The organism is Planosporangium mesophilum (genome assembly GCF_016863255.1).
Lineage (GTDB): Bacteria > Actinomycetota > Actinomycetes > Mycobacteriales > Micromonosporaceae > Planosporangium > Planosporangium mesophilum.
This window is the reverse complement of the sequence record NZ_BOON01000005.1, coordinates 113021-169095: the sequence shown is the minus strand read 5'-3', so window position 1 is coordinate 169095 and position 56075 is coordinate 113021. Positions and strand designations below refer to the sequence as shown.

The 56075-nt window shown below is 70.3% G+C and carries 55 protein-coding genes and 1 riboswitch (2 of these 56 running past the window's edge); of the genes, 31 read left to right on the top strand and 24 right to left on the bottom strand.

Annotated elements, in window-relative coordinates; translation table 11 throughout:
- The 6 genes from Pme01_RS03280 to Pme01_RS03255 all read left to right on the top strand — a co-directional run.
- A protein-coding gene (locus Pme01_RS03280; protein WP_168112724.1) for an alpha/beta hydrolase family protein crosses the window boundary here: on the top strand, positions 1–256 show its end. It extends 353 nt beyond the left edge of the window; the window shows 256 of its 609 coding nt (coding positions 354–609); its start codon lies off the left edge, out of view; the stop codon is at positions 254–256.
- A gap of 84 nt (positions 257–340) precedes the next feature.
- Positions 341–1198 carry a sigma-70 family RNA polymerase sigma factor gene (locus Pme01_RS03275; protein WP_373315444.1) on the top strand — a complete coding sequence of 286 codons (858 nt, stop codon included), beginning with the start codon at positions 341–343 and terminating at the stop codon, positions 1196–1198.
- A 133-nt stretch (positions 1199–1331) separates the two neighbouring features.
- Positions 1332–1628 (top strand): mycothiol system anti-sigma-R factor, encoded by a 297-nt coding sequence (gene rsrA, locus Pme01_RS03270; RefSeq protein ID WP_168112726.1) that lies wholly within the window; start codon positions 1332–1334, stop codon positions 1626–1628.
- Between the two features lie 220 nt (positions 1629–1848).
- Entirely contained in the window at positions 1849–2064 is a 216-nt protein-coding gene (locus Pme01_RS03265) for a biotin/lipoyl-binding carrier protein (protein WP_168112727.1), read from the top strand.
- The gene (locus Pme01_RS03260) at positions 2061–2558 is read left to right on the top strand and encodes a GNAT family N-acetyltransferase (RefSeq protein ID WP_168112728.1); all 498 of its coding nucleotides are present in this window, start codon (positions 2061–2063) and stop codon (positions 2556–2558) included. Before Pme01_RS03265 ends, Pme01_RS03260 begins: the two co-directional genes overlap by 4 nt.
- Before the next feature lie 176 nt (positions 2559–2734).
- A complete protein-coding gene (locus Pme01_RS03255) occupies positions 2735–3766 on the top strand; it encodes an SIS domain-containing protein (protein ID WP_168112729.1) in 1032 nt (343 codons plus the stop codon).
- Between the two features lie 18 nt (positions 3767–3784).
- Here Pme01_RS03255 and Pme01_RS03250 read toward each other — a convergent pair whose 3' ends face one another.
- Positions 3785–4240: a hypothetical protein gene (locus Pme01_RS03250; protein WP_168112730.1), complete on the bottom strand. Its 456-nt coding sequence runs from the start codon at positions 4238–4240 to the stop codon at positions 3785–3787.
- Between the two features lie 42 nt (positions 4241–4282).
- Between Pme01_RS03250 and Pme01_RS03245 the strand changes: the two genes are divergently transcribed.
- The 8 genes from Pme01_RS03245 to Pme01_RS03210 all read left to right on the top strand — a co-directional run bounded on the left by Pme01_RS03245 (position 4283) and on the right by Pme01_RS03210 (position 12528).
- A complete protein-coding gene (locus Pme01_RS03245) occupies positions 4283–5761 on the top strand; it encodes a sensor histidine kinase (protein WP_168112731.1) in 1479 nt (492 codons plus the stop codon).
- A gap of 407 nt (positions 5762–6168) precedes the next feature.
- The gene (locus tag Pme01_RS03240) at positions 6169–7869 is read left to right on the top strand and encodes a nitrite/sulfite reductase (protein WP_168112732.1); all 1701 of its coding nucleotides are present in this window, start codon (positions 6169–6171) and stop codon (positions 7867–7869) included.
- Positions 7866–8030, top strand: coding sequence for a hypothetical protein (locus tag Pme01_RS03235; RefSeq protein ID WP_168112733.1), 165 nt, complete (start codon positions 7866–7868; stop codon positions 8028–8030). Before Pme01_RS03240 ends, Pme01_RS03235 begins: the two co-directional genes overlap by 4 nt.
- Before the next feature lie 8 nt (positions 8031–8038).
- Positions 8039–8737 carry a phosphoadenylyl-sulfate reductase gene (locus Pme01_RS03230; RefSeq protein WP_168113382.1) on the top strand — a complete coding sequence of 233 codons (699 nt, stop codon included), beginning with the start codon at positions 8039–8041 and terminating at the stop codon, positions 8735–8737.
- A complete protein-coding gene (locus tag Pme01_RS03225) occupies positions 8719–9474 on the top strand; it encodes a sirohydrochlorin chelatase (protein ID WP_168112734.1) in 756 nt (251 codons plus the stop codon). The genes Pme01_RS03230 and Pme01_RS03225 overlap by 19 nt, the downstream gene beginning before the upstream one ends.
- Before the next feature lie 202 nt (positions 9475–9676).
- Positions 9677–10057: an SCP2 sterol-binding domain-containing protein gene (locus Pme01_RS03220; protein ID WP_168112735.1), complete on the top strand. Its 381-nt coding sequence runs from the start codon at positions 9677–9679 to the stop codon at positions 10055–10057.
- Positions 10054–12156: an amylo-alpha-1,6-glucosidase gene (locus tag Pme01_RS03215; protein WP_168112736.1), complete on the top strand. Its 2103-nt coding sequence runs from the start codon at positions 10054–10056 to the stop codon at positions 12154–12156. Before Pme01_RS03220 ends, Pme01_RS03215 begins: the two co-directional genes overlap by 4 nt.
- A gap of 51 nt (positions 12157–12207) precedes the next feature.
- Positions 12208–12528, top strand: coding sequence for a TFIIB-type zinc ribbon-containing protein (locus tag Pme01_RS03210; protein WP_168112737.1), 321 nt, complete (start codon positions 12208–12210; stop codon positions 12526–12528).
- A gap of 86 nt (positions 12529–12614) precedes the next feature.
- Here Pme01_RS03210 and Pme01_RS03205 read toward each other — a convergent pair whose 3' ends face one another.
- Both Pme01_RS03205 and Pme01_RS03200 read right to left on the bottom strand, forming a co-directional pair.
- Positions 12615–12872, bottom strand: a complete 258-nt coding sequence (locus Pme01_RS03205; RefSeq protein ID WP_168112738.1) for a WhiB family transcriptional regulator — start codon at positions 12870–12872, stop codon at positions 12615–12617.
- A 363-nt stretch (positions 12873–13235) separates the two neighbouring features.
- Positions 13236–14162, bottom strand: a complete 927-nt coding sequence (locus tag Pme01_RS03200; RefSeq protein ID WP_168112739.1) for a diacylglycerol/lipid kinase family protein — start codon at positions 14160–14162, stop codon at positions 13236–13238.
- A 62-nt stretch (positions 14163–14224) separates the two neighbouring features.
- Here Pme01_RS03200 and Pme01_RS03195 point away from each other — a divergent pair, with 62 nt between their 5' ends.
- The gene (locus Pme01_RS03195; RefSeq protein ID WP_168112740.1) at positions 14225–14626 is read left to right on the top strand and encodes a hypothetical protein; all 402 of its coding nucleotides are present in this window, start codon (positions 14225–14227) and stop codon (positions 14624–14626) included.
- A gap of 58 nt (positions 14627–14684) precedes the next feature.
- On the opposite strand, the gene Pme01_RS03190 is transcribed toward Pme01_RS03195, so the two are convergent.
- The 3 genes from Pme01_RS03190 to sodN are packed head-to-tail and all read right to left on the bottom strand — an operon-like array spanning position 14685 to position 16174.
- Entirely contained in the window at positions 14685–15110 is a 426-nt protein-coding gene (locus Pme01_RS03190) for an ATP-binding protein (RefSeq protein WP_203935405.1), read from the bottom strand.
- Positions 15107–15709 carry a GNAT family N-acetyltransferase gene (locus Pme01_RS03185; protein WP_168113383.1) on the bottom strand — a complete coding sequence of 201 codons (603 nt, stop codon included), beginning with the start codon at positions 15707–15709 and terminating at the stop codon, positions 15107–15109. Before Pme01_RS03185 ends, Pme01_RS03190 begins: the two co-directional genes overlap by 4 nt.
- A 60-nt stretch (positions 15710–15769) precedes the next feature.
- Positions 15770–16174: a superoxide dismutase, Ni gene (sodN, locus tag Pme01_RS03180; RefSeq protein ID WP_168112741.1), complete on the bottom strand. Its 405-nt coding sequence runs from the start codon at positions 16172–16174 to the stop codon at positions 15770–15772.
- A 76-nt stretch (positions 16175–16250) separates the two neighbouring features.
- On the opposite strand from sodN, the gene Pme01_RS03175 reads away from it, so the two are divergent.
- The 4 genes from Pme01_RS03175 (at position 16251) to Pme01_RS03160 (ending at position 19328) form a co-directional block, all read left to right on the top strand.
- Positions 16251–16571, top strand: a complete 321-nt coding sequence (locus Pme01_RS03175; protein WP_168112742.1) for a S26 family signal peptidase — start codon at positions 16251–16253, stop codon at positions 16569–16571.
- A gap of 290 nt (positions 16572–16861) precedes the next feature.
- Positions 16862–18031 carry an NAD(P)-dependent malic enzyme gene (locus tag Pme01_RS03170; RefSeq protein WP_239087988.1) on the top strand — a complete coding sequence of 390 codons (1170 nt, stop codon included), beginning with the start codon at positions 16862–16864 and terminating at the stop codon, positions 18029–18031.
- A 127-nt stretch (positions 18032–18158) separates the two neighbouring features.
- Positions 18159–19100 carry a zinc-binding dehydrogenase gene (locus tag Pme01_RS03165; RefSeq protein ID WP_168112744.1) on the top strand — a complete coding sequence of 314 codons (942 nt, stop codon included), beginning with the start codon at positions 18159–18161 and terminating at the stop codon, positions 19098–19100.
- A 66-nt stretch (positions 19101–19166) separates the two neighbouring features.
- Complete coding sequence (locus Pme01_RS03160) at positions 19167–19328, top strand: hypothetical protein (RefSeq protein WP_168112745.1); 162 nt, start codon at positions 19167–19169, stop codon at positions 19326–19328.
- Here the strand turns inward: Pme01_RS03160 and Pme01_RS03155 are convergent.
- From Pme01_RS03155 to Pme01_RS03130, 6 genes are all read right to left on the bottom strand, one after another.
- Positions 19321–20316 carry an alpha/beta hydrolase family protein gene (locus Pme01_RS03155; protein ID WP_168112746.1) on the bottom strand — a complete coding sequence of 332 codons (996 nt, stop codon included), beginning with the start codon at positions 20314–20316 and terminating at the stop codon, positions 19321–19323. The two genes, Pme01_RS03160 and Pme01_RS03155, sit on opposite strands and share 8 nt — an antisense overlap.
- 121 nt (positions 20317–20437) lie before the next feature.
- The gene (locus tag Pme01_RS03150; protein ID WP_168112747.1) at positions 20438–20617 is read right to left on the bottom strand and encodes a DUF6104 family protein; all 180 of its coding nucleotides are present in this window, start codon (positions 20615–20617) and stop codon (positions 20438–20440) included.
- An 81-nt stretch (positions 20618–20698) separates the two neighbouring features.
- The gene (locus Pme01_RS03145; protein ID WP_168112748.1) at positions 20699–24433 is read right to left on the bottom strand and encodes a multifunctional oxoglutarate decarboxylase/oxoglutarate dehydrogenase thiamine pyrophosphate-binding subunit/dihydrolipoyllysine-residue succinyltransferase subunit; all 3735 of its coding nucleotides are present in this window, start codon (positions 24431–24433) and stop codon (positions 20699–20701) included.
- A 137-nt stretch (positions 24434–24570) separates the two neighbouring features.
- Positions 24571–25413: an ABC transporter permease gene (locus Pme01_RS03140; protein ID WP_168112749.1), complete on the bottom strand. Its 843-nt coding sequence runs from the start codon at positions 25411–25413 to the stop codon at positions 24571–24573.
- Positions 25410–26321: an ABC transporter ATP-binding protein gene (locus Pme01_RS03135; protein ID WP_168112750.1), complete on the bottom strand. Its 912-nt coding sequence runs from the start codon at positions 26319–26321 to the stop codon at positions 25410–25412. The genes Pme01_RS03140 and Pme01_RS03135 overlap by 4 nt, the downstream gene beginning before the upstream one ends.
- Positions 26322–26503: 182 nt before the next feature.
- Positions 26504–27172 (bottom strand): hypothetical protein, encoded by a 669-nt coding sequence (locus Pme01_RS03130; protein WP_168112751.1) that lies wholly within the window; start codon positions 27170–27172, stop codon positions 26504–26506.
- Between the two features lie 164 nt (positions 27173–27336).
- On the opposite strand from Pme01_RS03130, the gene Pme01_RS03125 reads away from it, so the two are divergent.
- From Pme01_RS03125 to Pme01_RS03105, 5 genes are all read left to right on the top strand, one after another.
- Positions 27337–28077 (top strand): GNAT family N-acetyltransferase, encoded by a 741-nt coding sequence (locus Pme01_RS03125; protein WP_168112752.1) that lies wholly within the window; start codon positions 27337–27339, stop codon positions 28075–28077.
- Between the two features lie 4 nt (positions 28078–28081).
- Positions 28082–28939 carry a lysophospholipid acyltransferase family protein gene (locus tag Pme01_RS03120; protein ID WP_168112753.1) on the top strand — a complete coding sequence of 286 codons (858 nt, stop codon included), beginning with the start codon at positions 28082–28084 and terminating at the stop codon, positions 28937–28939.
- Between the two features lie 97 nt (positions 28940–29036).
- On the top strand, positions 29037–29777 hold the full coding sequence (locus tag Pme01_RS03115; RefSeq protein ID WP_168112754.1) for a response regulator transcription factor: 741 nt from the start codon (positions 29037–29039) through the stop codon (positions 29775–29777).
- Between the two features lie 4 nt (positions 29778–29781).
- Positions 29782–31416, top strand: coding sequence for a sensor histidine kinase (locus tag Pme01_RS03110; protein ID WP_168112755.1), 1635 nt, complete (start codon positions 29782–29784; stop codon positions 31414–31416).
- Entirely contained in the window at positions 31413–32858 is a 1446-nt protein-coding gene (locus Pme01_RS03105; RefSeq protein ID WP_168112756.1) for a S1C family serine protease, read from the top strand. The genes Pme01_RS03110 and Pme01_RS03105 overlap by 4 nt, the downstream gene beginning before the upstream one ends.
- Positions 32859–32948: 90 nt before the next feature.
- Here Pme01_RS03105 and glpK read toward each other — a convergent pair whose 3' ends face one another.
- Complete coding sequence (glpK, locus tag Pme01_RS03100) at positions 32949–34430, bottom strand: glycerol kinase GlpK (RefSeq protein WP_168112757.1); 1482 nt, start codon at positions 34428–34430, stop codon at positions 32949–32951.
- A gap of 143 nt (positions 34431–34573) precedes the next feature.
- On the opposite strand from glpK, the gene Pme01_RS03095 reads away from it, so the two are divergent.
- Both Pme01_RS03095 and Pme01_RS03090 read left to right on the top strand, forming a co-directional pair.
- Positions 34574–35479: an ABC transporter ATP-binding protein gene (locus tag Pme01_RS03095; protein WP_168112758.1), complete on the top strand. Its 906-nt coding sequence runs from the start codon at positions 34574–34576 to the stop codon at positions 35477–35479.
- Positions 35476–36543 (top strand): ABC transporter permease, encoded by a 1068-nt coding sequence (locus tag Pme01_RS03090; protein WP_203935404.1) that lies wholly within the window; start codon positions 35476–35478, stop codon positions 36541–36543. Before Pme01_RS03095 ends, Pme01_RS03090 begins: the two co-directional genes overlap by 4 nt.
- An 87-nt stretch (positions 36544–36630) precedes the next feature.
- On the opposite strand, the gene Pme01_RS03085 is transcribed toward Pme01_RS03090, so the two are convergent.
- The 3 genes from Pme01_RS03085 to Pme01_RS03075 form a co-directional block, all read right to left on the bottom strand.
- Complete coding sequence (locus Pme01_RS03085) at positions 36631–38925, bottom strand: putative bifunctional diguanylate cyclase/phosphodiesterase (protein WP_168112759.1); 2295 nt, start codon at positions 38923–38925, stop codon at positions 36631–36633.
- A gap of 280 nt (positions 38926–39205) precedes the next feature.
- A complete protein-coding gene (locus Pme01_RS03080) occupies positions 39206–40012 on the bottom strand; it encodes an SAM-dependent methyltransferase (protein ID WP_168112760.1) in 807 nt (268 codons plus the stop codon).
- Positions 40013–40156: 144 nt separating this feature from the next.
- Entirely contained in the window at positions 40157–42007 is a 1851-nt protein-coding gene (locus Pme01_RS03075) for a bifunctional metallophosphatase/5'-nucleotidase (RefSeq protein WP_168112761.1), read from the bottom strand.
- 269 nt (positions 42008–42276) lie between these two features.
- Here Pme01_RS03075 and Pme01_RS03070 point away from each other — a divergent pair, with 269 nt between their 5' ends.
- From Pme01_RS03070 to Pme01_RS03060, 3 genes are all read left to right on the top strand, one after another.
- Positions 42277–42606 carry a YrdB family protein gene (locus Pme01_RS03070; protein ID WP_168112762.1) on the top strand — a complete coding sequence of 110 codons (330 nt, stop codon included), beginning with the start codon at positions 42277–42279 and terminating at the stop codon, positions 42604–42606.
- Between the two features lie 61 nt (positions 42607–42667).
- Positions 42668–43669 (top strand): NAD-dependent epimerase/dehydratase family protein, encoded by a 1002-nt coding sequence (locus Pme01_RS03065; RefSeq protein WP_168112763.1) that lies wholly within the window; start codon positions 42668–42670, stop codon positions 43667–43669.
- A 342-nt stretch (positions 43670–44011) separates the two neighbouring features.
- The gene (locus Pme01_RS03060) at positions 44012–44947 is read left to right on the top strand and encodes a sigma-70 family RNA polymerase sigma factor (RefSeq protein WP_168113385.1); all 936 of its coding nucleotides are present in this window, start codon (positions 44012–44014) and stop codon (positions 44945–44947) included.
- A gap of 70 nt (positions 44948–45017) precedes the next feature.
- Here Pme01_RS03060 and Pme01_RS03055 read toward each other — a convergent pair whose 3' ends face one another.
- The 6 genes from Pme01_RS03055 to Pme01_RS03030 all read right to left on the bottom strand — a co-directional run bounded on the left by Pme01_RS03055 (position 45018) and on the right by Pme01_RS03030 (position 51708).
- Complete coding sequence (locus Pme01_RS03055) at positions 45018–46121, bottom strand: S8 family serine peptidase (protein ID WP_168112764.1); 1104 nt, start codon at positions 46119–46121, stop codon at positions 45018–45020.
- Positions 46118–47401 carry a hypothetical protein gene (locus Pme01_RS03050; protein WP_168112765.1) on the bottom strand — a complete coding sequence of 428 codons (1284 nt, stop codon included), beginning with the start codon at positions 47399–47401 and terminating at the stop codon, positions 46118–46120. Before Pme01_RS03050 ends, Pme01_RS03055 begins: the two co-directional genes overlap by 4 nt.
- Positions 47398–47871 carry a hypothetical protein gene (locus tag Pme01_RS03045; protein ID WP_168112766.1) on the bottom strand — a complete coding sequence of 158 codons (474 nt, stop codon included), beginning with the start codon at positions 47869–47871 and terminating at the stop codon, positions 47398–47400. The genes Pme01_RS03050 and Pme01_RS03045 overlap by 4 nt, the downstream gene beginning before the upstream one ends.
- A 160-nt stretch (positions 47872–48031) precedes the next feature.
- The gene (locus tag Pme01_RS03040) at positions 48032–48829 is read right to left on the bottom strand and encodes a methyltransferase domain-containing protein (protein WP_239087986.1); all 798 of its coding nucleotides are present in this window, start codon (positions 48827–48829) and stop codon (positions 48032–48034) included.
- Between the two features lie 58 nt (positions 48830–48887).
- Complete coding sequence (locus Pme01_RS03035; RefSeq protein WP_239087985.1) at positions 48888–49742, bottom strand: C40 family peptidase; 855 nt, start codon at positions 49740–49742, stop codon at positions 48888–48890.
- Positions 49743–49852: 110 nt separating this feature from the next.
- Positions 49853–50014: riboswitch (cyclic di-AMP (ydaO/yuaA leader) on the bottom strand.
- A gap of 395 nt (positions 50015–50409) precedes the next feature.
- Positions 50410–51708: a sensor domain-containing phosphodiesterase gene (locus tag Pme01_RS03030; RefSeq protein ID WP_168112768.1), complete on the bottom strand. Its 1299-nt coding sequence runs from the start codon at positions 51706–51708 to the stop codon at positions 50410–50412.
- Positions 51709–51770: 62 nt separating this feature from the next.
- Here Pme01_RS03030 and Pme01_RS03025 point away from each other — a divergent pair, with 62 nt between their 5' ends.
- Positions 51771–53807 carry a hybrid sensor histidine kinase/response regulator gene (locus Pme01_RS03025; RefSeq protein ID WP_168112769.1) on the top strand — a complete coding sequence of 679 codons (2037 nt, stop codon included), beginning with the start codon at positions 51771–51773 and terminating at the stop codon, positions 53805–53807.
- 16 nt (positions 53808–53823) lie between these two features.
- Here Pme01_RS03025 and Pme01_RS03020 read toward each other — a convergent pair whose 3' ends face one another.
- Together Pme01_RS03020 and Pme01_RS03015 are read right to left on the bottom strand one after the other, a co-directional pair.
- A complete protein-coding gene (locus tag Pme01_RS03020) occupies positions 53824–54222 on the bottom strand; it encodes a response regulator (RefSeq protein WP_168112770.1) in 399 nt (132 codons plus the stop codon).
- A 169-nt stretch (positions 54223–54391) separates the two neighbouring features.
- On the bottom strand, positions 54392–55795 hold the full coding sequence (locus Pme01_RS03015; protein ID WP_168112771.1) for a diguanylate cyclase domain-containing protein: 1404 nt from the start codon (positions 55793–55795) through the stop codon (positions 54392–54394).
- Positions 55796–55980: 185 nt separating this feature from the next.
- Here Pme01_RS03015 and Pme01_RS03010 point away from each other — a divergent pair, with 185 nt between their 5' ends.
- On the top strand, positions 55981–56075 hold the 5' portion of the coding sequence (locus Pme01_RS03010; protein ID WP_239087984.1) for a TraR/DksA family transcriptional regulator. It continues 382 nt past the right edge of the window; only the first 95 of its 477 coding nucleotides appear in the window; the start codon lies at positions 55981–55983; its stop codon lies off the right edge, out of view.

Genomic DNA, 56075 nt, shown 5'->3' with positions numbered 1-56075 from the left:
GGCCGGCGCCCTCGCGCTGGCGTTCCCGCTGCACCCGCCGGGGAAGCCCGATCGCAGCCGGGCCGGGGAGTTGCCCGTGGACCTACCGACCCTCGTCGTGAACGGCGACCGGGACGCGTTCGGCGTGCCGACCGCGTCCGGCCAGGTCGACGTGCGGGTACTCCGCGGCGAGACGCACGATCTGCGTCGTGATCCCGCGGCGGTGGCCGGCGTCGCGCGCGGGTGGCTCGCCGGGCACGGCTGGGCCGCTGCCTGATCCCTCACACCACATCCCGGAATGATCTGTGTCGTGGCCGGGTTGCACCCGCCGGAAGGTTGGCACCTCGAGGTGTATCGACCACTGGCGAAGGGAGGATCCCGGGTGCGCACTGTTACCAGGGAGTCCGACACGTACGAAGCGGAGCGTTGGCGGCGCGTACTGACCGGGCCGGGATGGTCCGCGGCGATCGAGCCCGCGCCGGCCAAGGCCGACCCGACCTGGCCCGCTGTCTCCCTCGATGGAGCGACCGTCCACCCATCCGGAAATGGCGTTCGACCGGGCGGCGTATCCTCGGTGGGACGGTCAAGGGAAGAGGGGCGCGTGTCAGTAGACGAGAAGCCCGACCAGCGGCGTGACCGTTTCGTGCAGGAAGCGATGCCGTTCCTGGACCAGCTCTACGGGGCCGCGCTGCGGATGACGCGTAACCCGGCGGACGCCGAGGACCTGCTCCAGGAGACGTTCCTGAAGGCCTACTCCGCGTTCCACCAGTTCGAGCCGGGGACCAACCTCAAGGCCTGGCTCTACCGCATCCTCACGAACACGTACATCAACTCGTACCGGAAGCGGCAGCGCCAGCCGATCCAGGCACCCACCGACGAGATCCACGACTGGCAGCTGGCCGAGGTGGAGTCGCACACCTCCAGCGGGCTCAGGTCGGCCGAGACCGAGGCGCTGGACCGGCTGCCCGACTCCGACATCAAGCAGGCGCTGCAGTCGCTGCCGGAGGAGTTCCGGCTGGCGGTCTACCTAGCCGACGTCGAGGGCTTCTCGTACAAGGAGATCGCCGACATCATGGGTACGCCGATCGGCACCGTGATGTCGCGGCTGCACCGCGGCCGGCGCAACCTGCGCAAGCTGTTGGAGCGCTACGCTGCCGACCGGGGTTTCAACCGGGTCGCTGCGGAGAGCCAGCCGGCCGGGCAGGAGGCGTCGCGGTGAGCGAGCGGAGCTGGCGAACCATGAGCCCAGTGCCCGGCGAGCGCAGCGAGGTGATCGTCGTGAGTGAGCGGAGCGAGCGAGCCATCAGCTCAGTGCCTCGCGAATGCATCACCGAGCGCAGCGAGGTGATCGCATGAGCTGCGGCGAACCCCACGAGACCGACTGCCGCGAGGTGCTGGCCGAGGTCTACCTGTACCTCGACCTTGAGTGCTCCGAAGACCGGCGGCTACTGATCCGCGAACACCTCGACGAATGCTCGCCGTGCCTGCGTGAGTTCGGCATCGAGCAGGAGGTGAAGGTGCTGGTGGCCCGCTCCTGCGGCGCCGACAAGGCGCCGGCCGAGCTCAAGCAGCGCCTGCGCGAGAAGCTTGCCGATCTGGTTGTCTTCGAGGGCGACGAGCGGGAGTTCCGGGAGCTTCAGACGGAGTAGTCCGCCTCGTCTCCGTCCCTTACGCCGATCCAGCCCGTCCCTTACGCCGATCCGGGAAGAGCGACGCCACAAACCGGACGTGACGCGTCAGGCGCTGCCGCGATGCGGCACGCGAAGCCGCGGGTCAGTGCGACGGCGCGCGCCCCACCAGCCGACTCGACCGCCGGTTTTCCGCCGGCCGTGATTGGATACCGGGGCAACGACACGAGAGGACGGGCACATGGCCGAGGAGATCCACGCCGAGATGGTGGCGAACGTCTGGAAGGTGGTCAAGGCCACCGGCGAGACGGTCGAAGAGGGGGACACCCTCGTCATCCTGGAGTCGATGAAGATGGAGATCCCGGTCGTGGCCGAGTCCACCGGGGTGCTCAAGGAGCTTGTGGTCAACGAGGGCGACGTGGTCCAGGAGGGTGACCTCATCGCGGTGATCGAATGATCGTTGCGGTCCGGCTGGCGGTGCCCGGCGAATACGCCGAGATCGGCCGGCTGACCGTCGCCGCGTACACCGAGTCCGGGCAGCTCGGGGCCGCGACCGGGTACGAGCGCGTACTCGCGGACGTGGTGTCGCGCGCGGCCGACGGCACCGTGCTCGTCGCGGTGGACACCAGGACCGACCGGCTCCTGGGCTCGGTGACGTTCGTACTGCCCGGTAGTCGGTACGCCGAGCTGGCCGGCCCTGACGAGGCCGAGTTCCGGATGCTCGCCGTCGACCCCGCGGCCCAGGGGCTCGGGGTGGGTCGGCTGCTGGTGGACGAGTGCCTGCGTCGCGCCGCCGAGGCCGGCCGCGGCGCCGTGGTGATCTGCTGCCGGGACTTCGTGGTCTCCGCGCAGCGGCTGTACACCTCGATGGGCTTCCACCGCATCCCCGAGCGGGACTGGGTACCGGCGCCCGAGGTGAACCTGCTCGCTCTGCGCAAACCCCTCCCATGATCACGGAGCCTCTTCCGGTTCCCAGCGCGGAAAGGGTTCCATGATCATGGCGGGACCGGGTGTGATGCGCGAAACTGCGCGTTCGTTGTGTGCTCCTGCTCGTTTGTGCGACCATCCTTGCTGAAACGCGCAAAAACAGTCGGGAGGACGTCGTGACGGGCCAGCCAGGAAGCGGGATGGCGGCGGACATCGCCGAGCAGCCCGAGGTCTACGCCCGGCTGCTGGACGTGCAGGCGCCCGCGATCGCCGAGGTGGCCGCGCGGATCGCCGGGTGGGCGCCGCGCCACGTCATCTTCACCGCCCGGGGTACCTCCGACCACGCGGCGCTGTACGCGGCGTACCTGACCGAGATCCGGCTCGGCATCCCGGCCGGGCTGGCCTCGCCGTCGGCGTACACCGTCTACGGCGCCCGTCCCGACCTGCGCGACGCGCTGGTCGTCGGCGTCTCCCAGAGCGGCGGCTCGCCGGACCTGTGCGAGGTCGTCCGGGTCGCCCGGGAGCAGGGCGCGCACACCCTGGCCGTGACCAACAACCCGTCCTCGCCGCTGGCCGGCGCCGCCGAGCTGTCGATCGACATCGCGGCCGGGCACGAGCGGGCGGTCGCCGCGACCAAGACGTACTCGGCCGAGCTGCTCGCGCTGCTCATGCTGGTCGAGGGGGTGCGCGCCGGGGACGGTGCGCTGCCCGCCGAGGAGCGGGCCGCCCTCGCCGAGTTGCCGGCGCTGGCGCAGGCCCTGACAGACGACCCGACGCCGGGTGAGCTCGCCCCCCGGTACCGCTTCGCGGCGCGGATGGTGACCACGGGGCGGGGCTACGCGTACCCGACCGCCCGGGAGACCGCCCTCAAGCTGATGGAGACCTCGTACCTGCCGGCGCTGGCATTCTCCGGCGCCGACCTGCTGCACGGCCCGCTCGCCATGGCAGACCCGGACGTGCCGGTGCTCGCCGTCGTCGGGTCGGGCCCCGGCGGCGCCGCGATGCGCGAGGTGCTGGCCCGGCTGGACGAGCGCCGCGCCGACGTGGTGGCGATCGGCCCGTCCGACGTGGCCGGTGCGGCGCTGCGCATCCCCACCCCCGACGTCGACGAGCGGTACGCGCCGCTGCTGGACATCCTGCCGCTGCAGCGCCTCGCGCTGGAGCTGGCGCGGCACCGGGGTGAGAATCCCGACGCCCCCCGCGGCCTCAAGAAGGTCACCACAACCCTCTGAGAGTCCCGCTACCCATGATCATGGGGAAGGGGTCGGAGAAGAAGGCGCGTCGACCAGGATCACGGCGGGCTTGTCCTGGCGTAGTTCGTCCGCCGGGAAGCGCACCGGCGGACGGTTGTCCACGCTGATCTCGTACGTCGTGTGCCCGCCCGGCACGCCGTAGATCTCGAACGGGAAGTTGCACCGGTACGTCCCACCGTCCGCCGCGAGCACCCCGCCGCCGAGCGTGCCGATCGCCAGCGTGTGGTCCGGCGGGTCGGTCACCTTCAGCGGCGTACCGGGCGCGATCCCGGAGTTCGGTACCTGGCAGGGGCTGCCGACCTGCCCCGCCGGCGCCCCCGCCACCGTGGCGTACCCGCGCAGTACGAACCCGTTCGGTTTGGTCCTGCTCTGTCCGCCGGCTCGCAGCCAGCCGCAACCGGACAGGGCGGCGCACAGCGCCACGACGACGAGGGTAGTGACAAAGCGGCGCACGCCTGAAGAGGCTACAGGGCGGGGCGTGGCAGGCTGTGAAGCGTGTCCACGCTGCGTGACCTCGTCGAGGAGCACACCAACCTCGAGCCCGCCGACATCGAGCACCTGCACCGGCTCGCCGGCGACTGGCAACTCATGTCCGACCTGTCGTTCGCCGATCTGATCATGTGGGTCGCGCTCGACGACGGCCAGTTCCTGTGTGTGGCCCAGGTACGCCCGACGACCGGGCCGACCGCGTACCAGGACGACCAGGTCGGCCGGATCTTCGGTGGGGCCGAGGTGGCGCACCTGGCGATCGCCCGCGACCAGGGTCGGATCTGGCGGGAGGGCGATCCGGTCTGGTACGGCGACACCCCGGCGCGGCACGAGGCGATCCCGGTCCGGCGGGCCGGCAGCGACCGGGTGATCGCGGTCATCGGCCGGGACACCAACCTGTCGACCGCGCGTACCCCCAGCCACCTGGAGCTCAACTACCTCACCACGGCCGATGACCTGGCCCAGATGGTGGCCGACGGGAGCTTCCCGCCGTACCGCCACCCGGGGGAGACGACCAGCGCGCCGCGGGTCGGCGACGGGCTGATCCGGCTCGACGGCGGCGGCAAGGTCACGTACGCGAGCCCGAACGCGCAGTCGGCGTACCGGCGGCTCGGCCTGACGACGCACCTGGTGGGGGAGGAGCTGTCGGCCATCACCGGGCGGCTGGCCGACGACCCGCTGGAGGGTGGCGAGAGCGCAGAGGCGCTGCTCGCCGCGCTGCGGGGCGAGGCGCCGCCGCGCCGGGAACTCGAGGCGCGCGGGGCCACCGTCCTGATGCGGGCGCTCCCGCTGATGCCGGCCGGTACGCCCATCGGCGCGCTGGTCCTGGTACGGGACGTGACCGAGGTGCGCCGCCGGGACCGGCAGTTGATCACCAAGGACGCCACCATCCGGGAGATCCACCACCGGGTGAAGAACAATCTCCAGACGGTCGCGGCGCTGCTGCGGCTGCAGGCCCGGCGGGTCGGGGTACCGCAGGCGCGGGCCGCCCTGGAGGAGTCGGTACGCCGGGTGGCCTCGATCGCGCTGGTACACGAGACGCTGTCGATGTCGTCGGACGAGGCGGTGGATTTCGACGGCATCGTCGACCGGGTCGCGTCGGCGGCGAAGGAGGTCGGGGCGCCCGAGTCGCGGGTGGTGATGCGGCGTACCGGTACCTTCGGCGTGCTCCCGGCGGAGGTCGCCACGCCGCTGGTGATGGTGCTCAACGAGCTGCTCCAGAACGCCGTCGAGCACGCGTACGGGCCGGGCGACGAGGGTACCGTCGTGATCAGCGCGCACCGGTTCCGCCGGCAGTTGCACGTGACCGTGGCCGACACCGGCTTCGGCCTGCCGGACGGCTTCAGCCTGGAGGCGAGCGAGCGGCTCGGGCTGCAGATCGTGCGTACCCTCGCCACCGGTGAGCTGCGCGGCTCGATCGAGTTGCGGCGGCGGGCGGAGGGCGGTACCGAAGCGGTGCTGGTGGTTCCGCTCTCCAAGCGGTGAGACCTTCCCGACTGCGGGACTTTCCAAGCGGTGAGATCCGCGGGTGAACTGGGCGTTCCCCCGCGTCTCCACAGCGCGCAGAAATCCCTATCAATCTGGTGTGTTAAAGAGAATTTCCGCTGGTCAACCGCTGGTGCCGAGTGAGACCGCCCTCACGGAACCGTGGCGCCGGCGCCCTGGTTCGTGGCACGATCGTCCGTATGACTGCTGCTTCCCTGCGGCTTACCAGCCGCCGACACGTCGACTTCGGTCGCGTGCGCAGCGCCATCTGTCCGGCTGCCTGACGCCGCCCGTATTTCCGTTCCGGGTGCGCGACCGCGCCGGACTTTTTTCTGACATCGAAGTCAACCGCATTCTTTCGCGGTTACCGGTGCGCGCGCTCCCACCATCAGCAGGAGGACGCTCGCATGACGGCTACCGCCGTCCCCGCCACTTCCCGATCCGGCGCACGGGGCAAGGGCCCCCGCCGTGGTGAGGGTCAGTGGGCGCTGGGGTACCGCGAACCACTGAACCCCAACGAGCGCTTCAAGAAGGACGACGACGGGCTCAACGTCCGCCAGCGGATCGAGACGATCTACGCGCACCGCGGCTTCGCCAGCATCGACCCGCAGGACCTTCGCGGCCGGATGCGCTGGTGGGGCCTGTACACCCAGCGCCGCCCCGGCATCGACGGCGGGCGCACGGCGGTCCTGGAGCCGCACGAGCTCGAGGACGAGTACTTCATGCTGCGCGTGCGCGTCGACGGCGGCCAGCTCGACCTGGCCCAGCTGCGCGCCATCGCCGACGTGTCGACCCGGTACGGGCGTGACACCGCCGACATCACCGACCGGCAGAACATCCAGCTGCACTGGGTCCGGATCGAGGACATGCCGGCCATCTGGAAGACGATCGAGGGCGTGGGCCTGTCGACCACCGAGGCGTGCGGCGACACGCCCCGGGTGATCCTGGGCAGCCCCGTCGCCGGCGTGGCTGAGGCCGAGATCCTGGACGCCACCGAGGCGATCAAGGAGATCTCCGACCGGTTCATCGGGGACCCGGAGCTGTCCAACCTGCCGCGTAAGTTCAAGACCACGATCTCGTGGCTGCCCGACACCCCGTACGAGGCCAACGACGTCGCGTTCCTCGGCGTGATCCACCCCGAGCACGGCCCCGGTTTCGACCTGTGGGTCGGCGGCGGGCTGTCCACCAACCCGATGCTCGCCAAGCGGCTCGGCGTGTGGGTGCCGCTGCACGAGATCGCCGAGGTCTGGCACGGCGTCATCAAGATCTTCCGGGACTACGGGTACCGGCGGCTGCGCAACCGGGCCCGGTTGAAGTTCCTGATGGCAGACTGGGGCCCGGAGAAGTTCCGCGAGGTGCTGGAGAACGAGTACCTCGGGCGCAAGCTGGTCGATGGCCCGGCGCCGGAGCTGCCCGAGCGCCCGATCGACCACGTGGGCATCCACAAGCAGTGGGACGGCAAGTACTACGTCGGCGTCGCCCCGGTGGCGGGCCGGGTCTCGGGGGAGATCCTGGCCAAGGTCGCGGACATCGCCGAGGCGCACGGCAGCGGCCGGGTGCGGCTCACCCCGTACCAGAAGCTCCTGATTCTTGATCTTGACCAGGATCGCGTGAACTCGATCGTGGCGGCGCTGCGCGAGATCGGGCTGGAGGCGAAGCCGTCGGCGTGGCGGCGCGGCACGATGGCCTGCACCGGCATCGAGTTCTGCAAGCTCGCGATCGTCGAGACCAAGGCCCGCGCCGCGTCGCTGGTCGACGAGCTGGAGAAGCGGCTGGCGTCCTTCGACGCCGACATCTCGATCCACCTCAACGGCTGCCCGAACGCCTGCGCGCGTACCCAGGTGGCCGACATCGGGCTCAAGGGCATGATCGTGACGGCGGCGGACGGCCGCCAGGTCGAGGGCTTCCAGGTGCACCTCGGCGGCGGCCTGGGCGTGGCCGCCGGACACACGGCCGGCTTCGGCCGCAAGGTGCGCGGCCTCAAGACGACCGCCGACGAGCTGCCCGAGTACGTGGAGCGGCTGGCCCGTCGTTACCTCGCCGCCCGCACCGACGGCGAAACGTTCGCGCAGTGGGTCGTCCGCACCGACGAGGCGGAACTGGCATGAGTGAGCGGCAGGCGCCCCTGTACTGCCCGTACTGCGGCGAGGAAGACCTGCGCCCCTCTGCGGAGGGCGGCCACGGCGCGTGGGAGTGCCACTCCTGCGCCCGCGTGTTCTCGGTGAAGTTTCTTGGATTGATCGGCAAGGCACTGGAGGTTTCACGGTGACGAGCGCGATGAACACCCGTACCGAGGAAGAGCTGCGCGAACTGGCCACCGTCGCCGGTCACGAGCTGGAGGGCAAGCCGGCCGAGGAGATCGTCGCCTGGGCCGTCGAGACGTTCGGCGAGCGGTTCTGCGTGACCAGCTCGTTCGCCGACGCGGTACTGGCACACGTGGTGTCCCGGGTGGCGCCCGGTGTCGACGTCGTGTTCCTCGACACCGGCCTGCACTTCGCCGAGACCCTGCGGGTACGCGACATCGTGCAGCGGACGCTGCCGGTGACCGTCCGGTCGATCCGGCCCCAGCTGACCGTCGCGGAGCAGGACGAGAAGTACGGCCCCCGGCTGTACGCGCGCAGGCCCGACGAGTGCTGCGACCTGCGCAAGGTCGAGCCGCTGGAGCGGGGCCTGGAGGGCTACGACGCGTGGGCGGCCGGTCTGCGGCGCGACGAGTCCCCGACGCGGGCCAACACCCCCGTCGTCGGCTTCGACGCCAACCGGGGCATGGTCAAGGTCTCGCCGCTGGCCGCGTGGACCCAGGCCGACGTGGACGCGTACATCTCCCGGTACAACGTGCCGGTCAACACGCTGCTGCGTCAGGGGTACGCCTCGGTCGGCTGCTGGCCGTGCACCAAGCGCACCCCGCCCGGCACCGACCCCCGCGCCGGTCGCTGGCCGATGTTCGACAAGAGCGAATGCGGGCTGCATCTGTGAGTCCGGTCGTCCTGGTCGCGCACGGTTCGAGCTACCCGCGAGCGGCGGCGACCACCCGGGCCCTGGCCCGGGCGGTCGCCGCGGCCCGACCCGGTGAGACCGTGTGCGCCGCGTTCCTCGACCACGAGGGGCCCCGGCCGGAGGAGGTGCTCGCCTCGCTGCGCGGGTCGGGCTTCACCTCCGCCACCGTCGTACCGCTGCTGCTCACCTCCGCGTACCACGGTCGGGTGGACATCCCGGCCGCCCTCGCCAAGGCCCGCACCGACGGCGTGGACCTGGCCGTCGAGCTGACCGACGTGGTGGGCCCTGTCGGCGGTGTCGTACCCGCGCCGCTGCTGGCCGGCCTGCGCCGGCGGTTGGCAGAGACGGGCGTACCCTTCGACGCCGTCGTCCTGGCCGCCGCCGGTACCCGCGACCGGGCCGCACTGTCCACCGTCGACCTCGCCGCCCGTGCCCTGGGCGGCCGCCTGGGCCTGCCGTGCCTGCCCGCCTACGCCTCCGCCAGCGCACCCACCCCCGGTGAGGCGGTGTACGCGCTGCGCCAGGGCGGGGCGCGCTCGGTCGCGCTCGCCGCGTACTTCCTGGCCCCCGGGCGCCTCTACGACGCGGCGGTGGAGTCCGCCCGTACCGCCGGTGCGGTCGCCGCGGCGCAGCCGCTGGGCGCGATGCCCGAGCTGGCCCGGCTCGTCCTCGACCGGGTCGACGCCGTCGGCCGGGCCGCACCCCTCGCTGCCTGACCCCCTCCGGCCGAGGTTTCACGCTCCGACCCGCCTTTCACCCGGTATGGGTGATGCCCCCGCCCGCCCGTTCCGGCGAGGCTGTTGCAGTCCGGTCGGCGCGTCCAGATCGTCTGTGCGTCGCCTTCCGGGCATACCGCGCTGGCATGTGGCGACGCCGCTCTCCGGGCTGCTGTCGCGAACGTGAGGGGGCTCTGGGGCCATGGCGACTCCGACCGAGGAGTTCTTCGACGAGCTGGGTCGAAGAGGGCACGAACCGCGGCTCGAGAGGATCACCGCGACGGTGCGCTTCAACATCACCGACGGCGGGCACGCGTCGCACTGGCGCGTGGAGATCGACAAGGGCGACCTCCACGTGACCCGCGGCAGCGGCAAGAGCTGCTGCGGCATCTGCGCCGATCGGGCGCTGTTCGACGGCATCGTCACCGGTGAGGTGAACGCGATCGCGGCGATGCTGCGCGGCGCCCTGTCCGTCGACGGCGACCGGGAGACGTGGGTCGTGGTGCAGCGGCTGCTTCCGGGGCCCTGCTCCCACCGCCGACGCCCGTTCGTCACCCAGAACGCCGTGGGGGAGCGGTCATGACCGACGGCCTGGTACAGACCCTGGACGGCAACACGTTCGTGGTCAGCGACCCGCAGGGCGACATCGAGGCGTCGTTCACCGAGCCGACCGGGCTTTTCTCGTACGACACCCGCTTCCTGTCCACCTGGGCGCTGACGGTCGACGGCAGGCGGCTCACCATGCTCTCCACCGACGACCTGGAGTACTACGAGACCCGGTTTTTCCTCGTCGCCGCGCCCAGCAGCGTGTACGTCGACGCCAAGCAGTCGGTGATCCGCCAGCGCACGGTCTGCGACGGACTGCACGAGCGGCTCACCGTCCTCAACCACCAGGAGCAGCCCGTCGACCTCGCGATCCGGGTCGAGGCGGCAGCGGACTTCGCCGACCTGTTCGAGATCAAGGACAACCTGGCGAAGAAGGGCAAGTACTACACCCGCGTCGACGACGGTCGCCTGCTACTCGGGTACGAACGGGAGACCTTCCGCCGCGAGACCATGATCTCCACGACGGCGCCGGCCCAGGTCGACGAGCACGGGCTGAGCTTCGACGTCCGGCTCCAGCCGCACGGCAAGTGGACCACCGAGCTGCACGTGACCCCGGCGAGCCCCGGGGTCGGGGGCCGGTCACTCATGCCCAAGCCGAGCCGTGGCGCGACCGCCCCGACCAAGATGAGGGGCGACCTGGAGAAGTGGATCGGGCGGGCGCCGCGACTGGAGTGCGACTGGGAGTCCCTGCAGGCGACGTACCGGCGCAGCCTGGTCGACCTCGCCGCGCTGCGGTTCTCGCCGGTCCTGGCGGGCGGCAACAGCCTCCCGGCCGCCGGCCTGCCGTGGTTCATGACGATGTTCGGCCGGGACAGCATCCTGACCAGCCTGCAGGCCCTGCCGTTCGCGCCGGAGCTCGCGGCGACCACGCTGCGGGTGCTCGGCGACTGGCAGGGCAGGTGCGTCGACGACTTCCGCGACGAGGATCCCGGGCGGATCCTGCACGAGATGCGCTACGGCGAGCTGACCGCCTTCGAGGAGCGGCCGCAGTCGCCGTACTACGGCACCGCCGACGCGACGCCGCTGTACGTGGTGCTGCTGGACGAGTACGAGCGGTGGACCGGCGACGCGGACCTGGTGCGCCAGTTCGAGTTGGAGGCGCGCGCCGCGCTCGGCTGGATCGACGAGTACGCCGACCTGATGGGCAACGGCTACATCGCGTACCAGCCGCGCGAGCCGGAGACGGGCCTGGAGAACCAGTGCTGGAAGGACTCGTGGGACTCCATCTCGTACCACGACGGCCGACTTCCCGGCTTTCCCCGGGCAACGTGCGAGCTGCAGGGGTACGCGTACGACGCGAAGAAGCGCGGCGCGCGGCTGGCCCGCGAGATCTGGAACGACCCGGAGTACGCGGACCGGCTGGACGCCGACGCCGACGCGTGCAAGCGGCGCTTCAACCAGGACTACTGGATCTCCGATCGCCAGCACTACGCGCTGGCCCTCGACGCGGACGGCAGCCAGGTCGACGCGCTCGCGTCCAACAACGGCCACCTGCTGTGGAGCGGGATCGTCGACGACGACAAGGCCGGCGCCGTGGTGGGGCACCTGCTCGGCCGGGCGCTGTTCTCCGGCTGGGGCGTGCGGACGCTGGCGCAGGGGGAGGCCCGCTTCAACCCGGTCGGCTACCACGTCGGTACGGTCTGGCCGTTCGACAACTCCTTCATCGCCTGGGGCCTGCGCCGGTACGGGTACAAGGAGGAGGCCGCGCGCCTGGCGGCCGGCATGCTGGACGCGGCGGAGTTCTTCGAGGGGCGGCTGCCGGAGGCGTTCGCCGGTTACGACCGGGCGCTGACCAGGTACCCCGTCCAGTACCCCACCGCCTGTTCGCCGCAGGCGTGGTCCACCGGTACGCCGCTGTTGCTGCTGCGCACGATGCTCGGCCTGGAACCGCTAGGCGACCACCTGGTGGTCGACCCGGCCCTGCCGGTCGGGATCGGGCGCATCGAGCTACTGGACATTCCCGGGCGGTGGGGGCACATCGATGCCTTCGGACGTGGCCGGGTGGAGGTGGCCTCCAGGCCGCGGCTCCGCCGACAGTTGGGCGACCCGGTGCGGGAGAAGTCGAAGTTCGTGTAGCCGCGAGCTACTACAAGATCGGATATAGACGGGTGCGGGTACCGTGACGAGATGCAGATGACATGCCCCAAATGCATGGGACAGATGCGCCAGTACGAGCGCAGCGGCGTGACGGTCGACCAGTGCGCCGAGTGTCGGGGGATCTTCCTCGACCGGGGTGAGTTGGAGCGACTGGTCGACGCGGAGAAGACATGGCACGGCGGCGGGCAGCCCCACCAGTCGCAGCCGTACCAGCCGTACCAGCAACCGCACCAGGATCGGCGTCATCGTGACTTCGACTCCGACGAGTACCCGATGTACGGCCAGCACCCCGGTCACGGTCATCACCCGCACAAGAAGCGCCGTGGCTTCCTGGAAGAGTTGTTCGACTGAGCGTGAGGGTCACCGAAGACATGGAGTTGTCGACCGACAGTGACGCCCCGGGGAGCAGCGCTCCCCGGGGCGTCACACGGTCCAGATCAGGCAGAGTGAGCGCGAACCCGCAAGCCGCCGCGCCGCTTGAGAGCGCGCCGCTCTTCTTCGCTCATTCCGCCCCAGACGCCGGCGTCCTGACCCGAGTCGAGTGCCCACTGGAGGCACTCGTCGGTCACGGCGCAGCGCCGACAGACCGCCTTAGCCTGCTCGACTTGCAGCAGGGCCGGACCAGACGTCCCGATCGGGAAGAACAGTTCCGGGTCCTCATCGCGGCAGGCAGCACGGTGGCGCCAGTCCGACATGGCGGCAACACTCCTTGGTTTGCGGATCAGTGGCAGTGAGTGCGTTAAATGTTTCCTATATGCGTCTCGCGAAACCGTCCGTGTGGATGAACCCCGGCTGGGCGGCAGCGCGTGAGCAGGCAACTCGCTTCGCTTGTGAATACTTTCACGAACTATGGCGATGTCAAGGGGCAGGTTCTGAAAAACTCGGAGCGCGTGAGTGAGGTCACGCTGTGTATGTCCGGTTTTTCAGGTCCGCCCGGGCCCCGTGCTTACGACTGTCGGTTACAAAAGTAGTACTCGTGGTCACTGGTTGCCACCGTTTCACGAGTGTCGCAACCGTTGAGCCTCGCTTTTGTGTGCTGTCCAACAAAGGACAACGGTTCAGCACACGATTCGTAACGCATCTGCGACGGAATGGAGTTCGATTTTGTCCCGCTCGCCGAGGTAGTCGCCGTCGAGCTGAAAGGCCATCGGACGGTCGGCGCGCAGCGTGAAAGTTTCAAGATCATGGAGATTGAGAACACGCTTTCCGTGTGGCTGCGGCTCGCGGGACAAGATCTGCTTCACCGTGCGCGTGGTGCTCGGCACATGTAGCTCACGCAATGCCATCACGTCGAGCCCCGTGTCGAAGGACGCGTCCGGACACGGGTTCACCGGACGGTCACCGAGATAGGTCCACGGTGCCGCGTTCTGGACGATGACCGTCGCCAGCCCGACCAACGGCCGCTCGCCGGGGCGTTCCAGGGTCACCGGCGGGTGTCGGCGCTCGGTCTCCAGGAAGTACTGGGTCAGCGTGGAGCGAAGGTACAGCCACGGCGTCGAGGTGCGGCCCCGCAGTCGCGCCCGCTCGACCCGCCGGACCACCTCGGCATCGAGCCCGAGCCCGGCGCAGAACGTGAAGTACCGGTCGTCGGCGCGGCCCAGGTTGATCATGCGAGAGCGCTCCTCGCGGAGCGCCTCCAGGATCACGCTGGCCCCGTCGGCCCAGTCCCTGGGCATGCCGACGGCGCGCGCGAACACGTTGGTCGAACCGCCGGGGACAACGGCGAGGGCGGGCCGGTTGTCGGCCTTGTCGCCGGCCGCCATCAATCCGTTGACGGCCTCGTTCACGGTGCCGTCACCACCGAGCGTGACGACCAGGTGCATACCCTCCGCGGCGGCGTCCCGCGCCAGGTCGGCCGCATGACCCCGCCGTCGGGTGTAGGCCACGGTCAGATCCACCTCGCTGCGCAGCGCGCGGACCAGAACGTCGCGGCTGCGCTCGCTCGTGGTAGTCGCCTTGGGGTTGACCACGAGAAGCGCACGCATGGCGGGCACTGTACCCGGAGGCTGCCCGGGCAAGCCTGTTCTTCGGCGGTACAGTGACCGGCGTGACGGGATCTCAGCGCCCATCCGGCGGATCGGCGGCGGCTACGCTCCGCGCTGCGGTCGGCCTGCTCACCGTCCAGGCCACGGTGGTCGCCCTGATCGTGGCGTTCCTCGTCTACAAGGATTTCACCGCCCGGGCGGCCAGCCTGCGGGACGCGATGATCGTCACCGGCTTCGCCGCCCTGATCGCCGTCCTGCTCGGCGTGCTCGCGCTCGCGCTCGCCCGCCGCCGGGCCTGGGCGCGGGGACCGGCGGTCGTGATGGAGCTGATGTTGCTGCCCATCGGCTGGTACATGGTCTCCGGTGGGCTGGCCTGGCTCGGCGTACCGGTGTTCGCGCTGGGCCTGCTCGGTGCGGGCCTGCTGATCGCCCCAGCCACCCGTGAGGCGCTCGGGGTGCAGTGACCTTGCCGGGCGGCCCGCCCGGCCGGTGGCGACCCGCTCAGCCGGACGGGGGAGCGCCTCAGTCGGGCTGGCTGGGGCGGCGCTTGGTCAGCCGGATGCAGACCAGGTCGTTCTCGACCTTGGCCGCCACGTCGTCGGCGAGGGCGCTGAGCACCTGCCAGGCGAACGACTCGCCGGTCGGCAGGCGTACCGACGACGGGTTGTCGATGGGCACCGTCGCGTCGACGGTGAGGGCGTCCTGGGTCACCGTGAACCGGCAGGACAGGGCGGCGTCGAGGGAGGCCAGCGCGAGCAGGATCGCGCACGCCTCGTCGACGGCGATGCGCAGGTCCTCGATCTCGTCCAGGGTGAACGACAGGCGCGAGGCGAGGCTCGCCGTGGCGGTACGCAGGACGCCCAGCCAGGCGCCGGAGGCCGGCACCGCGAGCAGTACGACGTCGGCAGCCTGATCCGGTGTGGACCGCTCCGGTACGACCTGAGTCACCCTGCATCACCCCGCATCGACGACTGTAGGTCCTCGGACTTCGCCGTGGGTGCCTGCTCGGCCAGCGATCGCAGGGCCGGTCCGGTCAACCGGTAGGGCACCCACTCGTCCATCGGTACGGCCTCGATGGAGTGGTAGAACTCGCGCGCCGGGTTCCAGTGCAGCACCCACCAGTCGAGGCGCTCGTACCCGCGCTCGGCGCAGACGGCCGCGAGGGTGGCGAGCAGCGCCCGACCGATACCGGTGCCGCGGGCGGTGGGGCGCACGTACAGGTCCTCGAGGTACACCCCGTGCACGCCCCGCCAGGTGGAGAAGTTCAGGAACCACAGCGCCATGCCGACCGGCTCACCGTCGATCAGGGCGACGTGCCCGAACAGGGCCGGGCGGTCGGCGAAGAGGGCGGCTTCGAGCTGTGCCTCGGTCAGGTGGCACTCCCGGGGGGCGCGCTCGTACTCGGCGAGCTCATGCACCATCGACACCACAGCAGCCACGTCCGCCCGGCTGATCGGCCGGATCTCGACGCTCATTCCACCTCCCGCGGCAGTCCACCGCCGAGCCCCGTACCCGCGGGTTCGGGCCGATCGGTGATCGGTCCAGATGGGTTGGTGGCCCCCATCGCCCGTACCCGGGCGCGGGGGCCACCAACCATCACCTGAGTGTCAGGCTTGCTTCGTCTCCCAAAAGATCTTGGAAATCTCCTCGATCTTCGCGAGCAGCTTGTCCGCGACGTCCGGGTCGACAGAACCCTTCGCGCCGCTGGCGCCGGCCAGCTTAGTGGCCTCGTTGAAGAGGCCGTGCAACTGCGGGTACTTCTCGAAGTGCGGCGGCTTGAAGTAGTCGGTCCACAGCACCCACAGGTGGTGTTTGACCAGGTCGGCCCGCTGCTCCTTGATCATGATTGCCCGGGTACGGAACTCCGGGTCCTGGTTGGCCTGGTACTTCTCACAGATCGCCTTGACCGACTCGGCCTCGATGCGGGCCTGTGCGGGGTCGTAGACGCCGCAGGGCAGGTCGCAGTGGGCGGATACGACGGTGCGGGGAGTGAGTAGACGCGGCAGACGCATCGAACCCTCCTGGTGTGGTTTGCGATGATCTCTCAAGGGCGAGGTTACCCCTGCCCACTCCTTACAGCGACAGGAGATGCCCGGATTGCCGTTGCCGTGGTACCCGGTCCTGGTGCGAGGCCCGTCGATGTCGCCGACCCTGCGGGACGGTGACGCGCTGCTCGTGCGCCGTACGACGCGGGTACGGCCGGGCGACGTCGTGGTGGCGCGGTTCCGGGTACGCCCGTCGTTGCTGGTCGTCAAGCGGGTCGCTCGGGCCGAGGCCGGCGGTTGGTGGCTGATCGGCGACAACGAGTTCGTGGCCGACGACTCGCGGGCGTACGGCGTGGCCGATGTCGAGGGTAGGGTCGTCCTGCGCTGGTGGCCGCGCCCGTCGCTGCTGCGACGGCGACGGTGAGTTTCGGCGCCGCTGAGTTTCGGGTACGACCGAGTTTGGGCGGGGCCCGAGTTTCGGCGGGGGCCTGAGTTTCGGCGCGCCGCTGCTGGGCAACGGCGCTCGGTGTACCCCTGGGATCGGCCGACGTCTCGGCGTCGGCGTGACATTGTCCACGCGGGTGTCCGTGCCCAGGCCACTATGCTCTCCGTAGACCAGGGAGACCCCCGCGCATGAGCGCGCGCCGCCGTCGTTTCAGACCCGCAGCGACACGGCGCGCCACGTACGTTTTTTCAACGCGGCAAGGAGGCCCCGTGTCCTTCGATCAGCACGACCCTGTCTTCACCCTGCACCGCGGCGGGAAGCTGGTGGTCAACTCCGCCGTCCCGCTGTCCACCCGGGATGACCTTTCCCTGGCATACACCCCCGGCGTGGCGCGGGTGTGCGAGGCGATCGCAGCCGACGAGACACTGGTTCACGAGTACACCTGGGTCAAGCACACCGTGGCCGTCGTCACCGACGGCTCGGCGGTGCTCGGCCTGGGCAACATCGGGCCGCGCGCGGCGATGCCCGTCATGGAGGGCAAGGGCGCGCTGTTCAAGCAGTTCGCCAACGTCGACGCCGTCCCCATCTGCCTGGACACCCAGGACACCGAGGAGATCATCGCCGCAGTCAAGGCGATCGCGCCGTCGTTCGGCGGGATCAACCTGGAGGACATCGCCGCGCCGCGCTGCTTCGAGATCGAGCAGCGTCTCGACGAGGCGCTGGACATCCCGGTGTTCCACGACGACCAGCACGGTACGGCGATCGTGGTCCTCGCCGCGCTGCGAAACGCGGCCGCGCTGCTCGACCGCAAGCTCGAGCGGCTGCGCGTGGTCGTCAGCGGGGCGGGCGCGGCCGGCGTCGCGGTCACCAAGATGCTCATCGCCGGCGGGGTCGAGCCGGGGTCGGTGATCGTGGTCGACTCGCGCGGCGCGATCCACTCCGACCGTACGGACCTGACGCCGATCAAGCGTGAGATGGCTGAGCTCACCAACGGCGACGGGGTGTCCGGCGGCATCGCGGAGGCGCTGCGCGGCGCGGACGTGCTAATCGGCCTGTCCGGCGGCACGATCGAGGAGGAGGCCCTCGCCGGCATGGCGCCGGGCGGCGCGATCTTCGCGCTGGCGAACCCGACGCCGGAGGTGCACCCCGTGATCGCGTCCCGGTACGCCGCGGTCGTCGCCACCGGCCGCAGCGATTTCCCCAACCAGATCAACAACGTCCTCGCGTTCCCGGGCGTCTTCCGGGGCGCGCTCGACGCCGGGGCGACCCGGATCACCGAGGGCATGAAGGTCGCCGCGGCGGACGCCATCGCCGGGGTCGTCGCGAACGAGCTGCGCCGCGACGCGATCGTGCCGAGTCCGCTCGACCCCCGCGTGGCCCCGGCGGTGACCGAGGCGGTGGCCGCGGCCGCCGTGCGCGACGGCGTCACCCGCTCCTGACGTGGTCCCCTTGATCGGCACAGCGTGCACACCGGAGGTCGTGGTCTCCAGCAGGGCCTGAGGCAACGACTTCTTCATCGGTGGTTGTGCCGATCAGGGGCGTCCAAGGGTCTGCTAGCGTCGCGACATGCGTGCCGCGTATGCCTCCACGTTCAACTCCGAAGACCCGCTCGCCGCGCTGACGGTAGGGGAGCAGCCCGAACCGGCGCAGGACGGCTGGGTGACCGTCGACATCAAGGCCAGTGCGCTCAACCACCACGACCTGTGGTCGCTGCGCGGGGTCGGGCTGAAGGCCGAACAGCTCCCGATGATCCTCGGCTGCGACGCCGCCGGGGTCGACCCCGACGGCAACGAGGTCGTCGTGTACTCGGTGATCACCGAGCCCAACGGCGCACAGTCGATCCTGTCCGAGCGCTACCCGGGAACGCTCGCCGAGCGGGTGGCCGTGCCCGCGGGCAACCTCGTACCGAAGCCCGCCGAGCTGTCCTTCGCCGAGGCGGCCTGCCTGCCGACGGCGTGGCTCACCGCGTACCGGATGCTGACCACCAAGGGCCGGCTGCCGGAGAACGGCAGCGTCCTGGTCCAGGGCGCCGGCGGCGGCGTCGCGACCGCCGCGGTCGTGCTGGGCGTGGCGCTCGGCGCGCGGGTGTACGCGACGAGCCGCGATGCCGACAAGCGGGAGCGGATCGCGGCGCTCGGCGCCACCGCCCTGGAGAGCGGTGCCCGGCTGCCGGAGCGGGTCGACGTGGTGATCGAGACCGTCGGCAAGGCGACGTTCGACCATTCGCTCAAGTGCGTCAACCGGGGCGGTCGCATCGTCGTCTCCGGGGCCACCTCCGGGCACCTGCCGGAGGTGAACCTGCGCCGGGTCTTCGCCGGCGAGGTGGAGATCCTCGGCTCGATGATGGGCACCGCCGAAGAGTTGGATCAACTGCTGCGGCTCTGCGCCGACCGGGGCGTACGCCCGATCGTGGACTCGGTCCACGCCTTCAGTGACGTACGGGGAGCGTTCGAGCGGCTCGCGTCGGGTGACATCTTCGGCAAGGTGGTCGTCGACCACACGAAGTGAGGATTGGCGGGCGGGTCGTGGGGCTGTTGTCCGCGACCCGCCCGCTCCTTTCGTTAATGTGCGTCCATGTCCAACGAGCAGCTAGACCCGAGCGGTAACACCGGGCAGTTCAAGGCGTTCGCGCAGGCGCCGCCGGAGGAGGGCGCGCCGTCCCGGGCGCCGCTCGTCATCGGTGTCGCCGTCGCCGTCGTCGTTCTCGCCGTGGTCGCCTACCTGGCGCTCAGCTGAGCCCCGCCGACTCCCACCGCGAGGTACCGGTCGAGGAGCCGTCGCCGTTCAGCCGCGCCTTGGCCCGGCTGTCGCCGTACAGCGACCAGCGCAGGAAGTCGGTCGTGGTTTCGATCATCTGCTGGAAGCCGGCTCCGCCCCTCGCCATGTACCTGCCGTGATCGCCGCCGAGCATGGTCAGGAACGCCTTCGGCCACGGTACGGCTCCGTAGGCGGCGCGCCCGCCCCGGTAGGAGACCGTCGGATCGGCGTCGCCGTGTACGAACAGCACCGGGGTGACCGGCCCGGTGTACGCCCCGCCCAGCAGGCCACCGGCGATCACGATGGCCGAGCGCAGTCGCGGGTCGCGCTGCGTGGACAGCATCTGCGTCGTCGTGTAAGCGCCAGCCGAGTGTCCGGCCGCGGCGACGGCGACGGTGTCGAGATGGCCCGCGAACGGGTCACCCTCCCGACCGTCCCGGGCCAGCATCTCGCTGATGACGTACGACGCGTCGGCCGGCTGGTTCGCCACGTCGGTGATGTCGAACCTGGGGGCGCCGTACTTGGTGTGCGGGTACGCCGGCGCGGCCACCACGAAGCCGGCGGCCGCCCAGCGGATCGCCACCGGGGCGAGGGCCTGCGGAAGGCCGGTGAGGCCGTGGCTGAGGAGCACGAGGGGGAACCGGCCGGGCGCCACACCCGCGCCGGGCCGGGTACCGCCGTCCGGCGCGCCGTCGGCCGGGTACCAGACGGTCGTCGGCAGGGGCCGGTCGGCACCGCGGGTGAGGGCAAGGTCCCGGACCCCGACCGCGAAGGGCTTCGCCGGCGCCGGCCTGCCGCGCAGCGGCGGTAACGCCGACGCCGGGGCGGCGCCGGGCGCGCCGGTCGCCGGCTGGGGGGTCGGGGGCGCGCCGCCGGGCGGCCGGCGGCTGGGCGATTCGACACAACCACCGACGGGTACGGCGAGAGCAAGCGCGGTCATCGCGCGCAGCAGGACGCGGCGGTGCACTGGTCGACTGTAGGCACGCGCCCCGGTGGAAACGAAGAGGGTCAGGCGGGGCGGGCGGCGAACCATGCCCGGTACCCGGTCAGCCAGCGGTCGAACCGGAGCCCGGCGGAGGCGAGATCATCTACTCGTCGTCTTCGTCGTCGAGCCGGGCCAGCCAGGTGGCCAGCCGCTCGACAGGGGTCTCGAACTCGGGGTTGAGGTCGACGAAGTCCCGCAGCCGCTCGGCGAGCCAGTCCATGGTGATGGTCTCGTCGCCGCGACGCTCGGAGAGCTCCTCGATGCCCCGGTCGGTGAAGTACATCGTTCCTCGTCCCCTCCCCAGCGATCGTGGACACCTGGCGGGGTCACAGGCCTGCCAGGTGTCCACGATCCGCGAGAACCGCTATGCGCGGGGCAGTGCCGCCTCGATCAGCGCGGCCTGCTCGGCGTCGTGCATCTTGGTCGAACCCACCGAGGGCGCCGCCGCCGACGGGCGGGAGATGCGCCGCAGGCGCACGCCCTCCAGGTGCTCCAGCAGGTTGAGCGCGATGAACGACCACGCGCCCTGGTTGGCCGGCTCCTCCTGTACCCAGGCGTAGTCGTCCGCGTTCGGGTACTGCGCGATCGCGGCCCGGACCTCCTCCACCGGCAGCGGGTAGAGCTGCTCGATGCGGACGATCGCGGTGTCGGTGATCTGCCGGTCCGCGCGGGCCTGCACCAGGTCGTAGTACACCTTGCCGGAGCAGAACAGCACCCGCTTCACCGCACCGTTGTCGGTGATCCCGGCGTCCGGGATGACCGGCTGGAAGGTACCGGTGGTGAAGTCCTCCACCGAGGACACACAGAGCCGGTGCCGCAGCAGCGACTTCGGGGTGTACACCACCAGCGGCTTCTTCTTCGGCGACAGCGCCTGGCGGCGCAGCAGGTGGAAGTGGTTGGCCGGGGTGGTCGGTACCGCGACGCGCATGTTGTCCTCGGCGCACAGCTGCAGGTAGCGCTCCAGGCGACCCGAGGTGTGGTCGGGGCCCTGGCCCTCGTGCGAGTGCGGCAGCAGCAGCGTCACCGCGGTGCGCTGACCCCACTTGACCTCGCCCGAGGAGATGAACTCGTCCACGATGGACTGCGCGCCGTTGGCGAAGTCGCCGAACTGCGCCTCCCACATCACCAGCGCGTCCAGGTTCTCCACGGAGTACCCGTACTCGAAGCCCATCGCCGCGAACTCGCTCAGCAGCGAGTCGTACACGAACAGCCGGCCACCCTGGTCGTTCAGGTGCTGGATCGGGAAGTAGTCGCGGCCGCTGACCGCGTCGACGACCGCGGCGTGCCGCTGCACGAACGTGCCCCGCTTGGAGTCCTGGCCGGACAGCCGCACCGTGACGCCCTGGGCGAGCAGCGAGCCGAACGCCACGATCTCGCCGAAGCCCCAGTCGATGTTGCCCTCGACCGACATCTTGTGCCGGCGCTCCAGCAGCTGCGCCACCCGCTTGTGCGGGGTGACGCTCTCCGGCAGGTTGACGTGCGCCTCGCCGATCCGCTTGAGCAGCCCGGTGTCGATCGCGGTCTCGACCTCCGGCTCCGGCTCGGGGGCACGCAGTCGGGTGATCCGCGTCGACGGGCCGGACGAGGCGTCCCGGGTCGCCTTGAACACCGTCTCCAGCTGCTGCTGGTAGTCGCGCAGCAGCTCCTCGGCCTCTTCGACGGTGATGTCGCCGCGGCCGATCAGCTCCTCGGTGTAGATCTTCCGCACCGAGCGCTTGGTGTCGATGATCTGGTACATCAGCGGGTTGGTCATCGACGGGTCGTCGCCCTCGTTGTGACCGCGCCGGCGGTAGCAGACCATGTCGATGACGACGTCCTTGTTGAACGCCTGCCGGTACTCGAACGCGAGCTGCGCCACCCGGACGACCGCCTCCGGGTCGTCCCCGTTGACGTGGAAGATCGGGGCCTGGATCATCCGCGCGACGTCGGTGGAGTACATCGACGAGCGGGAGTACTCCGGCGCGGTGGTGAAGCCCACCTGGTTGTTGACGACCACGTGGATCGTGCCGCCGGTGCGGTAGCCGCGCAGCTGCGACAGGTTCAGGGTCTCGGCCACCACGCCCTGGCCGGCGAACGCGGCGTCGCCGTGTATCAGCAGCGGCAGCACCGTGTACCCCTCGAGCTTGAGGTCTATGCGGTCCTGCTTGGCCCGCACGATGCCCTCGAGGACCGGGTTGACCGCCTCCAGGTGGGACGGGTTGGCCACGACCGATACGGTCGTCGCGTGCTCGCCGTCCGGGGTGGCGAACTTGCCGACCTGCCCCAGGTGGTACTTGACGTCACCGGAGCCGTGCGACGACTTCGGATCGATGTGCCCCTCGAACTCGGAGAAGATCTTCTCGTACGGCTTGCCGACGATGTTCGCGAGCACGTTCAGCCGGCCGCGGTGCGCCATGCCGATGACGACCTCGTCGAGGTTGGCGCGGGCGGAGTCCTGCAGGATCTCGTCGAGCAGCGGGATCAGGCTCTCGCCGCCCTCCAGCGAGAACCGCTTCTGGCCGACGTACTTGGTCTGCAGGAAGGTCTCGAACGCCTCGGCGGCGTTGAGCCGGTTGAGGATGTGCTTCTGCTGCTCGGTGCTCGGCTTCTCGTGCCGGCGCTCGACCCGCTCCTGGATCCAGAGGCGCTCCTCCGGGTCCTGGATGTGCATGTACTCCACACCCACGCGCCGGCAGTACGAGTCGCGCAGCACACCGAGCACGTCGCGCAGCTTCATCTTCTGCTTGCCGGCGAACCCGCCCACGCGGAACTTGCGGTCGAGGTCCCACAGCGTCAGATCGTGCTGCAGCACGTCGAGGTCGGGGTGCTTGCGGATGTGGAACTCGAGCGGGTCGGTGTCGGCCATGAGGTGACCGCGCACCCGGTACGCGTGGATCAGTTCGAGCACCCGGGCGGTCTTGTCGACCTGGCCCTCGGCGCTGGCGTCGACGTCGCGCACCCAGCGCACCGGCTCGTACGGCAGGCGCAGCGAGGTGAAGATCTCGTCGTAGAAGCCGTGCTCACCCAGTAGCAGCTCGTGCATGCGCTTCAGGAAGTCGCCGGACTGAGCACCCTGGATGATGCGGTGGTCGTACGTCGAGGTCAGCGTGATGATCTTGCTGATGCCCAGGTCGGAGAGGCGCTCGTCGGACATGCCGGCGTACGGCGCCGGGTACTCCATCGCGCCGACGCCCAGGATCGTGCCCTGACCGGTCATGAGCCGTGGGATCGAGTGGACCGTCCCGATGCCGCCCGGGTTGGTCAGCGAGATCGTGGTGCCGGCGTAGTCGTCCATGGTCAGTTCGTTGCGGCGGGCGCGGCGGATCACGTCCTCGTAGGCCTGCCAGAACTGCCGGAAGTCCATCGCCTCCGTGGCCTTGATGCTCGGCACCACCAGCGAACGGGAGCCGTCCGGCTTCGCCAGGTCGATCGCGATACCGAGGTTGACGTGCTCCGGCTGTACCAGCGCCGGCTTGCCGTCGACCTGCGCGAACGAGTTGTTCATCTCCGGGAAGTCGGCCAGCGCCTTGATCATCGCGTACCCGATGAGGTGGGTGAAGCTGACCTTGCCGCCGCGACCACGGGTGAGGTGATTGTTGATCACGATGCGGTTGTCGGCGAGGAGCTTCGCCGGCACGGCCCGCACGCTGGTCGCCGTGGGCACCTCCAGCGAGGCGTCCATGTTGGCGACGATCTTCGCCGCGACGCCGCGCAGCGGGGTGGTCCTGGTGCCCTGGGAAGAGCCCGCCGCGGGGGCCTTGGCCTTCGGCTCCGCGGTGGCGGGCCCGGCCTTGGCGGCCGGCTTCGCGGCGGCCGGCTGGGCAGCGGTGGCCGGCTGGGCGGCGGCCGGCTTCGCGGCCTCCTGCGGCTTCGCGGCCTCCTGCGGCTTCGCGGGGGCGGCGGCCGGGGCGCTCGCGTGGGCCGTGCCGCCCGCCGCGGGCGCCTCTGCCGCAGCCGCCCCGTCACCACCGGGCCGGTAGTCGACGAAGAAGTCGTGCCACGCGGGGTCGACACTCGCCGGATCGGACAGGTACCGCTGGTACATGTCCTCGACGATCCACTCATTGGGACCGAAGCCCGCTAATGGGTTGTCCTGCGAGTTGGTCGCTGGAGTTGCCACGTCCGTAATCGCCTCTTCCACGTGCGCGCGTTACCGAAGTCAGAAGACGGCTTCAAGGCTACGCTGCGCGATCCGGGAGGACGGCATCGACGTCCTCCCGTGTTGCGCTTCACAGTCACCCAAAAGATACCCGATGTCTATGAAACGTCCCGCTTCCGGAGAATCAGCGTACCGATCAGGCCGGCGATCAATCCGTACCCGATCAGCACGAGCGCACCCACCCACTGCGGCGGGCTCTGCGGGAAGAGCTTGACCGGCGCCAGCATCACCTGCGAGGCCGTCGAGGGCACGATCACCTGCGCGGTCCGGATCCAGTCCTGCTGGAGCCACTGGTGCAGGAGCGTGAAGATCAGGTCGGCGGCGGAGAACCCCACCACGTACACCACCGACACGGTGATCGTGGCACCGATCTGGCTCCGGATGAGCGCCCCGAACCCCACCCCGAAGACTGCCCAGATGGCGAACGCCATCAGGTTGAGCAGGACGGCGCGGATGACGTCCCAGTCGCCCAGGTGGCTGGGGAGGCCCTCGGCCTGGAAGAAGATCAACCCGGCCGGGATCGCGATCGCCGTGGACACCAGCCAGAACACCGCCGAGTACATGACGGCCGTGACCAGCTTGCCCACCACCACTGTCGTGCGGTGCGGGGTCGTCAGGAACGTCGCGGTCGCGGTCTGGTGGTAGTACTCGTTGGTGATCAACAGGATGCCGATCAGCGCCGCGAACAGGCAGCCGAGGAACTGCCCGGAGGTGAAGATGTTGGCCGCCTGGGTGACCACCTGGCTCTGCGCCGCGATCGACTGCGCCTGATCGGGCGACGAGCCGCTGGCGATGTCGTCGGTCGCGTTGAGGAACAGGTGGGCCTGAAGGAAGTTGAGGGCGAGGGCCGCCGCCGTGCCGGCGACGGTCGCGAGGGCGAAGATCCACCAGGTGTGGGTGGTGCGGATCTTGAGGAGCTCGCTGCGGATGAGCCGGTTCATCGGATGGTGGCCTTCCCCTGGGTCAGTTCGAGGAACACGTGCTCGAGGTCGGGTCGCTCGGTGACCAGCTCGTGCAGCTCCACGCCGGCGCGCAGCGCGGCGGCGCCGACCGCCGGCGCCTCCACCCGGGTCACCAGCAGGGCGCCGTCGGCGTCCGTGGCGACGGTCGCGCCGGCCCGCTTGAGCTCCGCGCCCAGCGCCTCGGCCTGCGGACTGCGGACCCGCACCCGGGCCTGGGTGGACATCGACCCCATCACGTCGTCGACCGTGCCCTGCCGTACCAGCCGACCGGCGGCGATGATCACGACGTCGTCGGCGAGCAGCTGCATCTCGGACAGCAGGTGGCTGGAGACCAGGACGGTGCGGCCCTCGCCGGCCAGCCGGCGCAGCAGGTCGCGCATCCAGCGGATGCCCTCGGGGTCGAGGCCGTTGGCGGGCTCGTCGAGGATGAGCACCCGCGGGTCGCCCAGCATGGCCGCGGCGATGCCGAGCCGCTGGCGCATGCCCAGCGAGTACCCCTTGAACTTGCGGCTTCCCGCCGGCGCCAGTCCGACCAGTTCGAGCACCTCGTCGGCGCGGCTGTCCGGCAGCCCGGCCGCCGCGCAGATGACGCGGAGGTGGTTGCGGCCGGTACGTCCCTTGTGGGCGGCGGACGCCTCGAGGATCGCGCCGACCGTCCGCAGTGGGTCGTGCAGGTCCGCGTACCGACGACCGCCGATGGTCGCCGCCCCGGCGGTCGGGGTCACCAGGTTGAGAACCATCCGTAGCGTCGTGGTCTTGCCGGCGCCGTTCGGGCCGAGGAAGCCGGTGACCCGGCCGGGCTCGACGGTGAACGACAGGTCGTCCACGGCTCTGACGTTCTTGTACTGCTTCGTCAGGCCGGAGACGACGATCTGTCCGTCGGACATTGGTATCCCTCCGTGAGGCGGCCCGTGGCGCTGTGGCGCTCGGCTACACACCGCCTAGATCCGTCATGGTGCCGGGCGGGGTCAATGCGGCGGACGCGCCGGGCCGTGAGGTCGATCCGGCGGGGCCCCGCCGGACCGCGACCATGACACGCTACGCGGTACGGCGGCCCGGTGTGGAGACGTCAGGCGATCGCGATCCACGTCGCGCGGGCCAGCGCGAGCACCTCGCCGTCGTGGCCGTAGACCGTGGAGAGCACGTCCGCCTTGCGCCCGGACTGCGCGACCAGCGCGCCCATCACCACGCAGCCGTCGCCGGCCGCGGGCAGCGCGTCGACCCGCGCGGCCATCCTGCCCAGCACGTACGGCCGGTTCTCCATCCCGATCGACCAGCCGCCCGGGCAGTCCAGCGCCGCCCACATCAGCGTCGGCTCGACGTCCTCGGGAACGATCCACGGCGCGGCGGTACGCCCGTCGGGCAGGCGCCCGGGGAACAGGCGCATCCCGTCGCCGGGCGGGCGCTGCGGCCCGCAGACGAAACAGGTCGGGAACGGATGCCCGGTGAAGCCGGCGTACCCGTTCGAGACCGCGCTCGCGTCGGTCCACGACACGGCCGGCACCGTCTGGAACAGCGGCTCGGGTACCGGGGCCGCCGACGCGATGAGCCGGTCGCCGTCGTACACCTCGACCGCGTCGTTGCGGGCGTCGACGTCCAGCGGGGTCGCCAGCGGAGGCGGCTGCCGCAGCGTCACCACCGTACCGGTGGGGGAGGAGACGTACCGCGCCAGCATGCCGGCCGTGTACCCGCCGTTGGCCGAGTCCGGCGGCCCGTTGAACGTGGCCGGGATGATCATCCGTCCGCCTTCCGATCATGTACTCGAGCGGACCCTACGCGGTCGGCCGCGCGCACCCTCGCCACGACGCGCGGGTGGACCTCGGGCACTCGTTCACGAAACCGACAACTTCGGCTCGCATCGATGACATACGGTCGCCGACCTGGCGCCTGACGCTTCCCGGCATGACGATTCTCGCGGTCACCGGATCCACGGCCACTGCCCGGTACAGCGTCCAGGTGGCGACCGAGGGTGAGCAGGTGCGCGCCGCGCAACGGCTGCGCCACCACGTGTTCGCCGGCGAGTTGGGTGCCACGCTGCGCTCCGACGTACCCGGCCTCGACATCGACGAGTTCGACGCCCACTGTGACCACCTGATCATCACCGAGGACATCTCGGGCGAGGTGGTCGGCACGTACCGGATGCTCCCGCCGGGGCGCACCGACCGGCTGTACTCCGACGGCGAGTTCGACCTCCGTCCGCTCGCCCCGCTCCGGGGCGCACTGGTGGAGACCGGCCGCTCCTGCGTACACCCCGACCACCGTACGGGCGCGGTGATCAACCTGATGTGGGCCGGCATCGCCCGGTACATGCACCTGGCCGGGCACACCTGGGTCGCCGGCTGCGCCTCGGTACCCCAGGACGACGCCACGGCCGTGTGGAACCAGGTACAGGCGCGCCACCTCGCCCCGCCGGCGCTGCGGGTGACGCCCCGCAACCCGTGGCCGATCAGGTCCGGACCGGAGCGCAAGGTCACCATGCCGCCCCTGCTCAAGGGTTATCTGCGGCTCGGCGCGTGGGTCTGCGGCGCGCCAGCCCACGACCCGGACTTCGCGGTGGCCGACCTCTTCGTCCTGCTCTCGCTGGACCGGGTCGACCGCCGGTACATGCGCCATTTTCTTGGGGATCACAGGCTGGGGGAGTAGATAGATGGTCACCGAATCGCTGTGGCTGCCCCGGTCGACCTGTGACATCTACTGCCTGCCGTCCCCGGACTCGGTTCCGCGGGTCGGCCGACTCCGGGTGGTCGCGCGGGCCGCGGCGGCCGCGGCGGTCATCGCCGCCGCCGCGGTCACCCTGCCGGTGATCCCGCTGCTCCCGCCGGCCGGTCGGGCCCGGCTGATGAGCCTGTACGCCCGGGGGGTGCTCGGCGCGCTCGGGGTCGGGCACGACGTCCGCGGCCGGCTGCCCCGGCGCGGGGCGCTGATCGTGGCCAACCACGTGTCGTGGCTGGACGTCCTGGTCCTGCTCGGGTCCGCGCCGTCCCGGCTGCTCGCCAAGCGCGAGGTTCGGTCGTGGCCGGTGATCGGATCCCTCGCCGCGGTGGCGGGGACCGTGTTCATCGACCGACTGCGCCCGCGGGCGCTGCCCCGGACCGTGGCCTCGGTCTCCGCCGCGCTGCGCGCCGGCGGGGTGGTGGCGGTGTTCCCGGAGGGTACGACCTCATGCGGCCGTACCAGTGGTCGCTTCCGCCCGGCCATGTTCCAGGCCGCCATCGACGCGGGGGTACCGGTGGCGCCGGTAACGCTGCGCTTCCGGCTGGCCGGTGGCGGGGACACCAGCATCGCCGCGTTCCTCGGTGAGGATACCCTCCTGGCGTCGCTGCGTCGGGTCCTGACCATCGGTGGCCTGCACGTCACGGTCCAGGTCCACCCCGCGCTGTACCCCGTGCCCGGCGTGTCCCGGCGCACCCTGGCGCGCGTCGCCCGGTCCGTGGTGCACGGTCCTCCGCGATCGTGGACGGCTGACGGTGCGGCAGCTCCATTGGAGCTTTCGCGGGCCGCCTGACCCCGCCGACCTGGCACAATTCTGTGCGGGAGCGCCTTCCAGGAAACTCCCAGGCAAAGTTCAGCCCTGCCTCAGTGAGGGGAACCACGATATGGCTATGGGGGTACGCGGCGGCGCTGCACAATCCGGGGGTGCATCGCTGTCGGGTGGAGCGCAGGCTGAGGCGAGACTGCTCGTGGTCGAGGATGATCCAAATATCCTTGAGCTGCTCTCGGCCAGCCTGCGCTTCGCCGGTTTCGCCGTCACCAGCGCCAGCAGCGGCGGGGAGGCCGTGACCGCGGCCGGCGAGCAGCGGCCCGATCTGATCGTTCTCGACGTGATGCTGCCCGACCTCGACGGCTTCGACGTGGTGCGCAAGCTGCGCGCCGGCGGCAGCCGTACCCCGGTGGTGTTTCTGACCGCCCGGGACGCGACCGAAGACAAGATCCGCGGCCTGACGCTGGGCGGCGACGACTACGTCACGAAGCCGTTCAGCCTCGAGGAGCTGACCGCCCGGATCCGGGCGGTGCTGCGGCGTACCGGCGGCGACCGGGAATCCAGCAAGATGACCTTCGCCGACCTGGAGCTGGACGAGGAGACCCACGAGGTGCGCCGGGCCGGCGCCACGGTGTCGCTGTCGCCGACGGAGTTCAAGCTCCTGCGGTACCTGATGCTCAACGCGGGCCGGGTGCTGTCCAAGGCGCAGATCCTCGACCACGTCTGGAACTACGACTTCCGCGGCGACGACAGCATCGTCGAGTCGTACATCTCGTACCTGCGACGCAAGGTCGACGTCGCCGAGCCGCGGTTGATCCACACACTGCGCGGCGTCGGGTACGTGCTGCGGCTGCCCACCTGAGCCGGTGAAGGCGCTACTGGCCCGCACGCCACTCCGGGTCAAGCTCGTCGCGGCAGCGCTGGCGTTGGTGCTGGCCGCGCTCCTGGTCACCGCGTCGGTGAGCGCGTTGGCCCTGCACAGCTACCTGATCGGCCGGATCGACGACGAGCTGGCCGACACCACGCACACGTACGAGAAGGCCTCGGTACCGCTGCCGGCGCTGGGCTTCATCGTGCTCCCCAGCGACTACATGATCCGGGAGCAGACCAAGTGGGGCGTCGGTCGGGCGCCCACCGCCGACCTGTCGCTCCGGCCCGAGGACCTGCCGCCGCTGCCCAAGACCCCCCAGGAGCACGCGGATCACCTCGACCATCCGTACACCGTGCCCGCGATCAACGGGTCGCGCCGGTGGCGGCTGTTGATCACCCAGCGGCCCAACGGGGCGTACCTCGTCGTCGGCCAGAAGCTGAACTCCGTCGACAACGCGGTCAACCGGTTGGTGGCGGTGGAGCTCGTGGTCGGGGGATCGGTCCTGGTGGTGCTGGCCGCGCTGGGCGTCGCGCTGGTACGGGCCAGCCTGCGCCCGCTCGTCGAGATCGAGCGCACCGCCGCCCAGATCGCCGCCGGGCAGCTCGGGCAGCGGGTGCCCGAGTCGGACCCGCGCACCGAGGTGGGCCGGCTGGCGCGGGCGCTGAACGCGATGCTCACCCAGATCGAGTGGGCGTTCGCCGCGCAGGCCGCCTCCGAGCAGGCCGCGCGTGCCGCCGAGGCGGCCTCGCGGGATGCCGAGTCCGGGGCGCGCTCGGCCGCCGAGGCCGCCAAGCTCTCAGAGGCGCGCGCCCGGCTGTCGGAGGAGCGGATGCGCCAGTTCGTCGCCGACGCCTCGCACGAGCTCCGCACGCCGTTGACGACGATCCGAGGCTTCGCCGAGCTGTACCGGCAGGGCGCCGTCGAGCCGGACCAGATCCGGGACGTGCTGCGCCGCATCGAGGACGAGGCCGCCCGGATGGGCCTGCTCGTGGAGGACCTCCTCCTGCTCGCGCGCCTGGATCAGGAGCGTCCACTCGTACTCGCCCCGGTCGAGCTGCGGGTGCTCGCCGGCGACGCGGTCGAGGCCGCGCACGCCATCGCGCCGGACCGCCCGCTCACGCTCGACGCGCCGGCGGACGGGCGGCCGCTCCTGGTGCTCGGCGACGAGCCGCGACTGCGGCAGGTGGTCGGCAACCTCATGACCAACGCGCTCACCCACACGCCGCCGGCCACCCCGGTCACGCTGCGGCTGTCCGCGGACGACGCGACGGCGGTCCTGGAGGTCATCGACGCCGGTCCGGGGATCGCCGCGGAGCAGGCCGATCGGGTATTCCAACGCTTCTACCGGGTGGACAAGGCCCGTACCCGGCAGGCGGCGGCCCGCGACGGCCAGGCCTGGGCGGGCCGGCACAGCGGCGCCGGGCTGGGGCTGGCCATCGTTGCCGCCCTGGTGGCGGCGCACGACGGGGCCGTCGAGGTGGACAGCGTTTCCGGTCAGGGGGCGACATTCCGGGTACGCTTGCCGCTCCTGGGCAGTCTCGAGGAGCTGGCGGACCACGCGGCGCTCCCAGAAACCTCCCAGGCGGGTCCCAGTTCCAGCGAAGCATCTACCGGCATTGTTGAGGCATGAGCGAGCACGACAGCGCATGGGCATCAGGGGCGTCGAACGACCGGGTGGCCGGCCAGTCGACGCCGCAGGAACACGAGCGGCGCCAGGAGCCGGCTGGCTCCGCGCCGGCCGCGGCGTCAGAGCAGGCCGGTTCGGCGGGTTACGGGGGCGGGTCCGAGGCGGAGGCGCCGACCACCCCGCTTACCGCCGGCGCCCACCAGACCCCCGGTGAGCCGTACCGGGCCCCCGGGACGCCGTACCAGCCGTCGGGAGCCCCGTACCAGACTTCTGGAGCTCCGTACCACCAAGTGGGAGCGCCGTACCAGGCGCCGATCGGGCCGGGCGGCCCGTACGGCGGCGGACCCTACCCCGGCGCGCCGTATCCGGGCGCGCCCGGTTGGCAGCCGGCCACGCCCCCGCCGAACTCCGGCAGTCGGGTCGCGCGGGGCGTCGTGATCGGCGTCGCAGCGGTGGCGCTCGCTCTCTTCTCCGGTGTGACGGGTGGGTTCGTGGCGCACCAGTTCGACAGGAGCGCCCCCGCCAGGACCGTGACCGGCAGCACCGTGGCCACCAGCGACGGCTCGGTCGCGGCGGTCGCCGCCTCGGTCCAGCCGAGCGTCGTGGACATCACCACCGGATCCGGTGAGGGCTCGGGCGTGGTGTTCTCCGCCGACGGCTACATCCTGACGAACAACCACGTCCTCGAGGGCGCCCGCGGCAACAGCGTCGAGGTCACCTTCAGCAACGGCAAGACGGCCAAGGCGACGATCGTGGGTACCGACCCGGCCGGCGACCTCGCGCTGGTGAAGGCGCAGGGCGTCTCCGATCTGACCCCGGCGAGGTTCGGCGACAGCGACGCGGTCCAGGTGGGCGACACGGTCCTGGCCCTCGGCAGTCCGCTGGGCCTCCAGGGCTCCGTCACCGCCGGCATCGTCAGCGCGCTGCACCGCACCATCGACGAGGGTGGCCAGTCGGCCTCGGGTCCCGGGCGCTCGATCGGTGACGCGATCCAGACCGACGCCGCCATCAACCCCGGCAACTCGGGCGGCCCGCTGGTCAACATCAAGGGCGACGTCATCGGCATCAACACCGCCATCCTGACCTCCGGCCAGGGATCCGCGGGCAACATCGGGGTGGGCTTCGCGATCTCGAGCAACAGGGCCAAGTCAACGGCCGAGCAGCTGCGCAACGGCGGCAAGGTCAGCCACCCGTACCTGGGTGTTCAGGTCGGCAACGGCAGCGGCGGCGCCCTGATCACGGACGTGGTGGCCGGTGGGCCGGCGGACAAGGCCGGCCTGCGCAAGGGCGATCTGGTGACCAAGGCCGGGTCCAGGACGGTGACCGACTCCCGGTCGCTGGTCGGCGCGATCCAGGCCGGCAAGCCCGGTGAGTCCATCCAGCTCACGATCGTGCGCAACGGGGCCGAGCAGCAGATCAGCGCGACGTTGGGCGAGTCCCCCTGAGCATTCCCTCCCTCCCTGAAATGGCGGGCGAGGCGGCCACCCCTGCGGCCGCCTCGCCCGCCGCCTTTCAGGGGCCGGTCAGGAAGAGTGCTACTCGGTCCAGCCCATCGTGCGGTCGACCGCCTTGCGCCAGAACCGGTACCCGGTCTCGCGCTCGCCCGCGGCCATCGCCGGCTCCCACCGGCGGTCGGCCCGCCACTTGGCGCACAGCGTCTCCAGGTCGGGCCAGTACCCGACGGCCAGGCCCGCGGCGTACGCCGCGCCGAGGCAGGTGGTCTCCGCGACCGTGGGTCGCACCACCGGGACGTCGAGCACGTCGGCCTGGAACTGCATGAGCAGCTCGCTCGCGGTCATCCCGCCGTCGACCTTCAGCGCGGTCAGGTCGACCCCCGCCTCCCCGGCCATCGCGTCGACGACCTCCTTGACCTGCCACGCCGTCGCCTCCAGGGTGGCCCGTGCCAGGTGCCCCTTGGTGACGTATCCGGTCAGCCCGGCGATCACCCCGCGCGCGTCGGCCCGCCAGTGCGGTGCGAACAGGCCGGAGAACGCCGGCACGATGTAGCAGCCGCCGTTGTCGTCCACGGTCGCCGCGAGGTCGTTCACCTCGGCGGCGTTCGAGATGAGGCCCAGGTTGTCGCGGAGCCACTGCACCAGGGCGCCGGTCACCGCGATCGACCCTTCCAGGGCGTACGCGGGCGGGGCGTCCCCGATCTGGTAGGCCACCGTGGTGACCAGCCCGCGCTCGCTCGGTACCGGGCGCTCGCCGGTATGCAGCAGGAGGAACGAGCCGGTGCCGTACGTGCACTTGGCCTCACCGGTGGCGAAGCAGGTCTGCCCGAACAACGCCGCCTGCTGGTCGCCGAGCGCCCCGGCGACGGGTACGCCACCCAGGAAGCCGCGCGCCTCACCATACACATAGGACGAAGGCAGGATCTCCGGCAGGATCGCCAGGGGGATGTCGAACGCGGCCAGCAGCTCGTCGTCCCAGTCCAGAGTGGACAAGTTCATCAACATGGTCCGGCTGGCGTTGGTGACGTCGGTGGCGTGCCGGCCGGTCAACTTCGTGATCAGCCAGGTGTCCATCGTGCCGAAGCGCACCTCGCCCTTTTCGGCGCGTTCCCGCAGGCCGGGGATGGTGTCGAGGAGCCAGCGAATCTTGGGTGCGGAGAAGTACGTGGCCAGCGGCAGGCCGCACCTGTCCCGGAACCGGTCGACGTCGCCCTGGCCCAGCTCGGCGATCAGCCGGTCGGTACGGGTGTCCTGCCACACGATCGCGTTGTGCAGTGGCTCTCCGGTCGCGGCGTCCCACAGCAGGGTCGTCTCCCGCTGGTTGGTGATCCCCACGGCCGCGAGGTCGGCCCGGCTCAGTCCGGCGCGGTCGACCGCACCCCGGACCACCGCCTCGGTGTTGTGCCAGATCTCCGCCGCGTCGTGCTCGACCCAGCCCGGTTTCGGGTAGATCTGCCGGTGCTCCCGTTGGTCGACGGAGATGACCGTGGCGTCGGAGTCGAAGACGATGCAGCGGGTCGAGGTCGTGCCCTGGTCGATCGCGGCGATGTACCGGGAATTCACCCCGCCAGTGTGGCTCAGGCCGGCGCGTGGGTGTGGCGCGCCCTCGCCGACCGGCGCCTCGCCGCCGAACGGTCAGAAGTCCGATCCGAATGACTTGATCATCGGACAACGGCGCTGTGCATGATCCGGCTAACCTGCCAGCCATGGTGTCGACCATAGAGGTCAGTGAAATTCATAAAGCGTACGGAGCGGTCAAAGCGGTCGATGGGGTCTCGTTGGAGGTGGAGGCCGGCGAGTTCTTCGGCATCCTCGGCCCGAACGGTGCGGGCAAGACGACGACCCTGGAGATCATCGAAGGGCTGCGGCAGGCCGACGCCGGCCAGGTACGGCTGTTCGGCTCGTCGCCGTGGCCGCGCAACTCCGCAGTGCTGCCGCGGATCGGGGTGCAGTTGCAGGCCTCGTCGTTCTTCGAGCGGCTGACCGCGCGGGAGCAGATCCGCACGTTCGCCTCGCTGTACGGGGTGGGGCCGAAGAAGGCCGACGAGATGCTCGACGTGGTCGGGCTGTCGGACAAGGCGGACACCCGGGCGGAGAAGCTGTCGGGCGGCCAGATGCAGCGGCTGTCGATCGCCTGTGCGCTCGTACACGACCCCGAGCTGGTCTTCCTCGACGAGCCCACGGCCGCGCTCGACCCGCAGGCCCGGCGCAACCTCTGGGATCTGCTGCGGGCGATCAACACCCAGGGACGCACGATCGTCCTCACCACGCACTACATGGACGAGGCCGAGATCCTCTGCGACCGGGTCGCGATCATGGACCGTGGCAAGATCCTCCAGTCCGGGCCGCCGGCGGAACTGGTACGCGGCCTCGACGCGGCCACCCACATCGCGATCGAGACCGGTGTGCTCCCGGTGGAGGAGGCGCGCCGGATGTTCGACGGAACGGTGGAGGTCGACGACGACGGCGTCTCGCTCACCTTCGTCACCCGTACTCCCGCCCCGGTGCTCGCGACGCTCGCCGAGCGCAACGCACTACGTGGGCTCTCGGTGCGCGGGGCCACGCTCGAAGACGTCTTCCTCAACCTGACCGGACGGGAGTACCGCGCGTGAACCGTGGGTTCGTCAGCCTTTCCCGGGCGATGCTTCTCGGGTTCGTCCGGGACCGCACCGCGCTGTTCTTCACGATCCTGTTCCCGCTGATGTTCCTCGCCCTCTTCGGCGGCCTGCTGAAGAACCAGGGCGTGTCCCGGTCGCAGGTGGTCGAGGTGGGCCAGGTGGCCGTCCTCGACCAGCTGCCTGCCGACGCCAAGGCCGAAATCAGCAAGGTCCTCGACGTGACGAAGATGGCAGACCCGGCGAAGGCACTCGACGCGGTACGCAAGGGCGACTACGCCGCCGCGATCGAGCAGCAGGGCGACCAGGTCGTGGTGCGCTACTCCGCGGCCGACCTGGTGCGGGCCGGCACCGTACGGGGCATCATGGAGTCGCTGGTGCAGCAGTCCAACCTGGCCCTCGCCGGCACGCCACCCCGGCTCAAGCTCAACTCCGAGCAGGTCGAGGACAAGTCGCTGACGGCCATCCAGTTCGTGACGCCGGGGCTGCTCGGCTGGGCGATCGCCACCGGCGCCACCTTCGGCGCGGCCATGACGCTGGTGACCTGGCGGGAGAAGCGGATCCTGCGGCGGCTGCGGCTGTCCCCGGTGAGCATCGGCTCGGTGATCGGCGCCCGGGTCGGCGTCAGCATCGGCGTCGCGCTGGTGCAGACCGCCATCTTCCTCGGCGTGGGGCTGCTGCCGTACTTCGGGCTGAAGCTGTCAAGCTACTGGTGGATGTCGATTCCGGTGATCCTGGTCGGCACGCTGTCGTTCCTGTCCATCGGGCTGCTCGCCGGCGCCTGGGCCAAGACCCAGGAGGCGGCGAACGTGATCGCCCAGTTGGTCGTGCTGCCGATGGCCTTCCTGTCCGGCTCGTTCTTCCCGCTGGACAGCGCGCCGAAGTGGCTGCAGACGGTGGCGCAGATCTTCCCGCTGCGGCACCTGAACCAGGCGATGCTCGACGTCATGGTGCGAGGGAAGGGGCCCGAGGCGGTGCTTCCCCAGATGGGCATCCTCGCCGGCTTCGCGATCGTGGTCACGGCGCTGGCCGCCTGGCTGTTCCGCTGGGACGACGTGTGATCCGCGTCGTGCGTACAGCGTCGTTGTCGTGAGAATGCCTTGGCGGCGGCCGTCGGGTGGACAGCACCACCCAGCGGCCCGCGGCCGTCAGGAACTGGCGGTGCCGACCGTTGAGGTCGGCACCGCCACGCCGTCCGGGGCCGCTCCCGGCCGTCGTCCGTTCGTCGCGGGGGCGCTCTTCGGGGCGGCGCTTCCGCTCGTGACGTCAACGGTCGTGGCGTCGAGGGTCGGGGCGTCGAGGGTCGGGGCGTCGCTGGTGGATCTCGGGTTCAGCAATGCGATGACCTCCTCGGCCGCGCCGGGCATGGCGTAGTGCCAGCCCTGCGCCGTGTCGCAGCCGAGCGCGCGCAGTCGGGCGGCCTGCTGCGGGGTCTCCACGCCCTCGGCCGTGACGGTCAGGTGGAGCGTGTGCGCCAGCTTGATCAGGGTCGCCACGATCTCCTTGTCGACCGGGTCGGGGGAGTCCGGCGGGCGTAGCCCGGCGACGAAGGAGCCGGCCAGTTTCAGGCTGTGTACCGGCAGGCTGCGCAGGTAGGCCAGGTTCGAGTACCCGGTGCCGAAGTCGTCGATCGCGAGCCGGACCCCGAGACCCGCCAGGGCGTTCAGGGTCTGCAGCGGCCGCCCGGCGGTACCCATGACGGCGCTCTCGGTCAGCTCCAGCTGCAGCTTGGCCGGGTCGAGGCCGGTCTCGGACAGGATCGCGCTGACCACGTCCACGATGCCCGGGTCCTGGACCTGCCGAACCGCGAGGTTGACGCTCGTCACCAGGTCGATCTCCGGGTACTGCCGCTGCCACGCCGCGGCCTGCCGGCACGCCTCGCCCAGCACCCACTGTCCGAGCGGGACGATGAGGCCGGTCTCCTCGCTCATCTCGATGAACCGGTCCGGACCCAGCAGCCCCAGCTTCGGGTGGCGCCACCGGACGAGCGCCTCGACGCCCATCACGGTCTCGTCCAGCAGCCGTACCAGCGGTTGGTACTCGACCAGGAACTCGCCGCGTTCGAGGGCGGCCGGCAGGCTGGCCGACAGCTCGAACTTGGCCACCTCGTGGGCGTGGCGGTCGGCGTCGAAGAGCGCCCAGCGGTTCTTGCCGTCCCGCTTGGCCCAGTGCAGCGTCGTGTCGGCCGCCTTCATCAGCTCCGTGGCGCTCGTGGTGTCCGCCGCCCGCTCCACCACCCCGACGCTCGCGGAGACGGTGATCTCGTGCCCGCCGAGCTGGACCGGCTCGCGGATGGCGGTCAGCGCGGCCTCGGCGATCGCGACGAGCTGTTCGGGGCCGGCGGACCGCTCGACCAGTACGACGAACTCGTCGCCGCCGGTCCGCGCGACGAGCTGGCCCGGGCCCGACACCTTGGAGTGCAGCTGACGGGCGACACCGAGGAGCAGATAGTCGCCCATGTCGTGGCCGAGCGTGTCATTGATCATCTTGAAGCCGTCGACGTCGAGGTAGCAGACGCCGACGCGGGCATCCTCCTCGGCGTCGTCGAGGACCTGGCCGAGCCGTTCGAAGAACAGCGTCCGGTTCGGCAGTTGGGTAAGCGGGTCGTGCAGCGCCTGGTGGCGCAGCCGGATCTGGAGGTGGTGCCGCTCGGTGATGTCCTCGATCATCGCGACCACGTACTGTGGCTGACCCTCCTGGTCGCGGATGAGGGAGACGACGAGATCGGTCCAGACCGCCTGGCCGTCCTTGCGGTAGTACGGTTTCTCCAGCCTGAAGTGCTCCCGTTCGCCGCGCAGCAGGTCCTGGTAGGCGTCCCTGACTCCCGGGGCGTCGTCGGGGTGGATGAACCGCTCCACGGCGAGTTGCCGTAGCTCCGCCGGGGTGTACCCCAGCATGTCGCAGGTGGTCTGGTTGACGTCGATGATGCTGCCGTCGATGTCGGCGATCGCGATCCCGATCACCGCGCCGGCGAAGACCGCCTGGAACCGGGCCTCACTGGACCAGCGCGCCGCCTCCGCCTCCGACCGGGCCAGCATCGCGGCGGCACGGATCTCCTCCTGCTCAGCGAGGGTACGGTCGCGCAGCGCCTGCGCGTACCCGGCCGCCAGGGCGCTCTGCAGCGCCGAGGCGCGGGCGGGCGTACCGGCACCGCTCAACTGTTCGGCCAGCACGCACAGGGTGCGGTCGAGCGACGTGGGTAGGGTGAAGTGTGCGTCGACGAGTGCGGCGCCCACCTCATACCCGACCGAGGGCTCGAAGGTCTCCGCGGTGGCGGCCGACAGCAACCGGCTCGCCAGGCCGCTCAGGTACGAGTGCAACTCCCGCCGGCTCATCGAGACGTAGCTCGTCCCTGCCATCGCGCGCGCCCACGCTCTCGCGATCCGCTCCGGCGTGGGAGCGGATCTGGCGCGGTCGGTCGGTTCTGGCTTCGAGGCCCGCATCGCGTTGCGACCTAGCCCGGATCCGTCCGGCGATACGGTCGCTCCACGGTTACGGAGCGTGTACCGGCGTGAGGGGTGGATATCGACGTGTGCGACTCTAGCCGGTCCACGTCCATGTGGTCCGGATCCCGGTTGAGCCGCTCCACGAAAACTCCCTCCCCGTTTCCGCACAAGCAAGCGTTGCGAGCATACGGGTTGGTTCAGCGGGAGGGAACCGGTATGGCGGTCTGTTGATTGAGAGGTCTCATCGCGTTAAACAAATACAACGGAGAGTGTTGGATCACTCCCGTCGGGCCACCGCGGCCAGGACGGGAATCTCCTCCCAGGACGTGGTCTCGTCGGGGGACTCGGGGCGCCACTGTGTCAACTGCACGACCCCGGGATCGACCAGGGAGAGTCCGCTGACCAGACCGGCCACCTCTTTTGCCGTGCGGGTGACGACGTTGGCGGACGACCGCTTGTAGAGGTCCAGAGCCTCGCTGCTCGCCTCGGTCGTCCCCTCCACGCTCGCGTGGGAGATGACGAGGTGACTGCCGGGCGCGGTGGCGCTGGCGTACCCCGCGACGATGTCGGCCGGGCGCTCCTCGTTGGAGACGAAGTGCAGGACGCTCACCAGGAGGACGCCCACCGGCCGGTCGAAGTCGATCTGTTCGCGCAGTTGCGGGTCGGCCAGCACCTCGGCCGGCTGGCGGAGGTCGGCCCTGATCACTGTCGTGTGTGGATCGTCGGCCAGAATCGCTCGGCTGTGTGCGTAAGCGACGGGGTCGATGTCGACGTAGACCACCTTCGTCGTTGGATCGACGCTGTGGGCGACCTCGTGGACGTTGCCGGCGGTCGGGATCCCCGAGCCGAGGTCGATGAACTGGCGGATGCCGATCTCACACAGGTGGCGCACCGCGCGCCGGAGGAACGCCCGATTGGCCTGCGCAGCCGTCGTCGTCCCGGGCATCAGCCGCAGCACCCGGTCGGCGAAGGCGCGGTCCACCGCGAAGTTGTGTGAGCCGCCGAGGTAGTAGTCGTACACGCGCGCGATGCTCGGCCGCTCGACGTCGACATCCTCCGGAGCCCAGGTCGGTCGCCGATCCACGCCGGTCTCCTCTCACCATGTACCTCACGCACCGCGCCAGAACACCGACGCGCTGTGGCGAGCATAACGGGCAAGGGCTCGTACGGTTACCCCATGAAACCGGGGTGGCCGCGGACGCGGCCACCCCGGTTCTACTGTGGACTATCAGGCCAGCTTGGTGATGCGGTTCTGCGGTCCCGGCGCGATCGGGCCGGTCCCGAGGTACGTGACCAGGGCATCGACGTCGAAACCTGGCGCCGTGACCCGGCCGGTGCCGACCGTCAACCCGGCGAAACCGTCACCGCCGTTGGCGAGGAAGTCGTTCATCGCCACCTTGTAGCCGGCGGCCGGGTCGATCGTCACGCCGTTCAGCGCGAGCTTGCTGACCCGCTGCCCGGCCGGCGCGGTGCTGTCGTACGAGTACGTGAACCCGGCCGATACCTGGAGGAACTTGGTGACCGTCTGGCCGCCGTACCCGGCGAACTGCTGCTCCAGCACCTCCTTGAGCTGGGCGCCGGTGTAGGTCTGCGTCACCACGAGGTTGTTGAACGGCTGCACGGCGAAGCACTCGCCGTACGTGACCTCGCCGGGCTTCTCGCCGCCGGGGGAGTTGGCGTAGGACAGCTGCGTCCGGATGCCGCCCGGGTTCATGAACGCGAGCTGCGCCTGCGCCGACTTCGTGTACGAGAGCATGCCGTCGGCGATCACGTCACCGAGCGGGCTCTCGCCGGCGGCGTTGGGCGCGTTGGAGATGTCCGCCGTGATGGTGCCGACCACCCTGTTGGCGAGCGGGGCCACCGCCGTGCGGTACTTGTCGGCGATCGCCTTGGCCGGAGCGTCCACCAGTGCGGGGTTGCGCACGAAGTTGCCCTTGGAGTCCTTGGCCCAGGTGCCGTCGGGGTTGCGGACGCCGTTGAGGACGACCTCGTTGCGCGCACTTGCCGTGGCGAACCGCCGGCTGCGCTTGTCGACCGTGAACGACAGGTCGGTGACCATCGTGCCGAACGAGCCGGCGCTGGTGACCACCGACGTGGCGCCCGAGGAGTTCGGCAGCGCGCAGCTGTAGAACCGGTGCGTGTGCCCGGAGACCACGATGCCGTACTCCGGCCGCAGGCCCTGCACGATCTTCGTGATGTCCCCGGCGAAGTTCTCGCACCCGGAGACGTCCGGGATCGCCGGCTGCGTGGTCTGCTGGCTACCACCCTGGTGGATGAGCAGGACCATGGCGTGGATGCCGAGGAACCGGCCCAGCACGTCCGCGTACTGGTTGGCCGTCTCGACCTCGTTCTTGAAGGTCACCGACTGGATCCCGGCGGGGTTGACGATGCCCGGCGTGCCCTCCAGCGTCATGCCGACGAACGCCACCGGCACCCCGCCGACGAACTTGACGTCCAGCGGCTGCAGCATCGGCTTGCCGGTCTGCTTCTCGATCACATTGGCGGCCAGGTACCTGAACGTCGCCCCATCGAAGCCGTCGCCGTCCTGGCAGCCGTCGACCGGGTGACAGCCGCCGCGCTGCAGGCGCTTGAGCTCGTCGACCCCCTCGTCGTACTCGTGGTTGCCCACCGACGTGACGTCGAGGCCGAGAGAGTTCATCTCCTCGATAGCCGGCTCGTCGTGGAACGCCGCACTCACCAGCGGCGCTGCGCCGACCAGGTCGCCGGCCGCGACGGTGTACACGTCACGGGTCTCGCGCTGCGCCTGCGCGCGCAGTTTCTTGACATAGCTCGCCAGGTACTCGACGCCCCCGGCCGGGTTGCCGTTGACCAGGCCGCTGCTGCCGCTCGGCGGGTCGATGTTGCCGTGGAAGTCGTTGAACGCGATCAGGTGACCCTTCGCGGTGAGGGCGTGCTCGGCATTCGCGAACGTGACATTCACGGGTGACAGTGGCGTCCACGCTGCCTGTGCCGGTCTCGTGGACGCGACAGGCAGCAAGGCGACCACCGCGGCGGCGAGGGTGGGTACGGCTAACAGCCGCGCCGCCCGTACCAGCCGTCGGGGGCGGGACTCGACCATGGTCTCTCCTTGTTGGCGACGTTCTCGGCGACGTTCTATATGCGTCGAGCGACATCTTTGCCGGTCGTATCGCTGGAAGCGAGCCATTCAGGCGAACGGGCGGTCAACAGAAGGGACCGTCGAGGGGTGCGGGCGGGGCCGCAGCGTCGCGTGCGAATCCGCCCCGGCGCGTCACACGTGAAATCCCACGGCTGGCGGCAGGGTGGCTGCTTGACGACGGAAGGTGGCGATCTTAGCTTGCTGGCTATGACGGTCGTTGGGCGCGCCTGATGCGCCTCGCCAACCTGGCGCTGCGGTTTCTGCTCGAGCTCGCCGCCCTGGCAGCCTTCGGGTACTGGGGTTTCGTGGTCGGAGACGACCTGCGGTTGAAGGTGCTGCTCGGCCTGGGAGCGCCGGTTCTCGCCGCTGTGCTGTGGGGACTGTTCGCCTCGCCGAAGGCGACCGTGCCGCTACCCGGCCCGGCGAAGCTCGCCTTCGAGATCGTCTGGTTCGGTGCCGCCGCCACCGGGCTGGCCCACACCGGCCGGCCCTGGTTCGCCGTGGTGCTGCTGGCCGTGTACGCGGTCAACCGAGTCCTGCTCCACGTACTGCGCGACTGAGTGTCCGCCCGTGGCGAACGGCGCTGTCGCGGAGGGCCGCCGCCCGGCAGGATCGTTGACCATGCGCCTACTCGTACTCGGTGGAACCGCCTTTCTCGGTCGAGCCTTCGTCCGCGCGGCCGTGGCGGCCGGCCACGAGGTGACTTGCGCCGCCCGCGGTGTCTCCGGTGAACCGGAGCCCGGCGTCACCTTCGTACCCATCGACCGGGATGACCCGGAGGGTCTGGCGCCCTTGCGGGGTATGGAGTTCGACGCGCTGCTCGACGTGTCGAGGCGCCCGGACCACGTGCGCCGGGCGGTTGCCGAGCTCGCGCCGCGGGTGGGGCACGCGGTGTTCGTGTCGAGCGTCTCCGCCTACGCCGACCACGGCACTCCCGGCCAGCGCGTAGCCGAGGCGCCGCTGCTCGCCCCTGCGTCGCCGGACGCCGATCCGGCCGACCCGGAGACCTACGGCCCGCGCAAGGTCGCCTGTGAGCAGGCCTTCATCGAGGGGTTCGGCGCCGATCGGGTGTTCGTCTGCCGGGCCGGGTTGATCATTGGACCGGAGGACGAGACCAACCGCTTCGGGTACTGGGTCTCCCGGCTCGCCCGCGGCGGCGAGGTGCTCGCCCCCGGTGAGCCCGGCGACCTGGTGCAGTACGTCGACGTCCGGGACCTGGCCGACTGGTTGGTACGGGCCGCCGAGACCCGCCTCGCCGGGGTGTACGACGGTACCGGCGCCCCGGTGTCGCGCGAGCACTTCCTGACCCACGTCGCGGCGGGCGTCGCCACCCCGGTGCGGTTCACCTGGGTCGACCAGGAGTTCCTGTTGGAGCAGGGGGTACAACCCTGGATGGGCGAGGGCTCGCTGCCGCTGTGGCTGCCGCTGCCGGAGTACGCCGGTTTCCTCGCCCGCGACGTCTCCGCCTCGTTCGAAGCCGGCCTGAGCACCCGGGATGTGGCGGACACCGCCCGCGACACTCTGGGCTGGCTGGGCGGCGTGGCCAGGCCGCCGGGGGAGGACGGACTCAGCCCGTATGATGAGGTCAAAGTGCTGGAAAAGTGGCACAACCGGGCGTATTGATCTCCACCTGCCGGTTTTGATCCCGTCTCGGGGGAATGCTCCTAGCGTCTTGAGCGTTGTCCTCAGAGTGCCGGTTACGCGGACGAAGTGATCCCTGTACTACAGGCATCCATCCGCCCGGCCATCACGAACTCTTTTTGGCCAACTGAACCTGTGCAGCTCCCCGTCCGTTTGGGTAAGTGGTGTACATCTCAGCGGTCGGTACCCGCAGCGGAGGGTAAATCGGAATCAACCGGCGTCCTGGTCTGTTGTGAGAGGGGCAGTACCCGGGGGGTGTCCGGTTTGAGAGCGGACAGTGCGGGAACGCGATAAGACGACGGGGGAGGGCCCGAAGTGGAGAAGATGACGGCGATGCGGACGAGCGAGGTCGCCGAAGAGCGCGACCTGGTCGGCGTATATCTGCACGAGATCTCCAAGACGCCGCTCCTCGACGCCGCGCAGGAGGTCGTACTCGCCAAGTCTGTCGAGGCGGGGCTCTACGCGGAGCACCTGCTCGGGACCGAGGGGCCGCGCGACGGCGACGCTACTCGGGACGAGCTGGAGCGCCTGGTAGCAGAGGGCGAGCGTGCCAAGGATCAGTTCATTCGGGCCAACCTGCGGCTGGTCGTGTCGATTGCCCGCCGGTACGTCCGGTCCGGCATGCCGATGCTCGACCTGATCCAGGAGGGCAACACCGGACTGGTCCGGGCGGTGGAGAAGTTCGACTACGTACGCGGGTACAAGTTCTCGACGTACGCCACGTGGTGGATCCGTCAGGCGATCAGCCGGGCGATCGCCCAGCAGGAGCGCACCGTGCGACTGCCGGTGCACCTGGTGGAGGACGTCAACCGGATGCGCAGCGTGGCGCGTCAGCTCACCCGTGAGCACGGCAACGAGCCGGAGCCGGAGCAGCTGGCTGCCGCTCTGGGCGTACCCGTGGAGCGCGTCAACGAGCTGAAGCGCTGGTCGCAGGACACCGTGTCGCTCGACACGCCGGTCGGCGACGACGGTGACACCAACCTCGGTGACCTGGTCGCGGACTCCGACGCTCCGTCGCCGGAGGACCTCGTCCTGGCCGCCCTGGAGCGCCAGCGCATCGAGGGCCTGCTCAACCACCTCGACGACCGGTCCGCCGGCATCATGCGGGCGCGGTACGGTCTCGAGGACGGTCGGGAGCACTCCCTGACCGAGGTGGCGTCGCGGTTCTCGCTGTCGCGGGAGCGGATCCGCCAGCTCGAGATCCAGGCGCTGGGCCGGCTGCGTGAGCTGGCTCGCGCGGAGGGCATGCAGGCCGCCTGAGAGCATTAGAACAGGGAAAAGGGCCGGACCTGTCAGGGTCCGGCCCTTTCGTCTTTTTCTGCAAGATCTATCAGCCTCGCCGGCTCCGGTTCAGAACCGTGATCGTCGCGACCAGGCCGGCGACGAGGACGAGGGCGATCGCGGTGATCGCGACGATCAGGACCGTCCGTACCGGCTTCTTCTCCGGCTGGGCATTGGCGGACGGCGTCGGGGCGGCGGTGACCGGCGCGATGCTGGGCTTGAGCGGCGGTACGTCGGCGGTCAGGGCGGCGACCGGGTCGACGATGCCGAAGCCGTACTCGCTGTCACGGCCGGGCGGTCCCTTGTCGATCGCGGTGGCGGTGAGGCGGTGGACCACCTCGGGCGCCGAGAGCTGCGGGTACTTGGCCCGTACCAGCGCCACCACTCCCGCGACGATGGCCGTGGCCTCGCTGGTGCCCGTGCCCTTGCCGTACGTGCCGTTGAGGCCGGCGGTCTCGACGTCGACGGCCGGAGCGGAGAGGACGACCTCGGGGCCGGTGACCGACACGGCGGCGTGGTTGCCTGCCTGGTCCACTCCGGCGACGGCGATGACGCCCGGGTAGGCCGCGGGATACACGACCTCCTTTACTTCCGGCACATTGCCAACAGCGGCCACGATGACGACGTCGGCCGCCTGCGCCTGCTCCACCGCCTGTTGGAGTCGTCGGTTAGCAGGGCCTCCGATCGAGAACGAGATCACCTTCGCGCCGTGCTGCGTCACCCATTGGATGCCTTCGCTCTCCCTGCCTAGGAAGTTGATTGCCACCCGACCGGATCGCGCGGGCAGCAGCTTCGCCTTGGGCGCGATGCCCAGGACCCCGGCGCCTCCCGCGTGTCCATGGCCGGCGATCAGGGCGGCCATGGAGGTGCCGTGTCGGCCCTCGTCGCGCCGGCCGTCACCGCCGGGATCGACCAGGTCTATTCCGGGCAGGACGTTGCCGGCGAGATCCGGGTGGTTGGCGTCGATACCAGTGTCCACGAGGCCAACGACGATGCCCTCCCCCTCGCTGTACTTGTGCGCCTCGGCAATGCGGAGGAATCCGAGGTGCCACTGGGCATCCCGGACCGCGTCCGCGTGCGCCGGCGTGCTGGGCAGCAGGACCGAGACCACGCCGGCGAGGGCGAGGGCGGCACGCAGCCGCTTCCACCTCACCGGTCGATACCGATCACCCCAGGGCCCGGCTCGTGCTGTTCCCGCTCAAGGTTGGGTGCGAGCACGCCGGGCACTCCCTCTGCCACCGCCCACGGGTCGTCCGGGTCGAAACGGTTGCCCTCGCCGTCGCGGTCGTTCGGCCCTCGGCGACCACCGACCGGAGCGCCGCCGCTCATGGCGTTGCCGCCAGCTGCGGCCGTTCGCGGTCCGCCCGCCGCGTTGCCGCCGCCGATGACTCCACCGACGGGGTTGGCGCGTGCTCCACCCGCCGCGGCCGGCCGACCGGCGGGCGGGGCGCCGCCGATGACGCCACCGGGTGCCATCCCGCCCGCGCGACTGCCGGCGCCGGCCCGGACCGGCGCGGAACCGCCCGACCGCTGGGCCGGTACGGCTCCGCCGGTCGACGATGTGGGCCCGCCGGGGAACGGCATGAGCGGGGGCGTGATGACTCCCGGCGGCGGGGCTGGGGCGATCGGAGGCGCCGGCGGGGTGGGAGCGGGCGGGGCGATCGGCGCCGACGTCCCTCCGGACAGGACGGGAGCGGCCGCACCGCCGGTGGGCGACTCCGCGAAGGACGGGTCCGGCATCGTCGGCGGCGGAATGACGGGTGGCCGGGCCCAGCCCGCTCCACCGACGCGCGAACCACCGCCGGCACCTCCGCCGGGTGCCGAGCTTGTGCCCGAGGCGCTGTCCGGAGTCCAGCTGCTGTCGAAATAAGGTGGACCCTGGTACACCTCCGGCACCACCATCTTGCTGGTGTGCTGGAACACCTGCGTATCGGCCTCCACCATGTGCTTGGCGGCCTGATTCCTGAGGTCCTTGCGCCAGTCGTCCGGCACGTCCGCGCCCAGCGGGATGAACCCCAGCAGCTTGTCGGGGTTCTTCTCCTTGTGCTCGTACTCCTGCCACTGGTCGTTCAGCTTCTTGATCTCACCACGAGCGGTGAGGAGGGCGGTGCTGATGCCGGTGACGGCCGAGGAGTTGGCGAGCGCGTCCTCGCTCATCTGCTTCATCGACCCCATGAGGTTGTCGATGTAGTCGAGGAACACTCCGGCGGCGGGGCTCTGGTCTCGTGGCCACTTCGCCGCGAGGTCGTCGCGGCAGCGCTGCAGCTCGCTCATGTGGTACGCCAGCAGTTCGTACGTGCGCTGCCAGGACGTGCCCTGCTCGTAGTTCTCCGGCCGGCCCTCGTCCTTGATGCTGTTCCACAGGACCGGCAGGTCGTAGGCGGCCCAGTTGGTGCAGAAGCCGCCGTAGTACTTCTCGTCCCCGGAGCTCATATCGCCCTCGCAGACCCGTGGTGTGCCTGTGCCTGCCGCTGGGCCGCGGCTGCGTCGGCGGCGGCCTGCGCCTGTTGCGCGCTCACGACGGCGTTGCCCAGCGCGGCCTCGACCTCCTTGGCCTGGGCCGCGGACAGCGCGTCGGAGCTGCCGTAGTTCTGCGCCACCTGCCGGATGGCGTCGACGAGGATCTTCGACGCGTTGACGTACGCGGTGAGCTGCTCGGTCGCCCCGACCAGGCAGTCGTGGTACTTCAGCCTCGCCGCCTGTACGTCGCCGCTCTTGCTGCTGGCCCCGAACTGGACGCCCTTCGCGTATGAGTCCATCAGTGGCCGGGTGTGAGGCTGGAAGTTCTGCTCCACCGCGGTGTCGACGGCTCCGGCAAAGGCGTGCAAGCCGTCGATATCGACATTAATGGACTTATAGTCGCGCAGCCACCTGGGCTCGTCGTCCTCCGGCAATCTCGCCATGCCGCACCTCCCCGAGTACGCCCCCATGTCAGGCGCACCCGAGGGTAGCGGATCCCCGACATGCTGCGCAGTGTCTATGTTCGCTTGTGGACAAACTTGCCGATGCGCGCACGCGGGTGACGCCGAGGGGCAGATCGGTCAAGCGTACGTGGGCGGCGCATCAGCCTCGGGTGGCGACGAGGAACAGGCGCGGGAACGCCAGTACCGTGCCGTACTCGCGGCGCGGGTACGCCTCGCGCAGTCGCTCCGCCACCTCGTCGCGGAAGCCCGCCAGCGCGGCCGGGTCGTCGGCGAGCGCGTCAAGATAGGGCCGCAGGCCGGTGCTGGCGAACCACTCCAGGACCGGGTCTTCACCGGGCAGGATGTGCAGGTAGGTCGTCTGCCAGGCGTTGACGGTCAGACCGCTGCCGGCGAGGACGTCGATGTACTCGTCGGCAGGCCGTACCGGACTCACGCTCCGTGGTCCGACGCTCGACGTGGCCTCCCGCAGCCGGTCCGCCCATCGGGGCGAGGTGCTGACGGCGCGGAACACCTCCGCCGCGGGGATGCCTGCCGAGACCGGTATCTGTACCGCGAGCGTGCCACCCGGGCGCAGGGACGCGGCCCAGGCGGGCAGCGCGGTCACGTGATCGGGTACCCACTGCAGCGCGGCGTTGGAGACGATCACGTCGACGGATCCGGGGGCCGGTCGCCACTGCGCGATGTCGTCGGGGCCGAACTCCAGCCGTCCGGGTCGGGTCAGCCGGGTGGCCCTCGAGATCATTTCCGGTGAGGAGTCGAGGCCTTCCACGTGGGCGTCCGGCCAGCGGTCGGCCAGCGTGGCGGTGACCGTACCGGGGCCGCAGCCGAGGTCGACGACGCGCTCCGGCGTGGGGGTCGGCACCTGTGAGACCAGGTCGTGGAACGGGCGGGCCCGTTCGGCGGCGAATCGTTCGTACTGTGCGGGGTCCCAGTTCACTCCGGAAAGCATGATCGCGGGAGACCGGTGTGTCCAGTCTCCCGCGATCAGCGACGCGTCAGCGAACCCGGCCGTACCCGTACGGCGGCATCATGTTGACGCTGGCGAGCTTCACGTAGTCGCCGGGTTGCGGTGCGTGGATCACCTGTCCGTTCCCGACGTAGATCGCGACGTGTCCCAGCCCCGAGTAGAAGACGAGATCACCCGGCTGGAGTTGGCCGGAGCTGATGTGGGCCACCTGGTTCCACTGCATCTCGGCGTTGTGCGGCAGGGACCTGCCGGCGGCCCTCCAGGCGGCCATGGTCAGGCCGGAGCAGTCGTACCCGTTCGGGCCGGCCGCGGCGTACACGTACGGCTTGCCGATGACGCCGTAGGCGAAGCGCACCGCGGCGCCGGCGCTGCCGGCGATGTTGGGTGCCGCCACCTTCGCGGGCGGGGTCGCGGTAGCCGAGCCGAGGAGCCTCTTGCGAAGCGCCATCAGGTTGGCGACATCGCCTTCGATCTTCGCCTTCTGGTCGGCCAGGCTCTTCTGGTCGGCGCGCTGCTGGTTGAGCAGGTCGTCGAGCTTCTTCTTCTGCTCGTCGTACTGCGTCTTCGCCTGCGCGTAGCCCTGGATCTGGCGCTGCTCCACGCTGGCGAGGTGGTTGAGCGAGGTGAGCTGGCCGAGCAGGCTCTCGGGCGAGCCGTCCGACAGCAGCAGGGCCATCGGCTTCGCGGCGCCGCCCTTGTAGGCGGTTGCCGCGATCTGGCCGACGCTGGCGTACGCCGTGTCGAGCTGCGACTGCAGCGGCGCCATCTTCGCGTTGAGATCGTCGGCGGCGGCCTGGGTCGCCTTGAGCTTCTCGCCGACCCCGTTGTACTGCTCGACGATCTTCTCGAGGGCACTGGAGGACTGGTCGATCTGCTGCTGCACGTCGCTGGGGGAGGGGTCAGCGCTAGCGGCCGTCGCGGGAGCGAGGACGGCTACCGCAGCCGCGCCCAGAAGGATGGCACGCAGCAGTCGTGGTATTGCAGGCACAAAGCACCCTTCTTCCTGACCGCCTACCGAGTTAGCTGACGGGTTCGGGCCGGAAGAAGGTGGCCCTACCGCACGGTGCTGCGGATTCACCCCGTGACAGCGCGTGAGCGCCGTCGATTGGTTCCCCGGTTCACTCCCGCGCGCCGCGGGTACGGCGACGGGTCATGCGATTCGGCGGTGCCGGCTCGTCGTCACCCGGGTTGGGCGACGGATTGCCGAGCGGGCTAAACCAACTTAACGTGATCTTGAGCGTACCGGAAGTACGCGGTGTCCGATGCACGAGGTGAGTCCCCTACTTAGGGGAAAGTCGTGATCACGTCTGGTTCTTGGTGCATGGCACAGCGTTACAAAAGTGACTCGGGAGATCTCGATGACGATCGTCCACTCGGGATGATGGTCCGAGTTGTTGCTGGTCATCGAGGTGCGGCCGGTCAGTGGTCGACCAATCCCCGTTCTGACCACTGTGAAGAATATAGAGGAATGAGACATTCCACACAGGTAACCGCATGGCGGACTCTCGTCCACCCGAAGATTCGTTCGGAACGAACCTGTCCGGCCGATGTCAATCGGTTCGGACGACCCAGTGCAGGAGCGACCGCGCCGCCGCGAGTACCAGCCCCCGGTCATAGGTGAGCGCGTACTCGAACCGGCGCGCCATCTCCGGTCCGCTGTCGCCCAGATCGCGTGCGACCAGAGCGCCGGTGAAGTGCGGACCGACCACGATCACGTTCCACTCGCCACGGAGCGGGTCGTCGTACGTGAGCTGCGCCCCGCGTACCCCCTGGATCGGCTCTTCGTCCACGTCGGTGGCGAGCACCGCGACGAGCGCGGCTGTGTCGGCTATGTCGGTATAGCGGCGTACCGTGGCCGGGGTTAGGTGGCGGCCTTCTTGAAAGCAGCTCAGCAGTACCGGTGGTTCGGTCCGGTCGGTCGCCTTGGCCTCCAGGTACTGGCTGATCGGCAGCAGCATGCGCTTGGTCGACAGGCTGGTGGGGCGCCGGGCGGAGACGATCTCGAACGGGGTACGGGCCTCGGCCCGGCTCGCCGGCGCGGCCGTCTCCGGCGCCGGTACGAAGGCCAGCGGATCGCGCGGCGGCGGCGGGGGCTGCCGCAGGCGTTGGGCCCGGCCGAAGTACCATCCCTGTCCTACCCGCGCACCCATGCTGCGGGCTGTGGCCAGGTGTTCTTCGGTCTCGATGCCCTCGGCCAGGATCGTTGCGCCGGTGCGTTCGGCGTAAGCGACGACCGCGTTGACGACGCGCGCCACCTCTGGGCGGTGCGGGTGGTGCACCAGGTGCATGTCGAGCTTGACCACGTCGGGGTGTACGAACGGCATCAGCGCGAGGGAGGCGGGGTTGGCTCCGACGTCGTCGAAGGCGACCCCCCAGCCGCTGGAGCGGGCCGTCGCCGCCGCGGTCAGCAGCGCGGACGGGTCGGCGGCCACCGCGCGTTCGGTCATCTCGGTGACCACGCGCAGCCGACGGCGGGCGGTCTCCAGCCACGGGGCGAGGTCGGCTGGGCATTCGGTACGCAGAGCGAGGGGTTCGGTGTTGACGAACAGGGCGATGGACTGGTCGAGGTCGGCGCGCAGGGCCTGCTGGTAGGCGAGTACCCGGCACATCCAGTCCAACTCGGCCAGCCGGCCGGCCGCCTGCGCCGCGGGGAACAGCGCGGACGGCTCGTACCAGGGCGAACCGACGGGACCGCGGCTGAGCGCCTCGAACCCGACGGTCTCGTAGGTGTCGAGGTGCACCAGCGGCTGGAACACCGTCGTGATCGCCCGCTCGTCGAGGACCTGGCCGATGTCGCGAAACCTGACCCGGGTCTCGAGGCGTCGCTGCTGGTCCGCCGATCTGGTCAATTTGCCCCGCTTATACCGAAATTAAAGATACGGTCTGGATAGTACGTGTTTAGTAGGGGATCATGGCTGAATGCTCTAACGGACAGTCGCGGCGGTTTGGTTACGCCGGCAGCGTCGCCGGCGACGATGCCGGCGCTGGCACCGACGCCGGTCGCGACTGCGCTCCGCCGCAGCACGCGCTCCTCGCGGCGATCGTGCGCTCGTCGCACGACGCGATCGTCAGCATGACCCTCGACGGCGTCGTCACCAGCTGGAACCGCAGTGCCGAGGAACTGTTCGGATACCCGGCGGCGGAGATGATCGGCCGGCACGTCGGCGTGCTGTGGCCGGAGAACCGGGGCACCGAACAGGATGCGGTCATCGCCTCGGTCAGGGTCGGCAAGCGGGTCGAGCGCTACCGGACCTGGCGGCTGCGGCGCGACGGTACGGCGATCGAGGTGGGCATCACCCCGTCGCCGATCACCGACGACAGCGGCGCCGTCGTCGGCATCGCCGCGGTCTGCCGGAGCGTCAGCGAGCGGGAACGGGCGCAGGCGAGGTACCGCGGACTGCTGGAGGAGGCGCCCGACGCGATCGTAGGGATCAATGCCAACGGCGTGATCGTGATCTGCAACGCGGCGACCGAGCGCACCTTCGGCTACCGCCGGGACGACCTGATCGGGCAGCCGGTCGAGCTGCTCGTGCCGGAAGCGGCGCGCGAGCTGCACATCAGGCACCGGGCGGAGTACATGGCCCACCCGCAGCTGCGACCCCTGGCCGGTCACTCCCAGCTGACCGCCCGGCGCGCCGACGGCACCCTGTTCCCGGTCGACATCAGCCTGAGCTGGGTGGAGACCGATGACGGGGTACTGGCCGCGGCAGCCGTCCGGGACGTGACCGAGCGGCTCGAGGCGGAGGCCGAGCGGGACCGGCTCAAGGCGCAGGCCGAGCGGCAGCGGCTGGAGGGCCGCCTGCAGCAGGCACAGCGGCTGGAGAGCCTGGGACAGCTCGCGGGCGGCGTGGCGCACGACTTCAACAACCTGCTCGCGGTGATCGTCAATTACGCCGCGTTCGTGTCGGAAGAGATCGAGATGGCCGCGGTGGCGGACCCGGACCGCTGGCACTCGGTCGCCCGCGACATGCAGCAGATCCAGCGCGCCACCGAGCGGGGCATCGGGCTGACCCACCAGCTTCTCGCGTTCGGCCGGCGGGAGGTCGTACGCCCGCGCGTGCTCTCCCTCAACGCTGTCGTCAGCGACGTCAAGGAGCTGCTGATCCGCTCGATCGGCGAGCACGTCCAGCTTCTCACGGAGTTGTCCACGGGGCTGTGGCCGGTCAAGGCGGACCCTGGCCAGATCGAACAGGTCCTGGTCAACCTGGCCGTCAACGCGCGCGACGCGATGCTCGGCGGCGGCATCCTGACGATCGGGACCAGGAACATGATCGTCGGCAACGAGGCCGGGCTGCCCGCCGGCCGGTACGTGGCGATCCGGGTGGAGGACACCGGTACCGGGATGCCACGGGAGGTCATCGGGCGGGCGTTCGAGCCGTTCTTCACGACCAAGCCGAAGGGTGAGGGCACCGGCCTGGGGCTGGCGACCGTGTACGGCATCGTCCGGCAGGCCGGCGGCGACGTGCAGATCGCCTCCGAGCCCGGGGTCGGTACCACCTTCACGGTCCTGCTGCCGGCCACCGACGAGGCGCCGGCCGAGTTGGAAGCGCCGGTGGTGGTGGGGATCCCGTCCGGTGGCGGTGAGACGGTCCTCGTCGTCGAGGACGAGCCGGCGATCCGCGAGGTGGCCCGGCGCATCCTGCGGCGGGGCGGGTACGAGGTGCTGATGACCGAGTCGCCGCTGGACGCCCTGGACGTGGCCCGCGCTCACGACGGCCGGATCCATCTGCTGATGACCGACGTGGTGATGCCCAAGATGCTCGGCAAGGACGTCGCCGAGCGGGTCAGGGCGCTCCGGCCGGACGTCAAAGTGATCTTCATGTCCGGGTACGCGCGGCCGGTCCTCGCCAGCAGCGGCACCCTGGAGCCCGGTGTGACGTTGCTGGAGAAGCCGTTCTCGGAGGCGGAACTGCTCCAGACGGTGCGCCAGGTGCTCGACGGCTGCTGAGCAGCCGTAACGAACCTCAGCGGCCGGCGTGCGCGGCCAGGGCGCTGTCGACCGCCTCCCCGAGGCTGGCCGGCGTGAACGGCTTGGCCACCATCCGGCGCGGTACGCCCGGTTGGTCGTCTGCCGTGTCGTGCAGGCCCGACATGTACAGCACGGAGAGGTCGGGTCGTACCTGGGCGACCTGGGCAGCCAGGTCGGTGCCGCTGCCGCCGGGCATGCGGACATCGGTGAGCAGAAGGTCGATCCGGCCGGGGTGGGTACGGCACACCTCGAGTGCCTCGGCCGGCCCGCCGGCGGTGAGCACGGTGTGCCCCCGTCGGCTCAGGACCCGCCGGACCGCCTCGAGCAGGTCCGCCTCGTCGTCTACGGCGAGGATCGTCTGCCCGGTGGTCCAGGTGCTCGCTTCATTCGCCATGGCAGTCACTGTACGTGTGCTCACCGTTACCCATGTCAGCTATCGGGCTAATTCTCTTGTGCTGGCCGTGCCTTTTCGCTGCTCGAAGCCGGTGATGCGGCGGGAGGGTGCTCAACGCCGGTCGATGACGGCCGATTCGCATGCCTAGTTCTAGCCCATCTGCCCTGATTCAGGCGGCTCCGACGCGCCCCTGTTTACCTGATATGTCCGAACAGTACGTGAAGCGCATGCCCGAATGGTTGTGCTTTGCCTCGTACATGGCCTCGTCGGCGATGCCGATGAGGGTGTCCGGGGCGATCTCGCCTCCGCCCTGCGGTGCGTTGACCACGGCGACCCCGATGCTCGCCCGTACCTCCACCTTCGGGCCGCCGACGTCGATCGGCTCGGCCAGCGACTCGACCACCCGCCGCGTGATGTACCGGATGTTCTCCTGCGTGCCGGCCTCCTCCACCACGACGACGAACTCGTCGCCACCGAGCCGGGCGACCGTGTCGCTGTGGCGTACCACCTCGGTCAACCGCTGCGCCATCACCATGAGCACCTCGTCGCCGGCCGCGTGCCCGTACGTGTCGTTGATGGGTTTGAACTTGTCCAGGTCGACGAAGAGCACCGCGAGCGCCGACCCGGTACGGTGCCGGCGGGCCAGGGCGTCGTACAGCCGGTTGGTCAGCAGCCGGCGGTTGGGCAGTCCGGTCAGGGCGTCGTGCAGGGCACGGTGCTCCTCCCGGCGCTGGTCGGTGACGTCCCGGTTGACCAGGACGACGCCGGTGTCCCCGTCGGCCGGGCCACCCCGCGAGGTCAGCGAGCACATGACCGTCAGGGGCGCTCCGTCGGCCCGGCGCTCGTGCAGTTCGCCGTGCCACTGACCGACGTTGGCGACCTGCTCGAACACCTCCTCGAGCGGCAACGCGACCCCGCTCACCGTGTAGAACTGCGTCGCGAGCAGAGCGAAGACGTCGCAGCCCAGCGCCTCGCCCTGCGGGTACCCGTAGACCCGCTCCGCGCCGGCGTTCCAGTTCACGATCCGGCGCTCGGAGTCGCACGCGATCAGCGCGTCCGAGATGTACTCCATCAGCTCGCCCTGCTGGCGTAGCTCCTCCATTACCTCGGCGGAGTCCGCCAGTACCCGTGCGTTGCGGATCGTTGCGCCGGTGACGTCCGCGAGCGCGTGGACGAAGTCGACGTCGTCATCGGTGAAGGGCTTTCCGCCCGGGCGGGAGACCGCCACCGCACCGGCGAGCCGGTCCCGTACCCGCATCGGCAGCAGCGCGATCCCGTCGATCCATGCCGCGTCGGCGTCGGTGGCCGGGTCGGCCGTCCACTCCGCCAGCACGCCCGCCAGTCGCGTCTCGTCGGCCTCGGGATGGTTGCCGGCCAGCATCCTCATCGGCCCGCCGTCGGTGGGCAGGATCCACACCGTGGCATGAGCGTCGAGGGAGCGCTCGATCAGGTCCGCGACGAGCGCCGCCAGTCGCTGCTCGCCGGCGACCGCGTCCAGGGTCGCCGCCGTCACTTCCACGAAGGCGCGCAGGCGTGCGCTCCGGGCGGTCGGCGGCTGAACAGACGAGGTCACGCGTCGCCTATCGGCAGAGCCGCGACGAAATGCAGGCTTCTGCCGTTGGTTTCGTGCGGGCTTTCCCGGGGTACCGGGGCCGGCATCGACGCGCGATCAGTCGAGGCGGCGTCGACGTGAGGCAGTGACGAGTAGTACGAGAACGCCCGGCCGGCGGACCGGCGGGCCGCTGACTGGGAGTGCCCATGTTGATGGAAGCCGACACCACCGCCCTTGTCGGACCGACGGTCTTGCCGGCTTCGCCGAACGCGGGCCCGCTGTCGGCGACGAAGGCGGGTCC

What these genes read in the sequence shown, in the direction of transcription:
- Pme01_RS03140 (WP_168112749.1), bottom strand. Translation starts at nt 25,413, where the DNA reads ATGAACCGGCTCATCCGCAGCGAGCTCCTCAAGATCCGCACCACCCAC.
- Pme01_RS03130 (WP_168112751.1), bottom strand. Translation starts at nt 27,172, where the DNA reads ATGATCATCCCGGCCACGTTCAACGGGCCGCCGGACTCGGCCAACGGC.
- Pme01_RS03120 (WP_168112753.1), top strand. Translation starts at nt 28,082, where the DNA reads ATGGTCACCGAATCGCTGTGGCTGCCCCGGTCGACCTGTGACATCTAC.
- Pme01_RS03085 (WP_168112759.1), bottom strand. Translation starts at nt 38,925, where the DNA reads ATGCGGGCCTCGAAGCCAGAACCGACCGACCGCGCCAGATCCGCTCCC.
- Pme01_RS03165 (WP_168112744.1), top strand. Translation starts at nt 18,159, where the DNA reads ATGCGTGCCGCGTATGCCTCCACGTTCAACTCCGAAGACCCGCTCGCC.
- Pme01_RS03105 (WP_168112756.1), top strand. Translation starts at nt 31,413, where the DNA reads ATGAGCGAGCACGACAGCGCATGGGCATCAGGGGCGTCGAACGACCGG.
- Pme01_RS03045 (WP_168112766.1), bottom strand. Translation starts at nt 47,871, where the DNA reads ATGGCGAGATTGCCGGAGGACGACGAGCCCAGGTGGCTGCGCGACTAT.
- Pme01_RS03095 (WP_168112758.1), top strand. Translation starts at nt 34,574, where the DNA reads ATGGTGTCGACCATAGAGGTCAGTGAAATTCATAAAGCGTACGGAGCG.
- Pme01_RS03075 (WP_168112761.1), bottom strand. Translation starts at nt 42,007, where the DNA reads ATGGTCGAGTCCCGCCCCCGACGGCTGGTACGGGCGGCGCGGCTGTTA.
- Pme01_RS03025 (WP_168112769.1), top strand. Translation starts at nt 51,771, where the DNA reads ATGGCTGAATGCTCTAACGGACAGTCGCGGCGGTTTGGTTACGCCGGC.
- Pme01_RS03225 (WP_168112734.1), top strand. Translation starts at nt 8,719, where the DNA reads ATGCGGGCTGCATCTGTGAGTCCGGTCGTCCTGGTCGCGCACGGTTCG.
- Pme01_RS03230 (WP_168113382.1), top strand. Translation starts at nt 8,039, where the DNA reads ATGAACACCCGTACCGAGGAAGAGCTGCGCGAACTGGCCACCGTCGCC.
- Pme01_RS03220 (WP_168112735.1), top strand. Translation starts at nt 9,677, where the DNA reads ATGGCGACTCCGACCGAGGAGTTCTTCGACGAGCTGGGTCGAAGAGGG.
- Pme01_RS03240 (WP_168112732.1), top strand. Translation starts at nt 6,169, where the DNA reads ATGACGGCTACCGCCGTCCCCGCCACTTCCCGATCCGGCGCACGGGGC.
- Pme01_RS03265 (WP_168112727.1), top strand. Translation starts at nt 1,849, where the DNA reads ATGGCCGAGGAGATCCACGCCGAGATGGTGGCGAACGTCTGGAAGGTG.
- Pme01_RS03205 (WP_168112738.1), bottom strand. Translation starts at nt 12,872, where the DNA reads ATGTCGGACTGGCGCCACCGTGCTGCCTGCCGCGATGAGGACCCGGAA.
- Pme01_RS03215 (WP_168112736.1), top strand. Translation starts at nt 10,054, where the DNA reads ATGACCGACGGCCTGGTACAGACCCTGGACGGCAACACGTTCGTGGTC.
- rsrA (WP_168112726.1), top strand. Translation starts at nt 1,332, where the DNA reads ATGAGCTGCGGCGAACCCCACGAGACCGACTGCCGCGAGGTGCTGGCC.
- Pme01_RS03200 (WP_168112739.1), bottom strand. Translation starts at nt 14,162, where the DNA reads ATGCGTGCGCTTCTCGTGGTCAACCCCAAGGCGACTACCACGAGCGAG.
- Pme01_RS03070 (WP_168112762.1), top strand. Translation starts at nt 42,277, where the DNA reads ATGCGCCTCGCCAACCTGGCGCTGCGGTTTCTGCTCGAGCTCGCCGCC.
- Pme01_RS03135 (WP_168112750.1), bottom strand. Translation starts at nt 26,321, where the DNA reads ATGTCCGACGGACAGATCGTCGTCTCCGGCCTGACGAAGCAGTACAAG.
- Pme01_RS03260 (WP_168112728.1), top strand. Translation starts at nt 2,061, where the DNA reads ATGATCGTTGCGGTCCGGCTGGCGGTGCCCGGCGAATACGCCGAGATC.
- Pme01_RS03115 (WP_168112754.1), top strand. Translation starts at nt 29,037, where the DNA reads ATGGGGGTACGCGGCGGCGCTGCACAATCCGGGGGTGCATCGCTGTCG.
- Pme01_RS03125 (WP_168112752.1), top strand. Translation starts at nt 27,337, where the DNA reads ATGACGATTCTCGCGGTCACCGGATCCACGGCCACTGCCCGGTACAGC.
- Pme01_RS03150 (WP_168112747.1), bottom strand. Translation starts at nt 20,617, where the DNA reads ATGTACTTCACCGACCGGGGCATCGAGGAGCTCTCCGAGCGTCGCGGC.
- Pme01_RS03160 (WP_168112745.1), top strand. Translation starts at nt 19,167, where the DNA reads ATGTCCAACGAGCAGCTAGACCCGAGCGGTAACACCGGGCAGTTCAAG.
- sodN (WP_168112741.1), bottom strand. Translation starts at nt 16,174, where the DNA reads ATGCGTCTGCCGCGTCTACTCACTCCCCGCACCGTCGTATCCGCCCAC.
- Pme01_RS03050 (WP_168112765.1), bottom strand. Translation starts at nt 47,401, where the DNA reads ATGAGCTCCGGGGACGAGAAGTACTACGGCGGCTTCTGCACCAACTGG.
- Pme01_RS03060 (WP_168113385.1), top strand. Translation starts at nt 44,012, where the DNA reads ATGACGGCGATGCGGACGAGCGAGGTCGCCGAAGAGCGCGACCTGGTC.
- Pme01_RS03175 (WP_168112742.1), top strand. Translation starts at nt 16,251, where the DNA reads ATGCCCGGATTGCCGTTGCCGTGGTACCCGGTCCTGGTGCGAGGCCCG.
- Pme01_RS03210 (WP_168112737.1), top strand. Translation starts at nt 12,208, where the DNA reads ATGCAGATGACATGCCCCAAATGCATGGGACAGATGCGCCAGTACGAG.
- Pme01_RS03235 (WP_168112733.1), top strand. Translation starts at nt 7,866, where the DNA reads ATGAGTGAGCGGCAGGCGCCCCTGTACTGCCCGTACTGCGGCGAGGAA.
- Pme01_RS03255 (WP_168112729.1), top strand. Translation starts at nt 2,735, where the DNA reads ATGGCGGCGGACATCGCCGAGCAGCCCGAGGTCTACGCCCGGCTGCTG.
- Pme01_RS03020 (WP_168112770.1), bottom strand. Translation starts at nt 54,222, where the DNA reads ATGGCGAATGAAGCGAGCACCTGGACCACCGGGCAGACGATCCTCGCC.
- Pme01_RS03065 (WP_168112763.1), top strand. Translation starts at nt 42,668, where the DNA reads ATGCGCCTACTCGTACTCGGTGGAACCGCCTTTCTCGGTCGAGCCTTC.